This is a genomic window from Streptomyces sp. NPDC054872, from assembly GCF_053610705.1.
Genome location: NZ_JBSGYY010000029.1, coordinates 55,563 through 110,133 on the forward strand (window position 1 = coordinate 55,563; position 54,571 = coordinate 110,133).

Annotated in this window: 57 protein-coding genes and 1 pseudogene (2 of these 58 only partly in view); 32 read left to right on the plus strand and 26 right to left on the minus strand. The window is 70.7% G+C overall.

Annotated features, from left to right (window positions below; genetic code table 11):
• A protein-coding gene (locus ACWGIH_RS29805) for a 2'-5' RNA ligase family protein (RefSeq protein ID WP_453449837.1) crosses the window boundary here: on the minus strand, positions 1-218 show its beginning. 334 nt of this gene lie to the left of the window's left edge; only the first 218 of its 552 coding nucleotides appear in the window; it begins with the start codon at positions 216-218; its stop codon lies beyond the left edge, outside the window.
• A gap of 79 nt (positions 219-297) precedes the next feature.
• On the opposite strand from ACWGIH_RS29805, the gene ACWGIH_RS29810 reads away from it, so the two are divergent.
• Positions 298-702: a RidA family protein gene (locus ACWGIH_RS29810; RefSeq protein ID WP_453449838.1), complete on the plus strand. Its 405-nt coding sequence runs from the start codon at positions 298-300 to the stop codon at positions 700-702.
• Between the two features lie 101 nt (positions 703-803).
• Positions 804-1,367 (plus strand): cysteine hydrolase family protein, encoded by a 564-nt coding sequence (locus ACWGIH_RS29815; RefSeq protein WP_453449839.1) that lies wholly within the window; start codon positions 804-806, stop codon positions 1,365-1,367.
• A gap of 18 nt (positions 1,368-1,385) precedes the next feature.
• Here ACWGIH_RS29815 and ACWGIH_RS29820 read toward each other — a convergent pair whose 3' ends face one another.
• Positions 1,386-1,706 (minus strand): cupin, encoded by a 321-nt coding sequence (locus ACWGIH_RS29820; protein ID WP_453449840.1) that lies wholly within the window; start codon positions 1,704-1,706, stop codon positions 1,386-1,388.
• Between the two features lie 204 nt (positions 1,707-1,910).
• On the opposite strand from ACWGIH_RS29820, the gene ACWGIH_RS29825 reads away from it, so the two are divergent.
• Together ACWGIH_RS29825 and ACWGIH_RS29830 are read left to right on the plus strand one after the other, a co-directional pair.
• Positions 1,911-2,945 carry an endonuclease/exonuclease/phosphatase family protein gene (locus ACWGIH_RS29825; protein ID WP_453449841.1) on the plus strand — a complete coding sequence of 345 codons (1,035 nt, stop codon included), beginning with the start codon at positions 1,911-1,913 and terminating at the stop codon, positions 2,943-2,945.
• 78 nt (positions 2,946-3,023) lie between these two features.
• Positions 3,024-3,518 carry a hypothetical protein gene (locus ACWGIH_RS29830; RefSeq protein ID WP_453449842.1) on the plus strand — a complete coding sequence of 165 codons (495 nt, stop codon included), beginning with the start codon at positions 3,024-3,026 and terminating at the stop codon, positions 3,516-3,518.
• A 57-nt stretch (positions 3,519-3,575) separates the two neighbouring features.
• Here the strand turns inward: ACWGIH_RS29830 and amaB are convergent, their stop codons facing one another.
• From amaB to ACWGIH_RS29845, 3 genes are all read right to left on the minus strand, one after another.
• Positions 3,576-5,108, minus strand: coding sequence for an L-piperidine-6-carboxylate dehydrogenase (amaB, locus tag ACWGIH_RS29835; protein WP_453449843.1), 1,533 nt, complete (start codon positions 5,106-5,108; stop codon positions 3,576-3,578).
• 74 nt (positions 5,109-5,182) lie between these two features.
• Positions 5,183-6,580 (minus strand): 2-oxoadipate dioxygenase/decarboxylase, encoded by a 1,398-nt coding sequence (gene hglS / locus ACWGIH_RS29840; protein ID WP_453449844.1) that lies wholly within the window; start codon positions 6,578-6,580, stop codon positions 5,183-5,185.
• A 92-nt stretch (positions 6,581-6,672) separates the two neighbouring features.
• Positions 6,673-7,779: an NAD(P)/FAD-dependent oxidoreductase gene (locus ACWGIH_RS29845; protein WP_453449905.1), complete on the minus strand. Its 1,107-nt coding sequence runs from the start codon at positions 7,777-7,779 to the stop codon at positions 6,673-6,675.
• Positions 7,780-8,135: 356 nt separating this feature from the next.
• Here ACWGIH_RS29845 and ACWGIH_RS29850 point away from each other — a divergent pair, with 356 nt between their 5' ends.
• The gene (locus ACWGIH_RS29850) at positions 8,136-9,050 is read left to right on the plus strand and encodes a LysR family transcriptional regulator (RefSeq protein ID WP_453449845.1); all 915 of its coding nucleotides are present in this window, start codon (positions 8,136-8,138) and stop codon (positions 9,048-9,050) included.
• Between the two features lie 74 nt (positions 9,051-9,124).
• On the opposite strand, the gene ACWGIH_RS29855 is transcribed toward ACWGIH_RS29850, so the two are convergent.
• Entirely contained in the window at positions 9,125-10,291 is a 1,167-nt protein-coding gene (locus ACWGIH_RS29855) for an alanine--tRNA ligase-related protein (protein ID WP_453449906.1), read from the minus strand.
• A gap of 295 nt (positions 10,292-10,586) precedes the next feature.
• Here ACWGIH_RS29855 and ACWGIH_RS29860 point away from each other — a divergent pair.
• Positions 10,587-10,805 (plus strand): annotated as a pseudogene (locus tag ACWGIH_RS29860) (ArsR family transcriptional regulator); the annotation flags it as partial.
• A 2-nt stretch (positions 10,806-10,807) separates the two neighbouring features.
• Here the strand turns inward: ACWGIH_RS29860 and ACWGIH_RS29865 are convergent.
• Positions 10,808-11,470 carry a response regulator gene (locus tag ACWGIH_RS29865; RefSeq protein WP_453449846.1) on the minus strand — a complete coding sequence of 221 codons (663 nt, stop codon included), beginning with the start codon at positions 11,468-11,470 and terminating at the stop codon, positions 10,808-10,810.
• Entirely contained in the window at positions 11,467-12,600 is a 1,134-nt protein-coding gene (locus ACWGIH_RS29870) for a sensor histidine kinase (RefSeq protein WP_453449847.1), read from the minus strand. Before ACWGIH_RS29870 ends, ACWGIH_RS29865 begins: the two co-directional genes overlap by 4 nt.
• A 260-nt stretch (positions 12,601-12,860) precedes the next feature.
• Here ACWGIH_RS29870 and ACWGIH_RS29875 point away from each other — a divergent pair, with 260 nt between their 5' ends.
• A complete protein-coding gene (locus tag ACWGIH_RS29875; RefSeq protein ID WP_453449848.1) occupies positions 12,861-13,274 on the plus strand; it encodes a DUF6223 family protein in 414 nt (137 codons plus the stop codon).
• A gap of 29 nt (positions 13,275-13,303) precedes the next feature.
• On the opposite strand, the gene ACWGIH_RS29880 is transcribed toward ACWGIH_RS29875, so the two are convergent.
• Positions 13,304-14,581 (minus strand): APC family permease, encoded by a 1,278-nt coding sequence (locus ACWGIH_RS29880; protein ID WP_453449849.1) that lies wholly within the window; start codon positions 14,579-14,581, stop codon positions 13,304-13,306.
• 143 nt (positions 14,582-14,724) lie between these two features.
• Here ACWGIH_RS29880 and ACWGIH_RS29885 point away from each other — a divergent pair, with 143 nt between their 5' ends.
• Positions 14,725-14,880, plus strand: coding sequence for a methyltransferase domain-containing protein (locus ACWGIH_RS29885; RefSeq protein ID WP_453449850.1), 156 nt, complete (start codon positions 14,725-14,727; stop codon positions 14,878-14,880).
• Positions 14,881-14,901: 21 nt separating this feature from the next.
• Here the strand turns inward: ACWGIH_RS29885 and ACWGIH_RS29890 are convergent, their stop codons facing one another.
• Complete coding sequence (locus tag ACWGIH_RS29890; RefSeq protein ID WP_453449851.1) at positions 14,902-15,258, minus strand: STAS domain-containing protein; 357 nt, start codon at positions 15,256-15,258, stop codon at positions 14,902-14,904.
• A 601-nt stretch (positions 15,259-15,859) separates the two neighbouring features.
• Positions 15,860-16,381: a hypothetical protein gene (locus ACWGIH_RS29895; protein WP_453449852.1), complete on the minus strand. Its 522-nt coding sequence runs from the start codon at positions 16,379-16,381 to the stop codon at positions 15,860-15,862.
• A gap of 127 nt (positions 16,382-16,508) precedes the next feature.
• Here ACWGIH_RS29895 and ACWGIH_RS29900 point away from each other — a divergent pair, with 127 nt between their 5' ends.
• The 4 genes from ACWGIH_RS29900 (at position 16,509) to ACWGIH_RS29915 (ending at position 19,305) form a co-directional block, all read left to right on the plus strand.
• Positions 16,509-17,090 (plus strand): sugar O-acetyltransferase, encoded by a 582-nt coding sequence (locus ACWGIH_RS29900; RefSeq protein ID WP_453449853.1) that lies wholly within the window; start codon positions 16,509-16,511, stop codon positions 17,088-17,090.
• Positions 17,091-17,101: 11 nt separating this feature from the next.
• Entirely contained in the window at positions 17,102-17,701 is a 600-nt protein-coding gene (locus ACWGIH_RS29905) for a TetR/AcrR family transcriptional regulator (protein ID WP_453449854.1), read from the plus strand.
• Between the two features lie 66 nt (positions 17,702-17,767).
• Positions 17,768-18,634: a metalloregulator ArsR/SmtB family transcription factor gene (locus tag ACWGIH_RS29910; RefSeq protein ID WP_453449855.1), complete on the plus strand. Its 867-nt coding sequence runs from the start codon at positions 17,768-17,770 to the stop codon at positions 18,632-18,634.
• Positions 18,635-18,741: 107 nt separating this feature from the next.
• Positions 18,742-19,305 carry a dihydrofolate reductase family protein gene (locus ACWGIH_RS29915; protein ID WP_453449907.1) on the plus strand — a complete coding sequence of 188 codons (564 nt, stop codon included), beginning with the start codon at positions 18,742-18,744 and terminating at the stop codon, positions 19,303-19,305.
• A gap of 81 nt (positions 19,306-19,386) precedes the next feature.
• Here ACWGIH_RS29915 and ACWGIH_RS29920 read toward each other — a convergent pair whose 3' ends face one another.
• From ACWGIH_RS29920 to ACWGIH_RS29935, 4 genes are all read right to left on the minus strand, one after another.
• Positions 19,387-20,298, minus strand: coding sequence for a calcium-binding protein (locus ACWGIH_RS29920; RefSeq protein WP_453449856.1), 912 nt, complete (start codon positions 20,296-20,298; stop codon positions 19,387-19,389).
• Positions 20,299-20,572: 274 nt separating this feature from the next.
• Positions 20,573-21,628 (minus strand): lytic polysaccharide monooxygenase auxiliary activity family 9 protein, encoded by a 1,056-nt coding sequence (locus tag ACWGIH_RS29925; RefSeq protein WP_453449857.1) that lies wholly within the window; start codon positions 21,626-21,628, stop codon positions 20,573-20,575.
• 181 nt (positions 21,629-21,809) lie between these two features.
• Complete coding sequence (locus ACWGIH_RS29930; protein ID WP_453449858.1) at positions 21,810-22,406, minus strand: Imm21 family immunity protein; 597 nt, start codon at positions 22,404-22,406, stop codon at positions 21,810-21,812.
• Positions 22,407-22,485: 79 nt separating this feature from the next.
• Complete coding sequence (locus tag ACWGIH_RS29935; protein WP_453449859.1) at positions 22,486-23,523, minus strand: NAD(P)-dependent alcohol dehydrogenase; 1,038 nt, start codon at positions 23,521-23,523, stop codon at positions 22,486-22,488.
• 134 nt (positions 23,524-23,657) lie between these two features.
• On the opposite strand from ACWGIH_RS29935, the gene ACWGIH_RS29940 reads away from it, so the two are divergent.
• On the plus strand, positions 23,658-24,245 hold the full coding sequence (locus ACWGIH_RS29940) for a TetR family transcriptional regulator (RefSeq protein ID WP_453449860.1): 588 nt from the start codon (positions 23,658-23,660) through the stop codon (positions 24,243-24,245).
• Between the two features lie 9 nt (positions 24,246-24,254).
• Here ACWGIH_RS29940 and ACWGIH_RS29945 read toward each other — a convergent pair whose 3' ends face one another.
• Positions 24,255-24,575, minus strand: a complete 321-nt coding sequence (locus ACWGIH_RS29945; RefSeq protein ID WP_453449861.1) for a hypothetical protein — start codon at positions 24,573-24,575, stop codon at positions 24,255-24,257.
• A gap of 163 nt (positions 24,576-24,738) precedes the next feature.
• Here ACWGIH_RS29945 and ACWGIH_RS29950 point away from each other — a divergent pair, with 163 nt between their 5' ends.
• From ACWGIH_RS29950 to ACWGIH_RS29965, 4 genes are all read left to right on the plus strand, one after another.
• Entirely contained in the window at positions 24,739-25,851 is a 1,113-nt protein-coding gene (locus tag ACWGIH_RS29950) for an NAD(P)/FAD-dependent oxidoreductase (protein ID WP_453449862.1), read from the plus strand.
• Positions 25,852-26,017: 166 nt separating this feature from the next.
• Positions 26,018-26,419, plus strand: a complete 402-nt coding sequence (locus tag ACWGIH_RS29955; protein ID WP_453449863.1) for a DUF6010 family protein — start codon at positions 26,018-26,020, stop codon at positions 26,417-26,419.
• Positions 26,420-26,555: 136 nt separating this feature from the next.
• A complete protein-coding gene (locus ACWGIH_RS29960; protein WP_453449864.1) occupies positions 26,556-27,185 on the plus strand; it encodes a dihydrofolate reductase family protein in 630 nt (209 codons plus the stop codon).
• 186 nt (positions 27,186-27,371) lie between these two features.
• On the plus strand, positions 27,372-27,821 hold the full coding sequence (locus ACWGIH_RS29965; RefSeq protein ID WP_453449865.1) for a hypothetical protein: 450 nt from the start codon (positions 27,372-27,374) through the stop codon (positions 27,819-27,821).
• 54 nt (positions 27,822-27,875) lie between these two features.
• On the opposite strand, the gene ACWGIH_RS29970 is transcribed toward ACWGIH_RS29965, so the two are convergent.
• The 3 genes from ACWGIH_RS29970 to ACWGIH_RS29980 form a co-directional block, all read right to left on the minus strand.
• Positions 27,876-28,238 (minus strand): hypothetical protein, encoded by a 363-nt coding sequence (locus ACWGIH_RS29970; protein WP_453449866.1) that lies wholly within the window; start codon positions 28,236-28,238, stop codon positions 27,876-27,878.
• Between the two features lie 85 nt (positions 28,239-28,323).
• Positions 28,324-28,614, minus strand: coding sequence for a hypothetical protein (locus ACWGIH_RS29975; protein WP_453449867.1), 291 nt, complete (start codon positions 28,612-28,614; stop codon positions 28,324-28,326).
• A 111-nt stretch (positions 28,615-28,725) separates the two neighbouring features.
• Entirely contained in the window at positions 28,726-29,052 is a 327-nt protein-coding gene (locus ACWGIH_RS29980) for a hypothetical protein (RefSeq protein WP_453449868.1), read from the minus strand.
• Between the two features lie 230 nt (positions 29,053-29,282).
• On the opposite strand from ACWGIH_RS29980, the gene ACWGIH_RS29985 reads away from it, so the two are divergent.
• Entirely contained in the window at positions 29,283-30,689 is a 1,407-nt protein-coding gene (locus ACWGIH_RS29985; protein ID WP_453449869.1) for a PepSY-associated TM helix domain-containing protein, read from the plus strand.
• A 7-nt stretch (positions 30,690-30,696) separates the two neighbouring features.
• Here ACWGIH_RS29985 and ACWGIH_RS29990 read toward each other — a convergent pair whose 3' ends face one another.
• Positions 30,697-31,056 (minus strand): ArsR/SmtB family transcription factor, encoded by a 360-nt coding sequence (locus ACWGIH_RS29990; RefSeq protein ID WP_453449870.1) that lies wholly within the window; start codon positions 31,054-31,056, stop codon positions 30,697-30,699.
• Positions 31,057-31,127: 71 nt separating this feature from the next.
• Here ACWGIH_RS29990 and ACWGIH_RS29995 point away from each other — a divergent pair, with 71 nt between their 5' ends.
• The 4 genes from ACWGIH_RS29995 to ACWGIH_RS30010 all read left to right on the plus strand — a co-directional run bounded on the left by ACWGIH_RS29995 (position 31,128) and on the right by ACWGIH_RS30010 (position 34,915).
• Positions 31,128-32,246 (plus strand): cation diffusion facilitator family transporter, encoded by a 1,119-nt coding sequence (locus ACWGIH_RS29995; protein WP_453449871.1) that lies wholly within the window; start codon positions 31,128-31,130, stop codon positions 32,244-32,246.
• 234 nt (positions 32,247-32,480) lie between these two features.
• The gene (locus ACWGIH_RS30000) at positions 32,481-33,224 is read left to right on the plus strand and encodes a hypothetical protein (RefSeq protein WP_453449872.1); all 744 of its coding nucleotides are present in this window, start codon (positions 32,481-32,483) and stop codon (positions 33,222-33,224) included.
• A gap of 46 nt (positions 33,225-33,270) precedes the next feature.
• Positions 33,271-34,179, plus strand: coding sequence for a DNA-binding protein (locus ACWGIH_RS30005; protein WP_453449908.1), 909 nt, complete (start codon positions 33,271-33,273; stop codon positions 34,177-34,179).
• Between the two features lie 10 nt (positions 34,180-34,189).
• On the plus strand, positions 34,190-34,915 hold the full coding sequence (locus tag ACWGIH_RS30010) for a tyrosine-protein phosphatase (RefSeq protein WP_453449873.1): 726 nt from the start codon (positions 34,190-34,192) through the stop codon (positions 34,913-34,915).
• 30 nt (positions 34,916-34,945) lie between these two features.
• Here ACWGIH_RS30010 and ACWGIH_RS30015 read toward each other — a convergent pair whose 3' ends face one another.
• Positions 34,946-35,986 (minus strand): phosphotransferase, encoded by a 1,041-nt coding sequence (locus ACWGIH_RS30015; RefSeq protein ID WP_453449874.1) that lies wholly within the window; start codon positions 35,984-35,986, stop codon positions 34,946-34,948.
• A gap of 24 nt (positions 35,987-36,010) precedes the next feature.
• The gene (locus tag ACWGIH_RS30020; protein WP_453449909.1) at positions 36,011-38,212 is read right to left on the minus strand and encodes an FUSC family protein; all 2,202 of its coding nucleotides are present in this window, start codon (positions 38,210-38,212) and stop codon (positions 36,011-36,013) included.
• 222 nt (positions 38,213-38,434) lie between these two features.
• Here ACWGIH_RS30020 and ACWGIH_RS30025 point away from each other — a divergent pair, with 222 nt between their 5' ends.
• Entirely contained in the window at positions 38,435-39,922 is a 1,488-nt protein-coding gene (locus ACWGIH_RS30025; protein WP_453449875.1) for an MFS transporter, read from the plus strand.
• Here ACWGIH_RS30025 and ACWGIH_RS30030 read toward each other — a convergent pair.
• Positions 39,888-40,463 carry a TetR/AcrR family transcriptional regulator gene (locus ACWGIH_RS30030; RefSeq protein ID WP_453449876.1) on the minus strand — a complete coding sequence of 192 codons (576 nt, stop codon included), beginning with the start codon at positions 40,461-40,463 and terminating at the stop codon, positions 39,888-39,890. The genes ACWGIH_RS30025 and ACWGIH_RS30030 overlap by 35 nt on opposite strands.
• 322 nt (positions 40,464-40,785) lie before the next feature.
• Between ACWGIH_RS30030 and ACWGIH_RS30035 the strand changes: the two genes are divergently transcribed.
• The 4 genes from ACWGIH_RS30035 to ACWGIH_RS30050 are packed head-to-tail and all read left to right on the plus strand — an operon-like array spanning position 40,786 to position 45,611.
• Positions 40,786-41,340 carry a 2Fe-2S iron-sulfur cluster-binding protein gene (locus ACWGIH_RS30035; protein ID WP_453449878.1) on the plus strand — a complete coding sequence of 185 codons (555 nt, stop codon included), beginning with the start codon at positions 40,786-40,788 and terminating at the stop codon, positions 41,338-41,340.
• Positions 41,337-42,329 (plus strand): FAD binding domain-containing protein, encoded by a 993-nt coding sequence (locus tag ACWGIH_RS30040; protein ID WP_453449879.1) that lies wholly within the window; start codon positions 41,337-41,339, stop codon positions 42,327-42,329. The genes ACWGIH_RS30035 and ACWGIH_RS30040 overlap by 4 nt, the downstream gene beginning before the upstream one ends.
• Complete coding sequence (locus ACWGIH_RS30045) at positions 42,326-44,461, plus strand: xanthine dehydrogenase family protein molybdopterin-binding subunit (protein ID WP_453449880.1); 2,136 nt, start codon at positions 42,326-42,328, stop codon at positions 44,459-44,461. Before ACWGIH_RS30040 ends, ACWGIH_RS30045 begins: the two co-directional genes overlap by 4 nt.
• Positions 44,454-45,611 (plus strand): XdhC family protein, encoded by a 1,158-nt coding sequence (locus tag ACWGIH_RS30050; protein WP_453449881.1) that lies wholly within the window; start codon positions 44,454-44,456, stop codon positions 45,609-45,611. The genes ACWGIH_RS30045 and ACWGIH_RS30050 overlap by 8 nt, the downstream gene beginning before the upstream one ends.
• A 124-nt stretch (positions 45,612-45,735) precedes the next feature.
• On the opposite strand, the gene ACWGIH_RS30055 is transcribed toward ACWGIH_RS30050, so the two are convergent.
• Together ACWGIH_RS30055 and ACWGIH_RS30060 are read right to left on the minus strand one after the other, a co-directional pair.
• Positions 45,736-46,491 carry a YqjF family protein gene (locus ACWGIH_RS30055; protein WP_453449910.1) on the minus strand — a complete coding sequence of 252 codons (756 nt, stop codon included), beginning with the start codon at positions 46,489-46,491 and terminating at the stop codon, positions 45,736-45,738.
• 138 nt (positions 46,492-46,629) lie between these two features.
• Positions 46,630-47,028: a DUF5997 family protein gene (locus tag ACWGIH_RS30060; RefSeq protein WP_453449882.1), complete on the minus strand. Its 399-nt coding sequence runs from the start codon at positions 47,026-47,028 to the stop codon at positions 46,630-46,632.
• 58 nt (positions 47,029-47,086) lie between these two features.
• Between ACWGIH_RS30060 and ACWGIH_RS30065 the strand changes: the two genes are divergently transcribed.
• A complete protein-coding gene (locus ACWGIH_RS30065; protein ID WP_453449883.1) occupies positions 47,087-47,899 on the plus strand; it encodes a LysR substrate-binding domain-containing protein in 813 nt (270 codons plus the stop codon).
• A 60-nt stretch (positions 47,900-47,959) separates the two neighbouring features.
• Here ACWGIH_RS30065 and ACWGIH_RS30070 read toward each other — a convergent pair whose 3' ends face one another.
• On the minus strand, positions 47,960-48,979 hold the full coding sequence (locus ACWGIH_RS30070) for a YdcF family protein (RefSeq protein ID WP_453449884.1): 1,020 nt from the start codon (positions 48,977-48,979) through the stop codon (positions 47,960-47,962).
• A 114-nt stretch (positions 48,980-49,093) separates the two neighbouring features.
• On the opposite strand from ACWGIH_RS30070, the gene ACWGIH_RS30075 reads away from it, so the two are divergent.
• From ACWGIH_RS30075 to ACWGIH_RS30090, 4 genes are all read left to right on the plus strand, one after another.
• Positions 49,094-49,324 carry a hypothetical protein gene (locus tag ACWGIH_RS30075; RefSeq protein WP_453449885.1) on the plus strand — a complete coding sequence of 77 codons (231 nt, stop codon included), beginning with the start codon at positions 49,094-49,096 and terminating at the stop codon, positions 49,322-49,324.
• 562 nt (positions 49,325-49,886) lie between these two features.
• Positions 49,887-50,975: a DUF1996 domain-containing protein gene (locus tag ACWGIH_RS30080; RefSeq protein WP_453449886.1), complete on the plus strand. Its 1,089-nt coding sequence runs from the start codon at positions 49,887-49,889 to the stop codon at positions 50,973-50,975.
• Between the two features lie 132 nt (positions 50,976-51,107).
• The gene (locus ACWGIH_RS30085) at positions 51,108-52,862 is read left to right on the plus strand and encodes a discoidin domain-containing protein (RefSeq protein WP_453449887.1); all 1,755 of its coding nucleotides are present in this window, start codon (positions 51,108-51,110) and stop codon (positions 52,860-52,862) included.
• A gap of 70 nt (positions 52,863-52,932) precedes the next feature.
• A protein-coding gene (locus tag ACWGIH_RS30090) for a glycoside hydrolase family 3 C-terminal domain-containing protein (protein ID WP_453449888.1) crosses the window boundary here: on the plus strand, positions 52,933-54,571 show its 5' portion. The gene runs 794 nt beyond the window's last position; only the first 1,639 of its 2,433 coding nucleotides appear in the window; the start codon lies at positions 52,933-52,935; its stop codon lies off the right edge, out of view.

Below are 54,571 nucleotides of genomic sequence, written 5' to 3' on the forward strand. Positions count from 1 at the left end.
TGGTGCCCGGCGAAGAGCGCCGAGAGATCACGGCGGGCCGCGGCGTCGAGGCGGCTCTCGTGCACGAAGGGGTACAGCACCGTCACATGGGCCGGCACCCCCGCCCGGACCAGCGGATCGGCTTCAGGGACCTTGATCGTGAGGGCGGTGTCACCCGGCGCGTCCGGCCATCCGTCGCCGGCGGGCTCCCGCTCGGCACACTCTTCCTCGGCGTTCATCACGCGCCATGATCGCACCGGGCGCGGATTGCCTGCGTTCCGGCGGAATGGGAGGGCCCCCGCCGGAGTTCGATCAGACATGACGACCGATCAGCGCACCATCAGCAACCCGGCCACGCTCCACGACCCGACGCCGTTCGGCTACAGCCACGCCGTGTCGGCGCCCGGCGAACTGGTCTTCATCGGCGGCCAGTACGCCTCCGACGCCACCGGCGCCCCGGTGCCCGGCGACTTCGCCGCCCAGGTGGACCTGGCCTTCGACCGGCTGTTGTCGGCCCTGGAGGGGGCCGGCCTCGGATACGAGCACGTGGTCCGGCTCGGCACGTTCATCGTCGCCCACGACCTGGAGAAACTGGAGACCCTGGGCAAGGCGCTGTACGCCCGCTTCGGCGACCGGCTCCCCGCGCAGACGCTGAGCGGGGTGGCCTCGCTCGCGCTGCCGGGAATGCTGTTCGAGGTCGACGCGGTGGCGGCGCGGCCGTAGCAGCCCTCTCGAGGAGAAGCGACGAGGACGAGAAGACAAGACGAGAAGACGAGAAGACAAGACGAGAACAGACGACGAGAAGAGCAGAAGGGACTTCGAGCATGGCGAAGAACGCCCTCCTCGTGATGGACGTCCAGCGCGAGATCGTGGACCTCGCCGACGACGGCTCGGGGTATCTGCCGCGTCTGCGCCGGGCGATCGACGGCGCCCGCGCCGCGGACATCCCCGTGATCTACGTGGCCATCGCGTTACGGCCGGGCCCTCCGGGCGTCAGCCCCCGCAACAAGGCACTCACCGCCGTGGTGCGGGCGGGCCTGCACGCCGAGGGCGGGCCCGGCATCGAGATCCATCCCGACATCGCGCCGCACCCGGGCGACACCGTGATCACCAAACGGCGTGGGAGCGCGTTCTCGGGCAGTGACCTGGACCTGGTGCTCAGGGCGCGCGACATCGACCACCTCGTCCTGACCGGCATAGCCACCAGTGGCGTGGTGCTGCACACCGCGTGTCACGCCAACGACCACGACCTCGGACTCACCGTCCTGTCGGACGCCTGCCTCGACCTGGACCCCGAGGTGCACGACGTCCTGATCGGCAAGCTCTTCCCGCAGTGGGCGGAGGTCGTCGCCGTCGAGGACTGGATCAAGGCCGTGGGAGCGCGGTAGCCCCTGAGTGCCGCCTGTTCAGACCTGGGTGACGGCCGTCAGTATGACGGCCGAGTCGTCCAGCGCGGTCAGGCCGTGGCGCTCGTGCGGGATGGGCGCGAACTCGCCCTCGCCCAGTTCGAGGGTGTCGCTCCCCGTGGTGAGTCCGACCCGGCCGCGCAGGACGAACAGGGTCGCGGCCGTAGGCGTGTCGTGTTCGCCCAGTTCAGTGCCGGTGGTGAGCACGATCAGGCTCTGCCGCAGGGGACCGTCGTGCAGGAGCAGCTCCGCGCTGCGCCCGTGTGCGGCGGTGCGGGCCTTCTCGAGGTGCTCGCCGACGAGGGCGTAGAGGTCGGCCACGGGTGATCCCTTCGACGGAGCGTTGACGCGGTGGCGATGTGGGTGCGCAAGCGCGTGCGCACTCGCTGTACGGACCTGCGACCCCCAGTGTTCCCCTTGCCCGCGAGGGCCGCATCCGCCGGCCGGAACCTGATCACCCGAGGGTGGCGTCCTACCACCCATGTGTCGCTCACGGCCGGGGAGCGGGGGAGACAGGGGAGCCGAGTGGAGCAGGTGGACAGCGGGGCAACGCCGGAAACGCGGAGCGCGCGCCCGCGGCGGAGGCTGGGGCGCGGTGGCTGGCTGCGGTGGGGAGAGGCCGCGACAGGCCGGTCGCCCTGGACGCGCGGCCGGATCCTTGCCGCGCTGGCCGTCCTGACCGCCGCCGTGCTGGCCTTCCACTCCGCGGTGCCCAACACCGTCGGCCGCATCGGCAGCCTCCTGGAGACGTTCCTGCCGTGGCTCGGCCTGGCCGTTCCCCTGCTGCTCGTCCTGGCCCTGCTGCGCCGATCCGCCTTGGCGCTGGTGGCCCTGACACTGCCCACGGCCGCATGGGGGCTCCTCTTTGCCGGGCGTGCGACTGCCGGGGGCAGCGGCGCCCACGACATCAGGGCCGTCCAGCACAACGTCAGCGACGTGAACACCGACCCAGCGGCCACCGCACGCGCCCTGCGTGACTCCGGGCCGGATCTGATCGCCCTGGAGGAGGTCACGTCGGCCGCGCTGCCGGTGTACGAGAGGGAACTGGCGGCGAAGTATCCGCACCGGGCTGTGCGGGGCACGGTCGGACTCTGGTCGAAGCATCCGCTGACGGACGTCAGGGCGGTGGACATCAGGCCGGAGGGCGTCGGCAGGGGCTGGAACCGCGGGGTGCGGGCGACGGCGCGTACGCCGTGGGGTGCTGTCGCGGTGTACGTCGCGCACTTGCCCTCGGTGCGCGTGCAGTGGCACGGCTTCGGTTCCGGGCTCCGGGACGAGAGCGCGGGCCTGCTGGGCGCGGCGCTGGCCGCCGAGAAACTGGAGAAGGTGATTCTGCTCGGCGACCTCAACGGCACGGTGGACGACCGCGGTCTGGACCCGGTCACCACGCGCCTGGACTCGGCGGGACGGAACTTCGCCTTCAGCTGGCCGGCCTCCTTCCCCGTCTCCAGGATCGACCACGTCATGACCCGCTCGGCGACCGTCAAACACATCGGGACGCTGCCCGCCACGGGCAGCGACCATCTCCCGGTGACCGCCGACATCATCTTCGCTCACTGATCACGGGTTCTGCTGCTTCAGGTCGACTCGTGCGATGCCAGGATGAGGCCACATGCTGTTGATGGAGGGGGCGTTGGGATGGGATACGACTTGCAAGCCGTGATCGGTGGCGATGTGCTGCGCGCGGCGGCACGGGATCTACCTGCCGCGCGGCTGGCTCCGCTCGGTCAGGGCTTGTCGCTCATGCCGATGACCGAGGCTCTGCTCGCCTCCTTCGCGGACAGCGGTGACGGCGGTGATGACGGTGACGACGGCGTACTGGGCTTCTGGCGGTTGTCGGCCAGGTTCGCGGCGACCCTCGCCGACTGGTCAACCGCGGGTCCGGTGGCCTATGCGGAGGCCGAGTGCTTCGGTGGTGCGGGCGAGCAGACTGCCGTTGTCTGGGAGGGAGGCACCCTCACTCTCGGCCCCCTTCACGAGCCGGAGAACACCCCCTCTCCACCCGCCGGCAGCCCCATTTCCCAGGCGCTGCGACGGCTGGGGGTGGTGGCTGCCACCGGCGAGGACGAGTTCACCGCTGTGGGTCTTGGCCGCCACCGAAGCGTCGAGGGGTGGGCTCGCTCGACGTCCTGAAGCCTGTGTGCGGGGCCAGGGCCCCGCAGTGCCCAACTGGGCGCTGCGGTGCGGTGGTCAGAGGAAGCTGACGTTCTGCGCGAGGGCGAGGTGGCCGGAGTAGTTGATGGTGTTGGTGGCCGGACGCATGTACGCCCGCCAGGCGTCGGAGCCGGACTCGCGACCGCCGCCCGTCTCCTTCTCGCCGCCGAACGCGCCCCCGATCTCGGCGCCGGACGTGCCGATGTTGACGTTGGCGATTCCGCAGTCGGAGCCCTCGCAGGACAAGAAGAACTCGGCCTCCTGCTGGTCGCGGGTGAAGATGCTGGAGGACAACCCCTGCGGTACGTCGTTGTGCAGCGCGATGGCCTCCTCCAGGGTGTCGTACGTGAGCACGTACAGGACGGGGGCAAAGGTCTCCTGGCGCACGACGTCGGTCTGTTCGTCGACGCGGACAAGGACCGGCTCGGCGTAGGCGGCCCGCGGTGCCGCTTCCGCCAGACGCCTGTTGCCACCGGCGAGAATCTTGCCTCCCTGCGCCTGCACGCGGGTGAGCGCGTCCTGCATGCCGTCGAGTGCGGCGGGGGAGATGAGCGGGCCGACCAGGGTGCTCTCGTCGAACGGGTCACCGATGGGGAGCTGGGCGTACGCGGCCGTCAGGCGCGCGACAAGCGTGTCGGCGACGTCGCGGTGGACGATGAGGCGGCGCAGGGTGGTGCACCGCTGTCCCGCCGTGCCCGCCGCGGCGAAGACGATGCCGCGCACCGCCAGGTCGAGGTCGGCCGACGGCGCCACCACCGCGGCGTTGTTGCCGCCGAGTTCCAGCAGGCTGCGCCCGAACCGTGCCGCCACGCGCGGGCCGACCTCGCGGCCCATGCGGGTGGACCCGGTGGCGCTGACGAGCGCGACGCGCGGGTCGTCGGCGAGCCGCTCGCCCACCGCGCGGCCGCCGAGCAGGAGACGGTGCACGTCGGCCGGGGCGCCGGTCTCCTCCGCGGCCCGCGCCAGCAGCCGGTCACAGGCGAGCGAAATCAGCGGGGTCAGCTCGGACGGTTTCCAGACCACGGTGTCGCCGCAGGCCAACGCCACCGCGGTGTTCCACGACCAGACCGCGGCGGGGAAGTTGAACGCGGAGATCACTCCGACCACGCCCAGCGGATGCCAGGTCTCGGCGAGCCGGTGGCCGGGTCGTTCGGAGGCGATGGTGCGGCCGTAGAGCTGACGCGAGAGGCCGACCGCGAAGTCACAGATGTCGATCATCTCCTGGACCTCGCCCAGCGCCTCGGAGCGGATCTTGCCCGCCTCGATCGTGATCAGGTCGGCCAGGTCGCTCTGGTGGTCGCGCAGCAACTCGCCCAAACGGCGCACGAGTTCACCGCGGCGCGGGGCCGGCGTGGTGCGCCAGACGAGGAACGCCTCGCGGGCGGCGGCGACGGCGTCCCCCGCATTTGCGGCGGTCGACGCGGCCAGACCGAAGAGGTCCTCACCCGTGATGGGCGTACGCGCCTGGAAGTCGCCGCCCTCCGGGACGTTCACACCGACGCGCCGCAGGCTCGCGCGGGCACGGGTTCGCAGGTCGTCGGTGGTGGGCAGGGCGGTGGTCCCGGTCATGACGCTCCCTGGGTGAGGTGAGGTGAGGTGAGGTGAGGTGAGGCGGGGCGGGGCGGGGTGAGGGTGGAGAGGGGTCAGTGGTGCGTGTCGTCGATGTCGCGGCCCAGTTCACGGCCCGCCTGAGCGATCGAGAGGCTCCGCTGACGTGCGTACAGGGCGTACGGGTCCAGAACCTCACGGCCGATGGCACCGGACAGCCAGTCGCTGTCGTACGCGGCGCCCTGCTGCCCGGTGTTCCGGGAGCCCTCGCCGCTGAGGTTGGACTGGAAGATGCCCGCGGCGGAACGCGGCAGGAAGTCCTCGTAGACGAGGGGCTCGGCCCGCACCCAGCCCTGGCTCTCCAACTCGACGATGGTGGTGGGAGGTTGCGTACCGTTTCGCGGACGATCGGGCGCGGCGTGGTAGGTGAAGTAGGCCAGCCCCTGCGCGGCGAGCTCCCGCTCGGTGGATGGCACATGTGTGATCCACAGGCCGCGGGCCACTTCGGCGCGGTCGGCCGTCGGGCGCCGGGTGGTCTCGTCGTCGGCCAGCGTGAGCAGGCGGTCGTAGAGCGCGCGGCCCGCCGAGGTGAGGGCGCCGCCGCGGGCCTCGACCTCCCCGAACCGCACCCGCAGGGCGCCGCTGGTCACGCTGCCGTCGGACTGGCGCAGGGCGCGGGGCTCGGCGAGGGCGCGGAAGGACGTCTGGCGCAGCAGCAGGTCGGGTCCCTTCCAGCCGGGCGGGCCCTGAATGGCGTCGATCATCTCGATCCCGTGGCCGGTCATCCGCCGGTACAGCTCGTCGATGTCCAGGACGCGCGGGGTGAGGTGGTTGATGTGGGTGGAGCGGACGCCCCCGATGTCGGCGGCAACCGCCGACACCCTCTCCAGTTCCTCGTACCAGGCCCGGTCGATCGGCTCGGCCGACAACTCGAAGGCACGGACCGCGAGATGGAGGAAACGCTCGGCATCCGTCTCGTGCAGTTCGCGCTCCGCTTCGGCCCGGTCGGCAAGGGCGAGCAGCTCGGGCGGGAAGAGTTCGCGCCCGGCGAGGAAGGTCTCAAGCCGGGAGCGCAGGCCGGCGTCGAAGAAGCGCGGGTCCGCGGTCGTGAGCAGCGAGGTGAAGACCCGGAAGGGGTTGCGCGCCAGCTCGTCCGCGTCCACCGGGCGAAAGGCCGTCGACACGACCGGCACCGCGCTCGCCGCCGCCTCCCGCAGGTCGTAGAAGCCGACCGGACGCATGCCGAGAGCACCGAACACCCGGGCCACATGGTTCAGTTCGGCAGGAGTGCCCACGCGGATGGCGCCGTGCCGCTCCGCGGTGACCCGGCTGAGGGGACCGAGCCGTTCGGCATCGGCGCCTCGCGCGCGCAGCGTGTCCTCGTTCACCTCGCGTGAGACGTCCACGAGCGTGTTGTAGGCCGGGACTTCCCGCCCGTACATCTCCGAGAGCCGCGCGGCGAAGGCGGCCCGCAACTGCCACTGGCTGATCATGGATGGTCTGCCTTTCGAACGGTGGTTACGGGTGCGGGTGCGGAGGTCCGAAGAGACGAGGGGGGGGGAGGGATGCGGGTCCGGTTCACGGCTCAAACGACATGGGCCTCGGGGCGGGGCGCGGGTCCGGTCCGGAAGCGGTCGGCGCTCATCGGTGTGATGTCGACGCATGGCTCACGGCCCAGATGCAGGTCGCGCACGATCTCGCCGACCGCCGGGGCCTGCAGGAAGCCGTGCCCCGAGAATCCGGTGGCGTAAAGGAAGTTGGGAAGTTCACCGGAGCGCCCGATCAAGGCGTTGTGGTCGGGCGTGACCTCGTAGAGCCCTGCCCAACCGCCGACGGTCGGCATGGTGGCGAGTGCGGGGGCGCGATGGCGTACGACGTCGCGGAACAGGTCGAGCCACTCCGGGGTCCAGGTGGTGTCGAAGCCGTCGGTCTGACGGGGGTCCGCGAGGCCGAGGAGCAGGCCGTCGTCGCTGTTGTGGAAGTACGCCGACGACGTGAAGTCGATGGTGAAGGGGATGCGCGGAGCGGCCGGTGACAGGTGCCGGGTGAAGGCGAGCTGGCGGCGAACGGGCCGCACCGGCAGGTCGACGCCGACCATGGCGCCGATCTGCTCGGACCACGCGCCCGCCGCGCAGATCACGGTGGAACAGGCGACGTCGCCGCGGTCGGTGTGCACGGCACTGACGCGGTCCGCGGTGGTGTCCATGCCGGTGACGCGCGTGTGCGTGGCGAGGCGGACACCTGCCCGGGCCGCCGCCTCCGCGTACCCGTGCACGACCAGGCCAGGGCGGGCGTGCCCGTCGGTGGGGGAGTGGACGGCGGCCATGAGGCCGTCGGTGCTCAGATACGGGCAGAGGCGCCGGGCCTCGTCGGCGCCGATCATGCGGCTCGGCACGCCCAGGCTGTTCTGGAGCCGCGTGCTCTCGGTGAACTCCGAGACCTGTCGCTCGCCGGTGAGCAGGAAGAGATAGCCCACGGTGTCCAGCCGGATGTCCGCACCGGGCCGGTGCGGGAAATCGTGATAGGCGCGCAAACTCCGTTGCCCGAGCTCGATGTTGAGCGGGTCGGAGAAGTGGGCGCGCACGCCGCCGATGGGTTTGCCGGAGCTGCCGCAGGCAAGGTCGCCGCATTCGACGACGAGGATGTCCCGCACCCCCGCCTCGGCGAGATGGAAGGCGATGGAGGCGCCCATCACGCCTCCGCCGACGACCACCACATCGGCGGTCGGCGGAAGGGTACGGAAGGCGGAGGTGGTGGAGGGGCGGGGTGCGGAGGACGGACGCGGTGAGCGGGACACGTGAGGCCGATCCTTTCCAGAGGCCGGCGCCCGGACGAACTCGCCTGATGGAGCGTCAATTCAAGGGCGTGGCATGGCCGTCGGTAACTTGCTCCGTAAGCAACCTGCTCAATAGGTAACTAGCTCAGTAGGCCCGATGACTTGCGGGGCCGCCGATCAGCCGACTGCTCGCCATCGTGACGCAACCCCACCCTTGACGTCCATGAACAGTTCCTGCTCCTGATCTTTGACGGTCTCTATACGGTCGCCTCATGGACTGGACGAGTTCCCAGCTGCGCTCCCTGGTCGAGCTGACCCGGCGCGGCACCATCACCGCCGTCGCGCAGGCCCTCGGCTACACACCGGGCGGCGTCTCCCAGCAGATCGCCGCACTGGAAAGGGCCGCGGGCACACCGCTGCTGCGCCGGGCGGGCCGACGGGTGGAGCTGACCGACGCAGGGGCCATGCTGGCCCGGTACGCCGAGCGGATCCTGGCCGCGGAGGCCGAGGCCGTCGAGGAGTTGGAGCGCGGTGGCGGAGTGGTCCGCGGGACCCTGCTGGTCGGCCTGTTCGCCACGGCCGCAGCCGAGATCCTGCCACCGGCCCTGCGCCAGGTGCGCGCGGGCCACCCCGAACTCACCGTGCACAGCCGCGACATGGACGTGGACGAGGTGTACGACGCCGTCGCTTCGGGAGCCGTCGACCTTGCGCTCGGCCTCGACTACCCGGACGTGCCCATCCCGCGCGACGCCGCCCTGCGCGTGACCCGGCTCTACCGCGAGCGCTTCGCCCTCGCGGTGCCCACCGGCTGGATGGGCGGCCGGGAGCGTGCCGCCCTCACCGACACCCGGGACCTGGCGTGGATCCTGCCGTCGGCCGACAGCTACTACGGCAGAGCCGTCCGTACCGCGTGCCGCCGTGCGGGTCTCGAACCGGACGTGCGGCATGAGGTCACCGACACCGCGGCGACCCTGGCGCTGGTCGAGGCGGGCATCGGTGTGAGTACGGTGACCGAGCTGATGCTCGGCCTGCGCGCCTCGCGCTTCGACGTGGTGCGGCTGCGCGAGCGGATCGAACGGCACATCGTCGTGGTGTGCCGCGCCTCCGCCGAAGGGCGCCCGGCGGTGGCCGCCCTGGTCGAGGTGCTGCGGACGGTGGCCGACCAGCGGTGCGGGCCACACGCGTAGGCCCGTGCCGGTGGCGTAGAGCCCACGCCCTGGTGCGGGGTTCGCACTCGCTGAGGCCTTCCGATCGGCACCCGTCACCCCTCGCGCAGGGCGAGGATCAGATCGCGTGGCAGACCGTGGGTGTCGTGGAGGTAGTGGAAGTCATCCTCGCCGAGCGGGCCCCGGAACCGGGGCCGGGCCAGTACCTGCCGGCCCCGCTCAAGCAGGCGCCGGAAGCGGCGCTCCTCCTCGACCAGAACGCGGCGCACGTCGTCCGGGTCCACGTCCTGCCGGAAGTGATCGAGCGTGTGCGTCACCAACTCGCCCGGCAGATCGCCCAGGTGACGCGTGGGGTCCTCCCGCCACAGCACGGTGAGCACGCGTCGTACGAGGCGGCGCAGCACGTAGCCGCGGCCGGTGTTGGCGGGGCGTACTCCGTCGCCGATCACCACCATGGCCGAGCGGAGGTGGTCGCACACCACCCGCAGCGATGTCTCGTCCAACTGCCACAGGCCCGGCACGAGCCGTCGCCAGGGATCGAAGAGGTCGCACTCGAACACCGATGTCTTTCCCTGCAGGAGCGAGGCCAGCCGCTCCAGTCCGAGCCCGGTGTCGATGTTGCGCTGGGGGAGCGGCACGAGTGATCCGTCGACGAGCCGACGGTGGCGCATCATCACGTGGTTCCACACCTCCACCCAGCGGTTGTCACCGGTCGGCGTGGACTCGGGCGGGGTGTCGCCGGTCCACAGAAAGATCTCCGAGTCGGGTCCGCACGGTCCGGTGGGCCCGTTGGACCACCAGTTGTCCTCGACGGTGAGCTCCACCGGAACCCCGCGGTCCTGCCACAGGCCGAGGGAGGCGGTGTCGGGCCCGCCCTGTCCGTCACCGCCGAAGACGGTGGCGTGCAGGAACCGCGGCTCGATGCCGAACCCGTCGGTGAGCAGGTCGTACCCCCAGTCGAGGCTCTGCTGCCCCTCGTAGTCGCCGAGCGACCAGGTGCCGAGCATCTCGAAGACGGTCAGGTGAGTGGAGTCACCGACCTCGTCCAGGTCCGTGGTCCGCAGACAGCGCTGCACGTTGACGAGCCGCCTGCCGAGCGGGTGCGGTTGCCCCTCCAGGAAGGGGGTCAGGGGATGCATGCCCGAGGTGGTGAACAGCACCGGGTCGCCGGGCGGGGGCATCAGCGTCGAGCCGGTGATCCGGCGGTGGCCGCGCTCCTCGTAGTACTCGACGAATCCACGGACGACGTCCTCGGTGGTCATTACCTTGCTGATCATGAGTGGCTCCTTCGCGTGCGCAGCGGGGAGGCGCCGAACATGGGGTCCGCGACAGGAGCCGGGGCGGTAGGGCCACGGAAAAGCCACCGGCGGACCGTGTCCGGTCGCCGGTGGAAAGGGGAGTTACGTCAGGCGGCGGCAACCGGCGAGCTGGGCGCTCGCGCGGTCGCGGTGGTGTAGAGGCCGGTGACGTTCATACGGCCGACGATAACGCGCACAGATCTTGAAGGCACACGATTTTCACCGGGCGACCGGCCGGCAGGCCACAAGGGGGAAGCGAATGCTCCGTATCCACTTCATCGACGCCGACCTCGGCCGGACACGTGTCGCGGCCGGACCCGATCCTCTGTGGGAGATCTGCGCGAGCCTTCACCGGTTCCAGACCCGCCAGGGCCGGTGGGCCTACGCCGACTGGTATCGCACCGCCCGCACCCAGCTGCACTCGACCGGGTTCAGCCGCACCCTGCGCACTCTCATGCTGCCCTGGGTCCCCCGGGCGCGTCAGCGGCTGCGGGGGGACACCAGCCCGGATTCGTAGGCCAGGACGACAAGCTGGGCTCGGTCGCGCGCCTGGAGCTTGTTCATCGCCCGGTTGATGTGGGTCTTCGCGGTCAGCGGGCTGATCACCATGCCGGCCGCGATCTCTTCGTTGGACAGACCCTGTGCGACCAGGACGACGGCCTCGCGCTCGCGGTTGGTCAGTTCATCCAGGCCGGTGCCGACTTCCGTGCCGAGTGGCTGCGCGACGTACCGGTCGATGAGCATCTTGGTGATCGAAGGCGCGAGCAGGGCGTCTCCGCGCGCGGCGACACGGACGGCGTGCAGGAAGTCCTCCGGCACGATGTCCTTGACGAGGAACCCGGCTGCGCCGGCACGCAGCGCGTTGAAGACGTTCTCGTCCAGGCCGTAGTTGGTGAGGATGACGACGTGCGTCTGCGTCAGGGCCGGGTCCGCGGCGACCTCCCGAGTCGTCTCGATGCCGTCCATGACCGGCATCGAGATGTCGACAAGGGCGAGGTCGGGCAAGTGCTTCCGCGCGAGGGCCAGACCCTCGCTGCCGTTGCCGGCCTCGGCCACCACCTCGATGTCGTCCTCGGCGTCGAGCAGCGCGCGGAAGCCGCTGCGCAGGAGCGGCTGGTCGTCGACAAGCAGCACACGGATCATGAAATCCTCGCCACGGGGAGCTCGGCCCGGACGGTGAAGCCGCCCTCGGTACGCGCTTCCGCGCGCAGACGACCGCCGAGGGCGGTGACACGCTCGCGCATCCCGAGCAGCCCGACGCCGGGCACCGGGGCGTAGCCCGGCTCGGCCTTGCCGTCGTCGTCTATTTGAATGGACAAACTGTCCGGGAGGTAGTCGATGCGGACCGATGCGCTGGCGGCCGCCCCGTGGCGGGCGGTGTTGGTCAGCGACTCCTGGACGATCCGGTAGGCGGTGCGGTCCACCGCGTCCGGCACGTCGTGTCGCCGGCCCTCGATCGTCAGCGTCGTCTTCAGGCCGATCCCATGAGCGCGTCGCACCAGTTCGGGAAGGTGGTCGAGCCCGTGCGAGAGAGGCTGAACGGTGTCGTCGCGCAGTGTCTCCAGCGTCGCCCGCAGCTCCCGGGTCGCCTCACGGCCTGCCACCTGGATCGCCAGAAGCGCCTCGGGCACCTGCTCGCCCCGCTTGCGGGCCAGATGGACGGCGACCTCGGACTGCACCTTGACGATGGATATCTGGTGGGTGAGCGAATCGTGCAACTCCCGCGCGATGTGCAGCCGTTCCTCCGTGGCCCGCAGCCGCGCGGTCTCCTCGCGGGTGCGCTCGGCCTCGTCGGCCCGCCGCTCCGCCTGCCGCAGCGCCTCACCAGCGGCACCGGCCGCGACCAGCCAGGCGATCTCAAGGACGCTGCGGGCCTGGGCCAGCGCCTCGGCCGTCGCCCCGTCCGCGGGCGAGGCCAGGACGGCGAGCGGCAGAAGGATGAGGAGGGCCACCGAGGTGAGTACGGTGACGAGACGGTGCCCGGCCCGTACGGCGGCGTACACCGCGAACAGGTAGGCGACCGCGGGCACTTCGAATCCCGCGGCGTTGTAGCCCGCGACGCACAGCCCCGTGACGACCAGGACGAGCAGGGGAGTGCGCCGACGGGCGATGAGAGCCAGGCCGCCGGTCACGACGAGTGCGTAGCCGAGTGAGTCGAGATCTGTGGAGGCGTGATCCTCCGCCAGCGCGGTGATGAGGAGCGCCGCCGTCACGCCGACCGCGATCACCCAGTCCTTGGTCCGGGCCCAGACTCTGGAAAGTCCTGTGGTCATACGCGCACCTTAATCGGGCGCTCTCTCGCCGGAGTCGCCCTCGGGGACCAACAATGCACTACCACCCGCGCAGTACTTTCGCGGCATCTACTCCCGCTGTTGCGGCGGGCGCGGTACACGACTGCTGTGGAAGCAGGCTTCCCCTCGAGCCCCTACTGCCCTGGTGGTAGCGGTGATTGACAACTCCCGTACGACGACCCGCGACCCCGCGGATCCATACGCTCCTGTCTGTACCTGCCAGGCGACCGAAGGGGTCCTCGATGTCCGTCCGCCACCTGCTCACCGCCACCGCCACTGCTGCCGCTGTGCTCGGAGGGCTGGTGCTCGCCACACCAGCGGCCGCTCAGGTCTCGGTCGCCGCCGACGAGGGTGGTTCGGGACGAGGCGGCGCCATGGTCGCCGTGGTGATCGCGCTGATCAGCGTGATCATCGGTGGAGTGGCCCTGGCCCGGTCCGCGGGACGCATAGGCACCGGCAACGGTCGAGGCGGCGCCATGGCCGCCCCCGTGGTGGCCGTGATCGGCATGGTCGTCAGCGTGGTGCAACTGTCCGGCTCCGACGGCGGCGTGGGCAGCGGCAACGGGCGGGGCGGGGCTCTCATGGCTCTGGTGATCGCGCTCATCGCCATCGCCCTCAGCGGCATGGCCCTGTCCCGCGCCGACCGCTCCCGCTGACGGGGTTGATACCCCTCCCGGCGTGCGCTTCAGCGCCGACCGGGGCGACCCGCGACCCTCCGGCGTACGAAGAAAGCGACTGCCCCGATCGCCAGGACGACGCCGCCGGAGACGACCGAGGAGAGCGGGAGGCTGAGGGCGAGGAGCAGGCAGCCGGCCAGGCCGATGGCGGGGACGGCGCGAGGCGGGCGGCCTTCGGAGGGCGTCAGGGTCCAGGCGGCGGCGTTGGCGATGGCGTAGTACGCGAGTACCCCGAAGGAGGAGAAGCCGATCGCTCCGCGCAGGTCGGCGAAGGCCACGAGGGTCACCACGACCGCACCGACGGCGAGTTCGGCCCGGTGGGGAACGTGGAACCGCGGGTGGACGGCGGCCAACGCGTGCGGCAGATGATGGTCGCGGGCCATCGCCAGCGTGGTGCGCGAGATGCCGAGGATCAGCGAGAGCAGGGAGCCGAGCGCGGCGACGGCGGCACCGACACGCACCACCGGCGCCAGTTCGGGCACCCCCGCCGCGCGTGCCGTGTCCGTGAGCGGGGCGGCGGACTCGGCAAGGCCGCCGGGACCAAGCACGACCAGGACGGCGACCGCGACGGCGACGTACACCACGAGTGTGATGCCCAGGGCGAGTGGGATCGCGCGGGGGATGGTGCGCCGCGGATCACGCACCTCCTCGCCGAGGGTGGCGATGCGCGCGTAACCGGCGAAGGCGAAGAACAACAGTCCGGCAGCCTCCAGCACGCCACCCACGCCGGCGTCCCCGCCCAGCTCCAGGCGGCTGACATCGGCTGCACCACTCGTGCAGGAGGCGGCGACGACCGCGGCGAGGACCGCGAGGACGAGGGCGACGACGCCGCGGGTCAGCCAGAGGGACTTCTGGATTCCCACGTAGTTGACGGCGGTCAGTGCCACCACGGCGGCGATCGCGACGGGCCGTTCATGACCGGGCCAGGCGTAGGCACCGACGGTGAGGGCCATGGCCGCGCAGGAGGCGGTCTTGCCGATGACGAATCCCCAGCCGGCGAGGTAGCCCCAGAACTCACCGAGCCGTTCGCGGCCGTAGACGTAGGTCCCTCCCGACGCGGGGTAACGGGCCGCGAGTCGTGCCGATGAGGTGGCGTTGCAGTACGCGACCACCGCGGCGACGGCGAGGCCGACGAGCAGGCCCGAGCCCGCGGCGCGGGCAGCCGGAGCGAACGCGGCGAAGATCCCCGCCCCGATCATCGACCCGAGGCCGATCAGCACGGCGTCGCCCACCCCGAACCGTCGCTGCAGTTGGGGAGCGCCCGCGACGGAGGGCGAAGTGCTCATGGGGGTCTCCTCGGTAGTGAAAGGACTGCTGGGGAAGAGGTCTCGCCTGGCACGGACACGATATTTGCTGTGCGGGCGGACAGCTCTCTGACCTTGGCAGTCGCGGCGAGGAAGGGCGGTCTGAGGCACCACACCGGTCGCGGATGGACACCAACTGCCCATCCGCGCGGCCTGGTTCGACGGATGCGTGGGCGGACCGCGTGCTGCGCCACGTGCGCGACCCGGAGCAAGTTCTCGACGAAATGATCCGTGTGGTCCGCCCCGGCGGCAGGATCGTGCACGCCGACCCGATGACGTAACCCTGGTACTCGCTCAGATGGTTACGGCAAGTGAAGGGTCGCGGCGGTGGGACAGCATGGCGGAGCGTGCCGCGGGTGCAGATGCAAGTGCAGGCTGTGTTCGTTACGCATGATCACTTGTTCGACGGGGGAGCTGATCGCGATCAAGCCGAGGCTGCCCTGCGCGGTTTCCAGCGCATGCCGCAGACCGAGAAGCATGTAAAGGCTGCCGTTGTCACACCAGGCCACGTCTCTCGCATCCAGGTGTAAATGCCGGTGGCCGTCCTCCACATGGATGATGGCGAGGTCGCACAGCATGTTGACGCTGAGCACGTCGAGTTCACCGGCCAGTTCGAAGGTGAGCGTGTCACTGCCGTCCGTAGCCGCCAGGACCTGCACCCTCAGCCGTGGTGGGTCGGCCTCGGACCACGTGCGAGTGGAACCTTTCCGCATGATCTGCCTTGCGTAGGGGGCCAAACATGGGGGCTTCGCCCAGCGCTCGTACCGGTGGCAGAGCGCTTGGCCGGAGCAGTCTCATCAGGGAGAGGCGGATTCAGCCGCTGCTGGTTGGTCGGGTCCTCCGGGACCCGGGGCCGAGGGCGGAGCAAGCGGTCAGGATCTCGCGCCTCGGCCTTCCCGGCCAAACATCTGGCTGGCGAATATGCGAAGTAGGTTTCCGGCAATCACATGCCGGTTTGCGGCACAGTTTACTCACGGCGCCGGGGGACGGGAATCTGCACGGGCGCAGGAATGGCCCTCGGCGCGGAGTGTTGGCGGGGCGCAATCGAATACGCGTCGGAGGCATGTACGGCAATGGCCCGTACAACCGGCAAATGTTCGCACGGACAGGCGAATTCGATTTCCGCCCGACTGTTTCATCACCCCGCCACACGCCACACGCCACACGCCATCCGCCACCCAGAAGCCGAGTGGGCGAGTGCCGAGTCGTCGACCCCGGATACTTCACGGACCTTGCGAGAGGGGTCGACGCCCGCGCGCCCTAGCTCTGCAAGGAGGAGCGCATGTAACGAAAACGGTCCATGGAGCGGCGGCGCATCCAGATGACCCAGCCACAGAACCCGATCAGACCGACCGCGACGATCAGCGGAATGGTCAACGAGCCGGTGGCCGCCCCGAGACCGAGCATGCCGAGGGCGATGACCACCATGGAGCCCAGCCAGTACGGCAGCCACTTGCGGGCCCGTTCCATCTGGCCCAACTGCTCGGCGACGAGGCGCCGCATGGAAGCCCGCTCCTGGGGCTCGCTCGGTACCTCGCGATGCCGAATCTTGCGGCTGAGTTCGGCGACCCCGCGCGCGTCGGTACCGGCGGCCCGGCCGGCCTTACGGCGCTGCACGGCCACGATCGTCGTCGCGATGGCGGCGTAGAGCATGCCCTGGATGATCCACACGACCGGATGCTCGTCGCGGCGGAAGAGTGCGGTGACCCCCACACCGAGCACGAAGATCATGGCCGCCTGTGCGGCCAGACTGTGATCGAGCCAGCGCTTGAAGGCGCACATGGGACGTACCTCCTCGGAATCGACGGAAACCGCAGCCGCTACCGAGTACCCCGCATGGTCAATCCCATGAGCTGTCGGCGGACTTGGGAGCGTACGTCCGTACCTTCCAGAATGTACGATCGTACGCATGCCGACGGACTACTTCGCTGACGACCCGCGCACCAACCTGGAACGCATGCTTGCGGGGGACCTCTACATCGCCGACGACCCGGACATCGCTCGCAGGCAACAGAACGCCATGCGGCTCGCCGCCCGCTATCAGTCCGTGTTCCTCGAGGACGCGGGCGAAGCCCGGACGGTCCTGGCCGAACTGCTCGCCTCGGTGGGCGAGGGAGTGGAGGTGCGGCCGCCGCTCTACGTCGATTACGGGAGCAACATCTCGATCGGCGCGCGCACCTTCGTCAACTATCACCTCACCGCGCTGGACGTCGCCCGGATCACGATCGGTGAGGACTGCCAGATCGGCCCCAACGTCCAACTCCTCACCCCCACCCACCCCTTGGAGCCCGGGCCACGGCGCGACAAGCTGGAGGCCGCGCTCCCCATCACCATCGGGGACAACGTCTGGCTCGGCGGCGGTGTCATCGTCTGCCCCGGCGTGACGGTCGGGGACAACAGCGTCATCGGTGCCGGTGCGGTGGTCACCAAGGACGTACCCGCCGATGTGGTCGCCGTCGGGAACCCCGCCCGCCCTGTCCGAAGCCTCTAGGGGCCGCGGCGATGGCAACCGGACACGCGGATCCCCGGCGGCGCGAGCGCATCCTCGCCGCCACTCTGGACCACATCGCCGACGAAGGCGTCGCCGGTGTCTCCCACCGCAAGATCGCCGCGCGTGCCGCTGTTCCGCTCGGCTCGATGACCTATCACTTCACCGGCATCGATGACCTGCTCCGCGAGGCCTTCACGCTCTTCGCCGGCCACATCGTGGCCGTCTTCGAGCGGCATTTGGGCCAGGCCGTCAGCCCCGAGCAGGCGCGCGAGGCCGTCACCGACCTCATCCACGCACTCTCGGAGGGGCCTCGGCGCGACCTGATCCTCACGCAGGAGCTCTACACCCTCGCCGCTCGGCGCCCGGAGTACCGGGAACTGACCCGGGCGTGGATGCGCGACAGTCGGCGTCTGCTGGAACGGCACTTCGATCCGGGCACCGCTCGGCAGCTCGACGCGCTCATCGAAGGGCTCACGCTGCACCGGGCTTTGGACGGCGACGGTGAGGGTGAGGGCGACAGCAGTGGGGGCGGTGCGTCGTGCGGTCGTGAGCTGACGCGTCAGGCGGTCGAGCGCATCACCACCACGACCGTAGCGACCGCCTTGGCGTAGCAGCAGTGAGGCAGCTACCCACATATTCCTTGACGCGAATATTCGTTGTGAGGAATACTTGTCGCCATGGACGCACTTCTCTCGGCTCTGGCCGACCCGGCTCGGTGGCGGCTCGTGACCTTGCTGGCCGAGCGGCCCCGCTCCGTGGGCGTACTCGCCCAGCTCGCCGAGGCCCGCCAGCCGCAGACGACCAAGCACCTGCAAGTCCTTGAGCGCGCCGGGGTCGTCACCTCCCAGCGCACGGGCCAACGCCGCGTCTACGCGCTCAGGTCGGCTGCCCTGCGCGACCTGGCGGCTGCGCTCAACCGCGTCGCCGACACCGCCGACCAGGACGGCGGCACGCGCGCGACCTTCGACAAGTACGGGGTCAGCCTGCACGCCGAGCGGCTGGCCGCGCAGGATCCGGGGTGGGCCGACGGTCGCTCGTTCAGGTTCCGCCGGTCCCTGGCCGGCCGCCCCGAGCTGGTCTGGCGCCATCTGACCGAGTCCGAGCTGCTCGCCCGGTGGTGGACGCCCGATGATCTCCGCGTCTCCGAGCTCCTCTTCGAGGCGCGACCGGGCGGACGGATCGTCCACGAGTACCGCGACGTCGAGGACACCGACGGCTCCGACATGGTCGTCGGGCGCGCGGAGGGCGTGGTCGACGAGGCACGCGTCGGCGAGCACCTCGCCTACCGGCTCTCCCCGTTGCTTCCCGACGGTGGCCTCGCCTTCACCGCCCACGTCGACCTCGGCCTGAGCCCCACCGGCACGGGCACGGACCTCGACGTCCACTGGCGGATCACCGACAGCACGGTCGACTCCGCCGACTTCATCGCAGGCGTCGAGATCGGCTTTGGTCAGAGCCTCGACAAGCTCGCGGCGGCCCTCGCCGCGCACCCGTACGACACCCACGCCTCGGACGCCCCCATCGACTCAAGGAGCACGAAGTGACAAAGCAGGCAGAGCGGATGGAGCAGACGGAGCAGACGGAGCAGGTGGAGCAGACGGAGCAGGCGGTGCGGACGGAGTCGTCCGCGGGGCGGCGCGTCGTCACGAGCATGAGCCTCTCCCTCGACGGCCGCTACGCCGCACCGGACAACCCGCTGGACATGAGCTGGGTGATGCCGTACGCCCATACCGATGTCGCGCGCGACCACCTGACCGGCCTGTGGGAGCCGGCGACGACGGCCCTGCTCGGAAGGGTCAACGCCGAGGGGTTTCTGAGTTTCTGGCCCACGGTCATCGGTATGGAGGGCGCCGACCCGCGCGACGAGGCTTTCGCCAAATGGCTCGTCGAAACCGACAAGGTCGTCCTCTCCGCCACCCTCGGCGAGGCTCCGTGGGAGCGGACGACGGTCGTCGACAAGCCGACCGCGGAGGTGGTCGCGGACCTCAAGTCGACCGAGGGCGGCGACATTCTCGTGCTCTCCAGCGCGAGCGTCATCAAGGCCCTGCTGGCGGCCGACAAGGTCGACCGGCTGGCGCTCACGATTTTTCCGGTCTTCCTCGGCGGCGGGCCCCGCCTCTTCGACGACGGGCTGCCCACGGGAAAGTGGATGCTCGCGAGCCAGACCGCGGGCGAGCACGGCACGTTGGCCCTCGTCTACGACAGGGTTCGCTGAAGCCCCGCGAGATCCGCGGTCAGGGCACTGCGCGGCAGTTCGCGCAGTGCCCTGACCGGTGAGAAGGACCGGTGAGAAGGGTCAGTCCTGTCGGACGACGTTCGTGCCGGGACCGCCGGAGAGGGTGTCCTGGCCGGCGCCGCCGTACAGCTTGTCGTCGCCGCTGTTCCCGTACATGGTGTCGTTGCCGCTGTTGCCGTACAGGATGTCGTTGCCCTTGCCGCCGTAGACGAAGTCGTCGCCGGATCCGGCGCGGACCGTGTCGTTGCCGTCGCCGCCGGACAGGTTCTGCCTCTGCGCACCGCCCTGGATCACGTCGTTGCCCGCGCCGCCGTCGACGGCAGCTTCGTCGCCTTCCGAGAAGATCGTGTCGTTGTCGTTGCCGCCCTGCGCGATGCTGCCGCCCGCGGCGTGGAGGGTGTCGTTGCCGTCACCGCCGAGGACCACCCCCGCCTCACCCACGGACAGGTCATCGTCGCCCGCTCCTCCGATGACGGAGTTGCCGTCGACGCTGCCGGTGTGGGTCGCGACGTCCTTGCCGGCTCCCAGGTCCGCCGAGGCGAAGTAGTAGGTCTGATCGGTGGAGTTGTCATAGGTGAACGTGTCGTCGCCGTCGCCGAGGCCCAACTTGAAGGTGGCGTACGGGTCCTGGGTCTCCAGGGTGGCGACCGTGCAGGAGACGTGGGTGCGGTCCGCGCTGTCGGGGTAGGAGCAGCCTTCTCCCGCGTTGATCGCAACGGCGTCGTCGATCACGTAAGTGATCTCTTCGGACCCCTCGGACATGGACGCTGTGACCGTCACCTTGTTGGTCTGACCGGTGGCGGCGGTGTAGACGATCGCGTGATCGCTCGCGCTGAACGCGGCAGTCGCTTCCGGTGCCGCGGCGCCGGCGGTGCCGGCCAGGAGGAAGGGAGCGGCCAGCCCCGTACCGAGAGCCAGCGTCACCGCGGACGTGGTGCGGATAATCCGGCGGCGGATGAGGTGAGAGGGCATGACAAAACCTCCATGAGTCATACGTGGTCCTTGCAATTACGTGTGACTGACGGGGTTCGCGGTTGGTTGTCATGCGGTGTGGCAGGGGTGGGTGCGCTGATACTCGGAGCGATTGACTCAAGTAGCCGATGGCCAGCGGAGTTTGATTGCTCATCCGGGGCGTGACAATTCGCTGTAAGGCACGGTTGGGCAGAAATTCATGGTGCGGGTGAGAGGTTTCGGACCCGGGGTGAGGGGCGTTGCACGGGGCGCCGCTCCGCAACGTGCTCACCGCTCAGCTCTTCGGCTCGCGGTGGCGCAGGTGCAGGACGGTGCCGCCGGCCAGGATCACCGCGCCGGCGCCCGCGAGGGGGCCGACCAGGCCGGAGCCCGGGGAGCGCGTGGGTGATCCGGAGGCGGCGTTCTCGATGTCCGGTGCGACGTCGGCCGTGGAGCGGGACCCCGCCGACGAGCGGCCGCCCCCGACCTGAGGGGCGCCATGTTTCTCGTGGGCCTGGTGCGCCGCCTCGGCCTTGGTGTTCTCCTTGCCGGCGCCGAGCGCGGTCACCGCGGCTCCGGACCGTTCGCCACCGGTCAGGCCGGTGACCTCGCCGTTGCCACCGTCGAAGACCACGTCCGAGCAGGAGAAGAAGTTCTCCTGGCTGTCGGAGCGGATCCACTGGACGAACAGGATGTGTTGGCCGGTACGTTCCGGCAGTCGCAGGTCCCAGTAGTAGTGGCCCGCCTCGCTGCCGGGCCCGCCCTCCTGCGGCGGGTTCTGCACGGTCCGCACGTTCTCCAGGTCGGACCAGCCCAGCGGCTGTTCCGGGTCGTAGCCGTCCCTGGTGACGTACACCTTGAACGTGCCCGGATGGTGGGCCCAGTTGCTGTAGTTCATCTCGATGGTGGCGCCGCCCGTGAGATGGGTGACGGGCCAGTCGGTACGGGTGGCGTTGTACGGGGAGAAGTCGTACGGGCTGCGGTCGCCCGCGCTGCACAGGGTGCCGTCCTCGACGTACCCCTCACCGCGGCCGCCCGCGTTGGAGTCGAGTACCGCGAACCAGTTGTACAGCGGAGTGGTGCCCGCGTCCTGAACTGCCGCCTTGCAGGCGGGGTTTGACGGCATCTGGGTGGAGGAGTTGGCGAGGAGATCCTTGTAGCACAGGTAGGTGCGCGACCCGGGCACCATGGCCACGCCGTGCGCGGCTGCCGTGCCCGGGACGGCCAGCACCGCCGCGGCCGCGATACCGGTGGCGCCCGCGAGCGAGGCAAGGCGCCTGGCGCGTACCGAACTCCGTACGCGGGCCCGGAGTCGTGCTCGGGCGGGCATGGGGGAGCGGGGGATGTTCATGGGAACGTCTCCTTCGGGGAGTTTCCGATGAGCGGCTCACCCTGTGGTCGGCGCCGGGCTCGAAAAGGTTGCCGCGGCGGGGCAAGGGACGGGCTGCCGCCGACCGAGACGCTGGCCCGCCCGGGCCTGGGGGGCCTCGGCGGCGCACGGAATAGCGGCTCAACAGCCTCCAAGTCCCCGGCTATCGCTGCGCAACGAGGCGGACGATCCCGACCGAGGTGTTCTCGGCCTGGGCATGAGCCGCCTGAACCGCCCATCGTCCCGCCGGGAGGCCGACGGGGGCTTGTTCCGGAAACTCGGGGTCGGGCGTCAACTCGGCTTCGGTCGCCGTGAGTTCGCCGCCCGCGACCGCGGAATCCATGAGCACCGCCGCCCCATTCGTCTCCCAGACCCCGCAGTCCTCCCACTCCGTGCCCGGGTCCGCCATCGCATGCTCGGCGGCGGTGAGCAGTCCGGCCTCGGAGTCGGCGCCGAGCCAGCGCACGAAAGCGTGGTGCTCGGGCAAGTAGCAGGTCATGGCGGGCTCGTCACCCAGCACGAGCGCAGTGGCACCGTCGCTGCCCACGGGGATCGCCTCGGCGTAACCATCCACCGCGCAGGCACGGTCGTAGTCGTCCGCGATGCCCGGGTCGCCGAGGACCTCTCCTGCCTCGGTGCAGCCGTGCCACCAGGAGAGCGCCGACACCGGCACCACGATGAGCGGGCCGCCCATCGACTCGACCCAGGTCAGCTCGGGTACTTGGTGGCGGGGGGACTTCGCGCCCCGGGAGTTGGTCATGGGGCAAGTGTGCGGCCTGCGGCCGAGGGTCGGCCGCGGGGGTATGGCCTGCCTGCTCTGGGTGGGACAGGAGGCCGGTTCAGTCCAGGTCGGACATGTCGAGGACGAAGCGGTAGCGCACGTCATTGCGGCGGAGCCGGTCGAGGGCTTCGTTCACGCGGGTCGAGGGGAGCAGTTCGATGTCGGCGGTGATGCCGTGCTCGGCGCAGAAGGCGAGCATGGCGGCGGTCGCGGTCCTGCCGCCGCTGCCCGCGGAGCTGAGCTTCTTGCGCCCCACGAGCAGGTCGGTGGTCTCCAGGGTGACGGAGCCCAGGTGCCCGAGCTGGCTGAGTGTGCCGTCCATGGCGACCAGGCGCAGGTAGGGGCCGAGGTCGTGCGGGGCGGCGATGGTGTCGATGACTACGTCGAAGCGGTCGCGGGCGGCGGCCATCTGATCCGGATCGGTGGAGACGATCACCTCGTGGGCGCCCAGGCGGTGCGCGTCCTCGGCCTTCTCCGGGGACCTGCTGACGACCGAGGTTTCGGCACCGAGTGCCACGGCGAGCTTGACCGCGAGATGCCCAAGACCGCCGAGTCCGGCCACGGCGACGCGGGAACCCGGCCCCGCGCCCAGGGCTCGCAGCGGCTCCCAGACAGTGACCCCGGCGCAGAGCAGGGGAGCGGCGGCGGCCGGCTCCAGGCCTGGCGGCAGCGGATAGGCGAAGTGCGCGCGGACGACGTACTCACGGGAGTAGCCGCCCTGGGTGGTCGAGCCGTCATGGCGGTCGACGCCGCTGTAGGTCAGCGTCGGGAAGGAGTGGCAGAAGTTCTCCTGCCCGGCCCGGCACATGGCACAGGCACCGCACGAATCGACGATGTTGCCCACCGCCACCGGATCGCCGACGGCGAAGCCCGTGACCGCGGACCCCGTCTCGGTCACCACGCCGGTGAACTCGTGCCCCGGCACCAGCGGTTGGCCGGCCTCGCAGGCCTGGACGGCGTGCAGATCCGTGTGGCAGACCCCGCAGTAGTCCACACGCACCGCGAGGTCGTCGGCGCGCAGATCGCGCCGCCTGAGCGGCATGCGCCGCAGCGCCGCGTCCGGTCCGTCGGCCTGCAAGCACACAGTGGTCCTCATGGGTTCCCTCTCCTTAAGCGGCTGGCCGCCGACCGACGGACAGCACATCAAGACAGACTGTTCGGTCTATTTGAAGAGTAGAGCCCTGTCCTCCATCCGGCAAACCAACTGTTCTGTTTGATAGCCTGCCGGACATGGCCGACCAGCCCCTGACCACCCGCGGAGCCGCGACCTACCAGCGCATCCTCGACGTGGCGACCCAGGAATTCGCCGAGCACGGGATCGCCGGGGCGCGCATCGAGCGGATCGTGTCCGCCGCGCGCACGAACAAGGCGCAGCTCTATTCCTACTTCGGGAACAAGGAAGGCCTTTTCGACGCCATTTTCTTCGGTTCGCTCGAGCGGATCGTGAATGTCGTCCCGATCGACGCCACGGACCTCGCGGACTGGGCGGTGCGCCTCTACGACGAGTACCTCCGCCGCCCCGACCTGATCCGACTTGCCACCTGGGCGCGTCTGGAGCGACGCCCGGCAGGTCATCTGGTCGAGGACCCCGACCGCCTCGACGACCACAAACTGCGCTCCATCGCCGAGGCGCAGGCCGCCGGCCGGGTGCGTGAAGGGGACCCGTTCGACGTGATGGCCATGGTCATCGCGATGTCCATGGCCTGGTCCCCGGTGAGCAACGTCTACGCCGCCACAGCCGAGGAGCCCCCAGAGCTGCACGAGCAGCGCCGCGCGCTGCTCCATGACAGTGTCCGGCGCGCCATGGCCGGCGAGTAGGCGGCCCTCTCACACGTCGAGGTGAGCCGAGGCCTCGTCAGGAAACTCGCACCAGATGCACCCCGTCGCACTCGCCCAGTCACCCTGCGGCAGCTCGGGCCGTAGACCGTAGTCGCTCAGGACCGCCGCGGAGTGCACTGCCCGGTGGGGCAGCTCATGGGCGAGTACGTACGCGTGCCAGGCGCGGCTCGTCGCGCCGAAGCGGCCGTCCGTGAACAGACCGGCCTGTCGCGGAGTCGTGAACTCCTCGCCAGGAGCTAGGAGTTGGGCCATACCCTCGCGCCCGGAGCCGCCGGTGAAGCCTGCCCTGCCGTCGGGAGCGCGCTGCACGGTGACGCGCCAACTGCCGCTCCAGGCCGGTGCCGCGCTCCAGGCCTGGTCCGTTGCGCGATGGCCCGTTGGGGCCAGTGGGTACGTGACCGGAGATGCGGCGACGTTGCTGAAACAGCAAGGAAGCTTGCCGTTTCTCTCGGGTGGAGCGCACGGTGTCGGCATGACTGAGACGAATGAGCGAAACATCGCTGACGTGAACGTGAACGTGAACGTGGACATGGACGTGGACGTGCTGGTGGTCGGAGGTGGCGCGGCCGGGCTGTCCGCGGCGCTGACCCTGGCCCGGGCCAGGCGTTCCGTCCTGGTGGTGGACTCCGGGGAGCCGCGTAACGCCCCGGCCGACGGGGTCCACGGGTTCCTCTCCGGCGAGGGCCGCGCGCCCGGAGAACTCCTGCGGATCGGCCGGGAGGAGGTCGAGGGGTACGGCGGGCGGATCGCGTCGGACCTGGTGACGCACGTGCGCCGGGTCGGCGAGCGCTTCGTAGTGGAGACCGCCGGCGGGCGCAGCCATCGCACGCGGCGGCTGCTGGTGACGACGGGGCTCGTCGACGAACTGCCCGAAGTCACCGGCATACGCGAGCGTTGGGGTCGTGACGTCCTGCACTGTCCCTACTGCCACGGCTGGGAGGTGCGCGACGAGCCGATCGGCGTCCTGGCGACCGGCCCGATGGCGACGCACCAGGCACTGCTGTTCCGCCAGTGGTCGTCGGACGTGACCCTGTTCCTGCACACCGCGCCCGAGCTGACCGAGGAGCAGTGGGAGCAACTGGCCGCGCGTGGCATCGCGGTAATCGACGGCGAGGTGGCCGGCCTCGATGTCGAGGACGACCGGCTCTCCGGCGTCCGTCTGACCTCGGGCAGGCGCATTCCGGTACGGGCTCTCGCCGTGGCGCCGCGGTTCGAGGCGCGCGGCTCGGTGCTCTCGGAACTCGGCCTGAGCAAGGTCGACCACCCGAGGGGCGTGGGGAGTCACGTGGAGTCGGACGCGACCGGGTTCACGGGCGTCCCGGGGGTGTGGGCCGCGGGCAACGTCACCGATCTGATGGCGGGAGTCATGGTGTCCGCAGCCGGTGGCATGACGGCGGCCATGGCGATCAACGCCGATCTCGTGACCGCCGACATCGCGGCGGCGGTGGCGGCGCGGCGTGCTCCCGAAATTTTCGGGGCGGCGGCCGAGGCGTCCAACTGCCGGCGTGTACTGGGAGAAAGGCGTCACGGAATCGAGTCCGTCCTGGCTGCCGAGAAGGCGCTCCAAGGCGAGGCCGTGCGCTGATGACGGGCCGCGGGAACGAGCGTCACCGCTGGTGGCGCTATCCCGTCGAAGCCTGTCATTAATGCCACTGGGAGGCGACAGCGAACCTGGATAACTTCGGCGGTGATCCCGCGAGCCCGGCACCGGCCGGCCGCGCACCGCCACCCGAAGGAACTCCATGCAGGCCATGCCGTATGTCGCACCGATCCTGATCGGCGTCCTCTACGCCCTCGTGATGTCTCTCATCCGCGAACCGCACCGGCGCCGCTTCAACGCGATCATGGTGGCCGGTGCGGGAGCGGCCTACCTCAGCGGCGGAGGCCTCGGGGGCTGGGAGTTCGTCTTCACGGCCGCCGTCACCTACTGCGCCTACCGCGGCCTGGAGTCCTGGACCTTCATCGGCGTCGGCTGGCTGCTCCACACCGCATGGGACCTGATCCACCATCTCAAGGGCAATCCGATCATCCCCTTCGCCCATGACTCGTCGCTGGGCTGCGCCATCTGCGATCCCGTCATCGCGCTCTGGTGCCTGCGCGGCGGCCCCTCGCTCATCGCTCTCGTCCGCAACAGGACCGCGCGAGCGCAGTGACCGGACGACGCGCCACGCGAGGCGGTGCACGAGCGTTCAGCCAGGGAAACCAAATCCCTATTCCCCGAGTGTGTCGATCCTGAGGCCGTTCGTTCGACGTAATGATGAGAGCAGCAACCCCGAGGAGAGGGACGTCATGCCGAAGGTGCGCGTTCACAACATCACCGTCTCGCTGGACGGCTTCGCCGCCGGGCCCCATCAGCGCCTGGACGAACCCTTCGGGGACAACATCGAAGGGCTGCACGACTGGATGGTCGCCGCGATGCGCGACCGCGCCGAAGGCAAGACGGGAATCGACGTCGACTGCATCGAGCGCAGCGAGGAGAACATCGGCGCCACGATCATGGGCCGCAACATGTTCGGACCGCAGCGCGGGCCGTGGCAGGACGAGTCGTGGCGGGGCTGGTGGGGAGAGAATCCGCCCTACCACCACGACGTGTTCGTGCACACCCATCACCTGCGGCCTCCGCTCGCGATGGAGGGCGGAACCACTTTCCACTTCACCGACGAGCCCGTCGAGACGGTCCTCGCGCGAGCCTTCGAGGCGGCGGCGGGCCGGGATGTACGCATCGGAGGCGGTTCGGCCGTCGTACAGCAGTATCTGCGCGCGCGACTGATCGACGAACTGCACCTGGTCGTCGTGCCGCTGCTGGTCGGCAGGGGTGAGCGGCTGCTCGACGACGTCGCCGACGGGATCGACGGTTATCGGGTGACCGACTTGGTGAGTTCCGCGGCGGCGACCCACGCCCACCTGGTCCGTCGGTGAGCCGGACCGCTGGGCCGGATGGCAACGCGGGGGGCCGTGCGGCCAGTTGCGGCCCTGTGACGGATTCCGTTACGCGCTCTCCGGGTGATCGCAATGTCGGGTGCATACGTTTATGTTCCTCATTGTGCGGCTCGTCGCACGACGAGGAACACGTACCGACCGACACTCAAGGGGACCACTGCCGCCATGCGAAACAACCGTCGCAGCCTTCTGCGTACCACCGCCGTCTCCGCCCTCGCCGGGTCGGTCCTGTTGATTCCCGCCACCGCCGCGCTCGCCGCCGGATCCGACCCGGAGCCCCAGCCGGCGCAGGCCGCGGCGGCCGGACCCGTCCCGGGCGCGCCTGCCGCGGCCAAGTCCGTCGCCACCACCCTGACGGCGAAGGCGTCCGTGTCCCACGTACGCGCATGGCAGGAGCTGCGCATCACGGGCAAGGCCACCGGACTGAAGGCCGGCAGCAAGGTGACCCTGCAGCAGAAGCAGCACGGGGCGTGGAAGGCGCTGCCTGCCGACACGGTCACCAACAACTCCGGGAGCTACGGCCTGCGCGTCAAGCTCGGCCTCACGGGCAAGAACGAACTGCGCGTGGCGAGCGGCACCACCGTCTCGCCGGTCGTCACGGTGACCGTGAGGTGATGCGCGGATCCGCCGGCCCCGCGCGGGCCGGCGGATCGTGTGGGGCCGCGCGCGTCAGGCCCCGGGCGCCCGCACGACGAGCAGGTAGTAGTCCATGTGGTCGCGGCAGAAGGAGCGGTAGGGAGCCATGAGCGGATCGGTGTGGGCCAGGGCCTCCTTGCCGAACCGCTCCTCGATCTCGCCGCGCCGGTCCTCGTAGAGCACGCACATCAGCTCGCCGCACAACGCCGAGTTCGCGGTCATGTCCCGTACGGACTCCACGCGGAAACCGGCCTGTTGGACCTCGTCGATGAGGGCGGCGAAGGGGGAGAGCGGGGGACAGGACCACATCCGGGTGAAGGCCGCCACCTCCTCCGCGGCGGGGCTGCCGCGCAGGGCGAACTCCGTGAACAGGAACCGCCCACCCGGACGCAGCACGCGCAGGGCTTCACGTCGATCGCCGCCCGTGCACCCTGGGCGCCCGCCCCGCTCGCCGGCTCAGCCGAGCGGCGCCCGGAGGCGTTCAGTCACGTTTCGCGCGCCCCGATGGCTCGGCTGATCCCTCGGTCGCGGCGTGCGCGTCGACCTGTCGTTCCACCTCACGTGCCTCGTCGGTCAGCATCCGCAGGCGTGCCTCGGCCTGATCCGCGCGGGCCTGGAGGCGGGCGGTGTCGTCGGCGATGACCTGGCAGGCCAGCTCCATCGCTGCGTCCACGTCCTCGGCGGAACCGCGCTCGGCAAGCTCCTCCAGGGCGCCCTTGACCGCGGGGATGCCGCCGCGGGTGTGGATGTCGTTCCAGAACTCATAGTCCATCCGGGCAGTTTGCCGGATCCAGGGCCGCGGGGCGAACCGCGCCCGTGGCCCCCGGAACCGCCCTACGCATCTACCCCCGGAGCTGCCAGCGAGCCCGGCTTCCGGGACGGGTCAGGCCCGCAGACTCCGCAGGACCTCGTGGCTCTGCTCGCAGGCGAACGCGCACGCCTCCAATTGGGCCATCTGGAGCGTGGGGTGGGCGCCCGAGCCGCGCGTCAGGGCCAGGCGGGTTGCGGAGGCCACGTCGGCGCAGTTCAGATCGCGGTTGACGGCGGCCCGCCGTTCGTCGGCCTCCTTCTCGGCGAGCATGCCGACCGCGCAGGCGGTGACGGCCAGTTCGCACGCGGAGAGGGCGTCGACGGCGGTGGACAGGGTCTGGTTGTCGAGGTGGTCGGCACGAGAGGCAAGGCTGTCGAACAACTCGCGTGTCTGGAGCATGCAGCATCGCGTCTCCAACGGGCAGTGTCGGGGCCCTGTCCCCGGGGTTCCGGTCCTGAGGGCGCCCGGTCTCCCGACGCTGGTCCCGCCCCTGCCCGCCACCCCGCCGCCCATGTGGCGCGCATCACACAACTCCCGCGCATCGCCGGGAACTCTTTCACCCCGCCGGCCGACTCCTGCACCGGCCCACTACGGCCGAATCGCGCCACCTTCAGCCAGGAGAGCAGCTCATGTCCGCCGAACCCACACTCCTCGCCCCGGACGACGGGCAGGAGACCCAGGGGGCGCCGCCCTCCGCAGGACGGTCCGGATGGGCGTCGCTGCGTCCGCTCGTGCTGCGACTGCACTTCTACGCAGGGGTGCTCATCGCGCCCTTCCTGCTCGTCGCCGCCACCACGGGACTCCTGTACGCCTGCTCGTACCAGGCCGAGAAGATCGTCTACTCGCACGAACTGCGCGTCCCCGTCGGCGAGGACAAGACCGAGCTGCCGATCTCGAAACAGGTGGCCGCCGCCCGCAAGGCGCACCCCGAGGGCACGGTCAGCGCGGTGCGGCCCTCACCCGAGGACGGCGCCACGACCCGTGTCCTGCTCGCCGGGACCCCGGGCGTGGACGCCGACCACACCCTCGCCGTGTTCGTGAACCCGTACAACGGCGAAGTGCGCGGCGCCCTGGAGCAGTACGGCTCCACCGGCGCGCTGCCGCTGCGCACCTGGATCGACGAGCTCCACCGCGATCTGCACCTGGGCGAGACCGGCCGGCTCTACAGCGAGCTCGCCGCCAGCTGGTTGTGGGTCATCGCGGGCGGCGGTCTGGTGCTGTGGTTCGCGCGCCGCCGCTCCCTGCGCAAGCTGCGTGGGACCACCGGCCGCCGCCGCACGCTCTCGCTGCACGGCTCGGTGGGCGTGTGGGCCGCCGCCGGGCTGATCTTCCTGTCGGCGACCGGGCTGACCTGGTCGGCGTACGCGGGACAGAGCGTCAGCGACCTGCGTGAGGCCATCGGGCAGACGACACCGGCGCTGACGGCGACCGCCGGGGGCGGCGGAGAGCACGCAGGGCACGGCGGATCGGGCTCGGGAAATGCCGCCGACGGGGTGGGGCTCGACGCCGTCCTGAAGGCGGCCCGTGCCGAGGGGCTCTCCAACCCGGTGGAGGTCGTACCGCCCGCCGACGAGTCGTCCGCGTACGTCGTGCGGCAGATCCAGCGCAGTTGGCCCGAGAAGCAGGACTCCGTCGCGGTCGACCCCGCGACCGGAGAGGTGACCGAAGTGCTGCGGTTCGCCGACTATCCGGTGCTGGCCAAGCTGACCCGCTGGGGTATCGACGCGCACACCGGCACACTCTTCGGGCTCGCCAACCAGATCGCCCTCGTCGCTCTCGCCCTCTGCCTGATCCTGATGATCGTGTGGGGGTACCGCATGTGGTGGCAGCGCGGGCGCGGCAGTTCGTTCGGGCGTCCGCTGCCGCGCGGGGCGTGGCGACACGTTCCGGCGTACGTCCTGGTCCCGCTGATGGCGGCCATCGCCGTGCTCGGCTACTTCGTGCCGCTGCTCGGCATCCCGCTGGCGGCGTTCCTCGCCGTGGACATCGTGCTGGGGGAGATCGCCTACCGGCGCGGGGTGCGCAACTACGCCTGAGTCCGGCTCAGTCGTGGGTGGCCGAACCGCTGAGGTGATGGTCGGCGAGGTTCAGCACCTCGTCGACCACGCGGCGCAGGTGCCCGTCGGGAGGGCCGTAGACCATGCGTCGTCCCTCCTTGCGTACGGACACGAGTCCGGCGAGGCGCAGTCGGGCCAGGTGCTGGCTGACGGCCGGGCGAGCCGCGCCGCACGCGGCGGTCAGCGTCGTGACGTCCGCCTCGCCCTTGCCGAGGGTGTGCAACAGGGCAAGGCGAGTGCGGTCCGCCAGGAGGCCCAGGACCTCGGCCGCGTGGGTGTAGTGCTCGGCGCCCGGATCTTGCGGGTGCGCATCGTGCGCAGGTGATAGGTGCATGCGTGCGCTCATACGCACATAATGGGCTCGGGCACCTCGCGGTGTCCACTCTCCTCTCCGTCCCGCGTCGGAAGGCCGTATACGTGAGTGAGCAGCACGGACACGTCGGTGAGCAGCACGGACACCCGCACCCTTCGCATGAGCACCACCATGAGCACCGCCACGACCACGAGCACCACCACGGCCACGAGCACGGCCACGGCGTTGCGGCTCGTCCGGCCCGGTGGCGGCACAAGCTCGGGCACCTGGTGAAGCCGCACTCGCACGAGACGGCCGACAAGGTCGACACAGCGCTGGAATCATCCGCGCGCGGCATGCGCGCACTGTGGATCTCGCTGGCGGTTCTGGGCGTGACGGCCGCGGCCCAGGCGGTGATCGTCGTGCTCACCGGTTCGGTCGCGCTCCTCGGCGACACCGTGCACAACGCGGCGGACGCACTGACCGCGATCCCGCTCGGCATCGCCTTCGTCCTGGGCCGCCGCGCCGCCACCCGCCGCTTCACCTACGGGTACGGACGCGCGGAGGATCTCGCGGGCATCGTCATCCTCCTGACGATTGCGGCGTCGGCGGCCTTCGCGGCCTGGGCGGCGGTGGACCGGCTGCTCACCCCCCGTACCCTGGAACACCTTTGGGTGGTGGCCGCCGCGGCGGTCATCGGCTTCATCGGCAACGAATGGGTCGCCCGCTACCGCATCCGCGTCGGCCGCGAGATCGGCTCGGCCGCCCTGGTGGCCGACGGTCTGCATGCCCGGACGGACGGATTCACCTCGCTGGCCGTCCTGTTGAGCGCGGGCGGCGCCGCACTGGGCTGGCGGCTGGCCGACCCGATCGTGGGCCTGCTGATCACCGCGGCGATCCTGCTGGTCCTGCGGGACGCGGCACGCGAGGTGTTCCGCCGGGTGATGGACGCAGTGGACCCGGCCCTGGTCGACGCGGCGGAGGAGCGGCTCCTGACGGTCCCCGGCGTACGTGGCGTGAGCGAACTCCGCCTTCGCTGGATCGGCCACAGGCTGCGCGCGGAAGTGGCGGTCGTGGTGGACGGCGACCTGTCGGTGCGCGAGGCGCACGAGGTGGCGGTCGACGCGGAGCACGCCTTGCTGCACGCGGTGCCGAAACTGACCGCGGCGCTGGTCCACGCCGACCCGGCGGTGGAGCCCGGGGGATCGGATCCGCACAGGGCGCTCGCGCATCACGCGGTGTGAGTCGGGTGGACGGCGTGGCATGGGGGGGCCGGACCCGCGCACACTGCTTGCCCGTCACGGGCCGCGGGTCCGGCGGCCGCCGTGCGCGGTGGTCGGCGGAGTGATCGGGACATGACGTCGCGGGCCTCGTGAAGCGCGCCCTGCCGCACGTGGTGGCGCAATCGGGCCGCGGCGTCGAGGGCGGGCCGCTTCCGTCAGGTGCCTTCGGAGACCCGTAGGCCTAGTCTCAGTGGTGTGCTGAGCATCGTTGATGATCTGGCCGGGTTCGGACCGCTGCGGATGTGCGCCCACGCGCAGTCGGCCGACGACCCGGACGACCTGACCGGTCTGCGCGTGCTCCTCGTCGCGGACGTGCTGGCCCGCGTCGCCGAGCTGCGCGGCCGGACGGTCCTCCTCGGGTGGACCTGCCCGCCGGCAGCGGCAGCCGACGCCGCCGGTATCCGTCCGGCCGACGCCCACGGCACCGTCGAGGAGCTCACCGAGACTCTCGGCGGCCCGCCGACCGTGCACCTCACCAGCCGTACGTACGAAGGAGCCGGCGGACTGTCGCTCCACGTCGGCGAAGCCGTGACGCCCGCAGGCGCGGCCCCAGGGGCGGACGCGGACCAGGAGGCGGGCCCGGACGCGCTCGCCCTGCGGCTGCTCCTGCTCGGCCGCCCGCACCACGAGCCCGTCGACGTATCACGGCAGGCCGTCGACGCCGCCGGCGAACAGCTGGCCAACTGGCGCCATTCCGTGGCTACTTGGGCCGAGGAGCCGTCCAAGGCGATGCCTGCCGACTTCGTGGACCGGGCCCGCGCCTCGCTGGAGAACGGCCTCGATACCCCGGCCGTGCTGCGGCTCCTCGGCGCTCTGGAGACGGCCCCCGACGTTCCGGGCGGCGCCAAGTTCGAGACGTTCGCGCACCTCGACCGTGTCCTCGGGCTCGAAGTCGTCCGCGATGTGGGCCGTTCGCACAGTGCCGAGGTGTATCGCTGACCGGTGACCGCGACGGCGTATGCGGGATCATCGAAGGGTGATCCCCATGGTCCTGCGCACCATCGAGCGACTCGTGGCACTCGACGCCACGTCCGGGGCCACCTCCGCGATGCCCGCCGTGCGCGAGGCCATACGGCGCCTCCCGGAGCTGTCCGCCGCCCCCGAAAGCCTTCGCCCGCGGAACAGTGACGCGCTCGCGGCCCTCGCCGAGCTGTGCGAAGTCATCGGGTGGATCCTCTTCGACGCGGGTTTCTACCGCGAGGCCCACCGCATGAACGCACGCGCGCTGGCCCTGGCGGAGCTCTGCGGTGACCGCTGGACGGCACGGTTCGTGCTGCTGAACGACAGCATGCTCCTGGCCCATATGGGGGCGCCGCGCAGCGCCCTGGAGAGCGCGGCCCGTGTGCGGGGCGCGCGAGCGCTCCCCGCCAGGGTCAGCAGTCTCGTCCTGATCCGCCGGGCACACGCGATCGCCATGCTCGGCGGCCGCCGAGAGTCCATGGACTTGATGGCCCGCGCCCGCAGCAGGTTCCTGGACGGCGTCTCGCGCCACGATCCGCCCTGGGCCTGGTGGATCGACCGGACCGAGCTGCTCGGCCACCGGGGATGGGTACTGGCCAGGCTGCGCAAGTGGGACCAGGCCATCCCCCTCCTGCACGAGGCGGCCACCGCGCCGGGACCCTCCTACCGGGACCTCTTCACCGCGCAACTCCTCTCGGCCCTGGCGCGGGCCGGAGCATGGAGGGAGGCCGAGGACCTCATGGCCGAGCTTGCTCCACGCGCTGCCCGCATCGGATCCGTACGGGCGATCCAGACGCTCGGGACGACGGCGACCCACCTGCTGAGCAGACCTGACACTCCCGTGCCCCTGCGGGAGGCGGCGATGTTCCTGCTGGAGAGTGTGCCCGGGCCGCATGCCCGGCGGCGCCTCTTGCTTCGGCACTCCACGACGTAGGATCCCGCAGGTGAACCGACACATAGGCTTCGAGTACCTGCACAACTTCCGGGATCTGGGCGGCTATCGGACCTCTGACGGGCGCACGCTGCGCTGGCGTCGGCTGTACCGCTCCGACTCGCTCGCCAAACTGCGGGGCGCCGACTGGGACCTCTTCCTCTCGCTGGGCGTCCGCACGGTGATCGACCTGCGCTACCCGTGGGAGATCGAGGCCAAGGGGCGGGTCCCCGAGACGCAGGGGCTCACCTACGTCAACCTCAGCGTGGAACACCGCCCATACGACCAGGCGGAGATCGACCCCGGCCTCGACCCCTGGCGCTATCTCGCCGACCGGTACGCGGAGGTCGCCCTCGACGGCGCCGAGGAACTCCGTCAGGCCCTGGAGGTCATCGCTTCCGGCGATGCCCCGCAGGTCTTCCACTGCGCATCGGGCAAGGACCGCACCGGGCTCCTCGCCGCGCTCGTCCTCGCGCTGCTCGGCGTCGAAGAGGACGTCATCGCCGCGGACTTCGCCCTCACCGAACTGGCCACGGACCGGCTGATCGCCGACTGGAAGGCGGGACATCCCGACAGGCCGCTGAACTGGCCCGGATACGGGCGGGCACCCGAAGAGATCATGCGCCTCTTCCTCGCCGACCTGACCGCCACCCACGGCTCGGTACGCGACTACGCGGTCAAGCAACTCGGCGTCGACGACTCCCTCATCGACCGTCTGCGTACGCAGCTGCTGAACTGAACCGCCGCTGACGGGCCACGGGGCGGCGGCTCAGCCCCGGAGCGCCGCGTACGTCCGCTCGGCGATGTCGACGACGTCGTCCGGCCGGAACTGGCCGACGAAGTGACGCAAGCTCAGCTCGCGTCCCTCGTCGCCCTCGTGCGGGTCGCGGACGAGCAACTGATCGCAGTACTCGGCGACGTCCTGAACGATGCGCTCGCACCGGTAGTACGCGAGCGTCTGTGCGTCGACCTGTTCCGTGCCGTAGCCCCGGTAGAAGTCGGCGCTCCCGGCGGCATCGTTCCAGACGCCTCCGACACCGCCGCCGACGAACATCAGGTCACGCTCCCGCGGCGCCATCACGGGATCGTCCCAGTCCACCACCACGACCGCACCGTCGTCAGTGACCACGACGTTCCCTGCGTGCAGGTCACCGTGGCAGAGCACCAGCTCGCGTTCCTTCCCGCGCAGCACCGCCGCCAACTGCTCGGCTCGCTCGACGAAGGTGGTCAGCTGCTGCCGCCGAGCCCTGAGGACGGCGGCCAACTCCCGTGCCGGGGCGTCGGGCAGGCGCGCCGGTGGTGTGTCGGTGGCGAGATGGCCGCGCACCTTGTCACGCCACTTCGGGCCGTACGTCTCCACCCGGACCGCCGAGCGCAGGGACGGCGGCAGGTCGAGCCGGTGCAGCGCCCGCACGGAAGTCCCCAGCGCCGTCCACTGGTCGCGTGTCAGGGGTACGTCGAAGCCACTGCGCCCTGCGACCAAGGGGTGGAGGACAGCGACGTACCCATCGAGTGCCGTCGAGAGCCGGCCCTGGAGGTCGGGCACGGGCGCGATCACATGGGCAGCCTCGGAACCGGCTGCGGCGGCGACGGCTCCGGCCAGGAAGTCCTGCAGGGGCGCTGTCGTGTCGTCAGCGGTTCCCTGCCGAAGCTTCAGGAAGTACGTGACGCTGTGCGAGGCGAGGCGGTATGTGGCAGCTTCGGCGTCCGCGCCGAGGGCCTGCGGCTCGACGTCGACGACGTGCAGGCCGTAGGCGTTCTGGACGTGCCGGACGATGTCCCCGTTGCTGACGCCGGGCTTTCCGATCATGGGCCCATCCTGGCATGCGCCGGGTCAGACCCGCGGGGCTTTGCCCGTCGAAGTGCCCCGCCCCGCGACCGGCACGTCGAGAGGCCGGGCGAGGCCCACCACTCCCTCGTCCAGGCGTTGCAGATGGCGCAGCACTCGGTAGGTGACGGTGCCCGAACGCGGGGCGCCGGACCCCTCGGCCTCGAGCATCGAGGCGATGCTGGCGCCCGACTCGACCTCGCCGGTGGCCTTGTCGTCTTCCACGTACGCGGCGATGACCTCGATGTTGTGGGCGATGCGCAAGCCGGCACGTTCGAGCCGCGGGTCGGCCGCGACGTTCTTGCTGTACGGCACGAGCTCGGCCGTCGCCGCCAGGGAACGGGCGTGATAGGCGCAGGTCTCCAGGAGCGCCACCAGATAGCGTGCGGTTCTGCGGCGGCCGCGCAGCGGGGTGATCGGGTGGGTCAGCGGCTGGATGGAGGCGCGCAGGTCGTCGAGCGCGGTGTCCAGGTCCCGCGCCTTGTCCAGGAGATCGGCTGCCGGGCCGCCGCTGAGCTGCTCGACCGACGCGGAGATGACGTCGGCGAGGCGGGTCAGGACCGTGTTCAGGAGGTCGTCGGTGCGGCGGTCGGTGTGCACCGGCAGGACGAGGACCGCCGCGATGATGCCGCAGGCGGCGCCGAGCGCCGTCTCCTCGATGCGCAGCCAGAGCACGGCGAGGCTGTAGGTGTTCAGAAGCGTGTAGAGCAGGCCCAGCATCGCCGTGACGAAGAAGGACATCAGCGCGTACGACAGGGGAGCGGTGAAGAACATCGCGAAGATGAAGAGCAGGACAAGACCGAACGCGACCCAGGTGTGGTTGCCGACCAGACCCGCGAGCGCCACTCCGGCGACCACCCCGAGGACCGTGCCCAGGAGCCTTCGGTAGCCCTTGACCAGGATCTCGCCCGTGGACGCGGTGTTGAGGAAGACCACCCAGCAGGTGAGCACCGCCCAGTACCAGCGCTGGGTGGAGAGGAACTCACCGCCGATGATGGCCAGGGTCGAGCCCACCGCGACCTGGAACGCGGCCCGGGTGGTGGGGCGCCGCAGCCCGGTGCGGTCGTCCTCCTCGGGTTCGGCGGTCTCCTCGGCGCCGGCGATCGCGATGTCCTCGGCGTCGAACTCCTCGCGGGAGCGGGTCGTCGCCGGTGAGTCGTCGGACTCGTCCTGGGGACCGTCGAGGGCGATCCGCAGGCCGAGGACGGCTCGGGCCGCCTCACCGATGCCGCGGAAGACGTCCTGGACGGCCGTCGAGGCCCGCGGCAGATTGTCCTCGTCGCGGTAGCCGAGCAGCCGGTTGCGCACGTGGGCGAGGGCCGTGCCCCGGTCGTCGGCGACGGGTCGGCCGACCAGCAGGTGCAGCGCGTTCAGGTCCCGGCGCAGGGTGACCGTGGCGTCGTCCTCGGCGCGGATGCGCGTCCCGGTCGCCGGGACGGGGGCCTGCGGCAGATGCAGGGTGAGGGTGTCCGCGCGTTCGGCGCTGCGCGCGTTGAGGAGGAGTACGCCGAGGCGTTCGGCGGCGATCTCCGCGTCCGCCACGCGGCGTTGGACCAGGGTCGCCGTGGCCGCGTCGGGAGTGCCCTCCTCGAGGCGGCCCTGAATCATCAGGGCCGTCTCGTGCAGCCGGGAGGTGCCGCGCCGCAGTTCGGTGAGGACCTTCTCCAACTGCTCGGGCGAGGCGTCGAGAAGCTCGATCTGCGTGGCCACCAGCTGCGCGAGCCGCGCCCTGAAGGCGACGCGCAGCCGCCCCAGATCACGCCCTGGCGTCTCGGGCACGACGGCGAACCGTACGACGGCGCTGCACACGAAGGCGACGGCGAGGGCCAGGCACAGGCTGGGCAGGGCGGACGCCGTGGCGCCCACGAACAGGGAGACGAAGTAGACCTGAAAGCCGATCAGGCCGAGTGCGGTGCCCCTGTCGCCGAACCGGCGGCTGTAGACGGCACCGAAGATCAGCGCGATGAAGAAGATGTCACCCGCGACGACCTGGTCGTGCAGCAGGGCACCCAGGGAGATCGCCGCGATCGCCACGGGCAGCCCGAGCGCGAGCGTGATCGCCTGGCCGCGCACCTCCTTCTCCTTGATGGCGAAGGTGGAGACCATCGCGGTCATGGCGCCCGCGACCATGTGGGTGACGTCGGTGCCGAGCAGCGCGAGGACGACGAGCGTGAGCGCGATCGCGCCGACCGTCCGCAGCCCCGCCATCAACCGCAGGAGCCCCGGGTCCGAGGCCACAAAGCGGTCCCATGTGCCGGTCCTGGTCCGCCGTCTCACTGTGCTCACACCCTCATCGCCGCTGTTCAGGCGGTGATTCTGTCACGGCGGGCTTCAACCGGGGCTTGAGGGTTCACAGCGTGATACGCCCGGGCCGCCGACCGGAAGAAGGGGCAAAGTCTCCGGGGCGAGTTCAACGAAACCATTGAAGTCATGAATCCAGCGGATGACGAACTGACCGGGGCGAAGCCGTACGCGGACGCCCCTGAGACTCGGGAGACGAGCCGACGTCCCACCCCCGCCCGACGGCGTTGGTGGACGCTCCTCGCGGTGAGCGCGGCCCAGCTCCTCGTGGTCCTTGACGGCACCATCGTGAACATCGCGCTCCCGTCCGCGCAGAGCGCCCTCGGCATGTCCGACGCGAGCCGGCAGTGGGCGATCACCGCGTACGCGCTCGCCTTCGGCGGGCTGTTGCTCATCGGCGGCAGGGTCAGCAGCGCGCTGGGCCATCGGCGTACGTTCCTCATCGGGCTTGTCGGCTTCGCCGCCGCGTCCGCGCTCGGCGGGGCGGCCGTGAATCCGGAGATGCTCTTCGGGGCACGCGCCCTGCAAGGGGTGTTCGCCGCGGCCCTCGCACCCGCGGGCCTCTCCCTGCTGACGATCACCTTCTGTGAGCCGAGGGAACGCGGCCGGGCCTTCGGGGTGTTCGCCGCGGTGGGCGCCGCCGGATCGGCGGTCGGCCTGGTCGCCGGGGGACTGCTGACCGAGTACGCCGGCTGGCGCTGGTGCCTCTACGTCAACGTGCCCGTTGCCCTGCTCGCCGTGCTCGGCGCGGCGTTCGTGCCGCGGGACCGGCCGGTCCGGGGCGAGGGGCGGCTCGACGTCGTGGGCGCCTTGCTCAGCGCCGCGGGCTTCGCCGCGATCGTGTACGCCTTCAACGAGGCCGAGCCCCTCGGCTGGAACGCACCGAAGGTCGTCGGCTTGTTCGCGGGCGGTGTCCTGCTGCTGGCCGCGTTCGTCGCCGTCGAGTTCCGGGCGCCGCGGCCACTGCTTCCGATGCGCGTGCTCGTCCATCGTGCCCGTGCCGGAGCGTTCGTCTCCGTCACCTTGTTGTTCGTCGCGATGTTCGGCTTCTACCTGTTCATGAGCTACTACACGCAGACGGTCCTCGGCTACTCACCCGTCGAGGCGGGCCTGACGCTGATCATCAACGCGCTGGCCGCCCTGGTCGGTGCGACACTCATCGCCGGGAGGCTGCACGCTCGTGTCAGGCCCGCCGCGCTGATCGTGCCGGGGCTGCTGGCCGCGGCGGCAGGGATGTTCCTGCTGACCCGCCTGACGGCGCAGAGCACGGACGTCTTCGGCCTCTACCTGGTGCCCGCCCTTGTCCTGACCGGCCTCGGCCTCGGCTGCGTCCTGCCTCCCACCGCGAGCCTGGCCACCGTGGGCCTGCCCCCGCACGACATCGGAGCCGCGGCGGCGGCCTACAACGCCTCCCAGCAACTGGGCGCCGCGCTCGGCACCGCACTGCTCAACACGGTCGCGGCGGGCGCGGGCGCGTCCTACCTGGCGTCCACCGCGGACGCCACCCGCACGGCTGCCTCCGTGCACGGCTACACCACGGCGCTGATGGTCGCCTTCGTGATCCTGCTGGCCGCGGCAGGCGTCACCGCGGCGCTCCTGCGCGCAGTCCGTCCATGACCAGGTCGAGGAGGCGTCCGGAGCGTGACTGCCAGTCGCCGTGCGGGTCGATCTGCCAGAGGCCCGCGATGGCGAGCAGGAAGTCGTCGGGGGTGACGCCGGGGCGAATGGTGCCCGCCTCCTCGTTCGCCTTCAGGAGGAGCGTGACCGCCGAGGTCACGGGCCCGTGGCCCACTCCGGCCAGCGTGCCCAGGGTGCTGGTGGCCTTGCGCATCGCGTCGGCGAGGCCCGCCTTGGCCATCGCGTACTGGGCGAGGCGGTCCATCCACTCCCGCAAAGCCTGGTCGGGTGCGCGGGTCTCAAGGAGCTGACAGGCGGTGTCGGCGACCTGCTGGACCTCGTAGCGGTAGACCTCGAGGACGAGAGCCTCCCGGTTGGGGAAGTTGCGGTAGAACGTCCCCTGCCCGACGCACGCCTTCTTGGCGATCGTGCTGAGCGGGGCGTCCGCCGACTGCGTCAGCTCGGCCAGTGCCACTTCCAGGATGCGCTCGCGATTCCGTTGCGCGTCCGAGCGCAGCTGTGGGTCCTTCTTCTGGTGCACTCGTCCTCCTCCCGAGAATCGCGGCCCGGGCCACTCTTGCTAAGCGGACAACTGTCCGTTAAGTTTTGAAGCTAACGGACAGCTGTCCGCTTAGGGTCACCATACCGGCAGACGGAGCCGGTGGGGAGGTCGGCCGCGAGGGCCGTGACCGCTCGCCCCACCGCGTACGCCACGGGTACCCCGAGCAGACCCCCCTTGACGCACAGCGCCATCTTCCTCCCGGGCTCTCCGCCGGGAGCCCCCGCACGACGACGCTCACGCTCTTGCGTGAACAAGCTGACGCAAGCTGACGCAAGCTGACAGAAGCGAAAGAAGGCTGATCGTGGCCCCAACGACGTCCAGCGCCATCACGCTGAACATCAACGGCGAAAAGCACACGCTGCCCGTCGACCACCGCACCACCCTGCTCGACGCCCTGCGCGAGCGCCTCGATCTGACCGGCACCAAGAAGGGCTGCGACCAAGGACAGTGCGGCGCCTGCACGGTGCTGATCGACGGGCGCCGCGCCGTCTCCTGCCTGCAACTCGCCGTCGCCTCCGAAGGGCGCGAGATCACCACCATCGAAGGCGTGGCGGACGGCGACAAGCTGCACCCGGTGCAGCAGGCCTTCCTCGACCTCGACGGCTACCAGTGCGGCTACTGCACGCCGGGACAGGTCTGTTCGGCCATCGCCGTCATCGAGGAACACGCGGCGGGCTGGCCGAGCGCCGCGACCACGGACGTACGGCCCGAAGCGGGCGTTCCCGAGCTGAGCGCCGACGAGATCAGGGAACGCATGAGCGGCAACCTGTGCCGCTGCGGCGCGTATGTGTCGATCGTCCAGGCGGTCGCGCAGGCGGCAGCCGCCGAGACCAAGGGTACGGAGGCCGTGGCATGAGGGAATTCGGCTACCAGCGGGCGCTCGACGTCCCCGGTACGGTCGCGCTGCTCGGCACCGACCCCGACGCGCGCGTCCTGGGCGGCGGCACGAACCTCGTCGACCTGATGAAGACCGGCGTGGAGCGGCCCGGACTGCTCGTCGACGTACGCGAGTTGCCCCTCGACCGCATCGAGACCACGGACGACGACGGGCTGCGGATCGGCGCGACCGTCACCAACAGCGATCTCGCCGCCCACCCCGAAGTCCGCCGCCGCTACCCCGCGTTGGCGGAAGCCGTCCTGGCCGGAGCCTCGGGCCAGCTGCGCAACATGGCCACCGTCGGCGGCAACCTCCTTCAGCGCACCCGCTGCGGGTACTTCGCCGACCTCTCCAAACCCTGCAACAAACGGGCGCCCGGCACCGGTTGCCCCGCCATCGAGGGCGAACACCACAACCACGCCATCCTCGGTGCCACCGAACACTGCGTGGCCGTGCACCCCTCCGACATGGGCGTGGCGCTCGCCGCCTTCGACGCCGTCATCTCGTACGAGACGGCCGAGGGCACCGGCGAACTGCCGCTCGCCGACTTCTACCTGTCCGTCGGCAGCACCCCGCACCTGGAGACCGCGCTGCCCTCCGGCGCCCTCATCACCGGCATCACCCTGCCGCCGGCCCCGGTCGCCGCCCACTCCCGCTACCGCAAGGTGCGCGAGCGCGCGTCGTACGCCTTCGCCATCGGCTCGATCGCCGCGGCGCTCGACGTACAGGACGGTGTCGTACGTGAAGTGCGCCTGGCCTTCGGCGCGGTGGCGTCCCGGCCGTGGCGCGCCCGGGAGGCCGAGCGGGTCCTGACCGGCGGTCCCGCGACGGCCGAGGCGTTCGCCGCCGCCGCGGACGCCGAACTCGCCGCCGCCAGGACGCTGCCCGACAACGGCTACAAGGTGACGCTGATGCGCAACCTCGTCGTCGCCCTGCTGACCGAGCTCTCCGAGGAGGCGACCCGATGACGGCGCAGACCACGACGACCACGTCCACTGGGGCGTCGAGCGCCGTCAGCGCTTCGTACACCCGCGTGGAGGGCCTGGACAAGGTCACCGGCGCGGCCCGCTACGCGGGAGAGATCCCCTTCGCCGAACTCGCCCACGGATGGCTGGTGCTGTCCACCATCGCCCGCGGCCGTGTGCTGTCGGTCGAGTCGGATCCCATACGCGAGATGCCCGGTGTCCTGGCCGTCCTGCACCACGGCAACGCGCCGCGCGTCGACGGGGACTACGTCGGCATGCTCGGCGCCCCCGACCCGATCGTGGAGGTATTCCAGCACGACCGGGTGCCCTTCGTCGGCTGGCCGGTGGCGCTCGTCGTCGCCGAGACGTCCGAGCAGGCCAGAGAGGCCGCCGAGGCGGTGGTGGTGCGCTACGAGGAGGAGCCGCACGACGTCGCGTTCTCCGCCGAGCACCCCGGCACGTACACGCCGGACGGCGAGGGCCATCTGATGGAGAAGGGCGACCTGGAGGGCGAACTCGCCGCGTCCGCACACGTCGTGGACGAGGAGTACACCACCCCCGAAGAGCACCACGGCTCGATGGAACCGCACGCGGCGATGGCACGCTGGGACAACGGACGCCTCGAAGTCGTCGACTCCAACCAGGGCAGCACCTGGGTCGCGGACGAACTGGCCAAACTGTTCTCGCTCGACCCCGCCTCGGTACGGGTGCGGTCCGAGCACATCGGCGGCGCCTTCGGATCCAAGGGCGTACGCGTCCACCAGATCCTCGCCGTGATGGCGGCGACGCTGCTTGACCGCCCCGTCCGGGTCGTCCTCAGCCGTCGCCAGCTGTTCACGCTCACCGGCTACCGCAGCCCCACCGCCCAGCGCGTCAGGCTCGGCGCCGACGCCGACGGGCGGCTGCGCGCCGTCGACCACCAGGCGCACAGCCTCACGTCGACGATCCACGAGTTCGTCGAGGGGAGCGCCGGCTTCGGACGTCCGATGTACGCCGCCGACGCCCACCGCAGCGTCAACCGCGTGGTGCGCCTCGACGTGCCCACGCCGACCTACATGCGCGCTCCCGGCGAGGCCCCGGGCTCGTTCGCCCTGGAGTCCGCGCTCGACGAACTCGCCGAGCGGTGCGGTGTGGACCCGATCGCGCTGCGTGCCCGCAACGAACCGGACGTGGGCCCCGTCTCCGGGCTGCCCTTCGCCAGCCGCAATCTGCTGTCCGCCTTCCAGGAGGGGGCCCGCAGGTTCGGCTGGGCGGACCGGGACCCGCGTCCCGGCCTGCGGCGCGAAGGACGCTGGCTGCTCGGCACCGGCACGGCCGCCGCCACCTTCCCGGTGATCGTCGCGCCGTCCACCGCGGCCGCGACGGCGGAGGCCGACGGCACCTTCACGGTGCGGATCAACGCGGCGGACGTCGGCACGGGGGCACGCACCGCGCTGACCCTGATCGCCGCGGAAGCCCTCGAGGTGCCCCAGGACCGTGTCCGGGTGCGCATAGGCGACAGCGACTTCGGTCCGGCGGCGATCTCCGGCGGCTCGATGGGCACCCGCTCCTGGGGTTGGGCGGTCAGGACAGCGGTGGCCGACCTGCGGGAGCAACTGGCCCTGGGCGGCGACATCCCGCCGCAGGGAATCACCGTCCGGTCCGACACCGGCACGGCCGTCGGAGCACTCGCGCAGAAGGAACGGCACTCCTTCGGCGCGCAGTTCGCCGAAGTCGCCGTCGACGTCACCACCGGTGAGGTGCGGGTGCGGCGCATGCTCGGCATCTTCGCGGCGGGCCGGATCATCAACCCGCTGACCGCGCGCAGCCAGTTCGTCGGCGGCATGACCTGGGGCCTGTCCATGGCCCTGCACGAGGAGGCCCACCGCGACCAGGCGACGGGCGGCCACGTCGGCGCCGACTTCGCGGGCTACCACTTCGCCGCCAACGCCGACGTGCCGGTCATCGAGGCGGACTGGGTGGAGGACACGGACGCGGACGACCCGGTCGGTATCAAGGGCATCGGAGAGATCGGCATCGTGGGGGCCGCCGCGGCCATCGCCAACGCGGTCTGGCACGCGACCGGCGTACGCCACCGCCAACTGCCCATCCGCCCCGACCGTGTCCTGAACGCGGGAGGAGTTCCGGGTGCTTGACATCGCCGAAGCACTGAACCGCTGGGTCCAGGAGGGCCGGGACTTCGCCGTCGCCACCGTCGTGACGGTGGGCGGCAGCGCACCGCGCCCACCCGGCGCCGCGCTCGCCGTCGACAGCGAGGGCACGGTCATCGGTTCGGTCTCCGGCGGCTGTGTGGAGGGCGCGGTGTACGACCTGTGCGTCCAGGCCCTCCAGGACGGCGCGACCGTGCGCGAGCGGTTCGGCTACAGCGACGAGGACGCCTTCGCGGTCGGCCTGACCTGCGGCGGCGTGATCGAGGTCCTGGTCACGCCGCTCGGCGCGGACGCGCCGGGCAGGCAGGTCTTCGAGGCGGCGCTCTCGGCCGCCGCCCGCGGCGATGCGGCTGCGATCGCCCGCGTCGCCCGGGGCCCGGCCGAACTCCTCGGCAGGGTCGTGCTCGTGCACCCCGACGGCTCGTACGAAGGAGGCCTGGACGAACACCCGGACCTCGACCGTACGGTGGTGGGGGAGACCCGCGCGATGCTGGACGCGGGCCGTACCGGCGAGTTCGACGTCTCGGAGAGCGGATCGCGCTGCGGGGAACCCCTGACGCTGTTCGTCGAGTCGTGCGTACCCCCGCCCCGCATGATCGTCTTCGGTGCGATCGACTTCGCGGCGGCCCTGGTGCGCGCGGGCAAGTTCCTCGGTTACCACGTGACCGTGTGCGACGCCCGCCCGGTCTTCGCCACGAAGGCCCGCTTCCCCGAGGCCGACGACATCGTCATCGACTGGCCGCACCGCTACCTCCGGGACACGGCGACCGACGGCCGCACGGTTTTGTGCGTCCTCACCCACGACGCCAAGTTCGACATCCCGCTCCTGGAGGTGGCCCTGCGGCTTCCGGTCGCGTTCGTCGGCGCGATGGGCTCCCGCCGCACCCACGAGGACCGCAACACACGGCTGCGTGAAGTCGGCGTCAGCGACGAGGAGTTGGCCCGCCTGCACTCCCCGATCGGGCTCGACCTCGGGGCTCGCACCCCGGAGGAGACCGCCCTGTCCATCGCGGCCGAGATCATCGCGGCGCGCAGGGGCGGGACAGGGGCTCCGCTGACCGGCTCGGGCACGCCGATCCACCATGACGCGGACACCGGCCGCCGCAAAGGAACCACAGGGTCCCACGCCGCCTAGCCATGCCCGGCAGCAGTCAAGCGCCGTAGTCGCGAGCCGACTACGGCGCTTGCCGGTTCTCAGGCAGGCGTGGATCCGAACCGGCCGAGCCTGCGGGCACGTTGACGCTGTCCCTTCCGTCGCCTCAGGGAGTCGGGATGCCGCCAGGCCGGGCGGGACGCCCGAAACGGACCGGGACACCTGGCGAGTACAGCACGCTCACCGGCTCCCCGGCCGGCCGCGGCAGCCCCGCCGCCGCGACCAGGTCCTCGTCGCACTCGATCAGTTCGGCCCGGTGCAGCGGCCACCGCGGGTGCGCGTTCGGCAGGAACATCTGCCGTCCGAAGAACGTGTTGTGCATGCCCCAGCGGGCCGTCAGGAAGTGCTCGAAATCGGTGGGCTCATCGACCCGCTCGCCCACCCGGACGGCGATACGGCTGTGCGCTCCCCGCGGCCCCGGCCAGCGCCGCGCACTCGTGTACGTGACGGTGTCGCCGCTGTGCCGGATGCTCATCCGCGACCACTGGTACGGCAACCGGAAGGCGCCGCGCGCGACCGCCACCGGAATCAGGCGAGAGGCGTCGAGGGAACGGAAGACGACGCCGCGGCGACCATGGGCGTCCACCGAGTAGAGGCGGACGTTGGTCTCGGGAAACGTGCCCAGGTACGGGATGCCCGGCAGCCGGAACCAGCCGACCCGGTGCATGCGGAACGCGACCAGGCCCACGTAGGTCACCCCGTCGTGGAGATCCGGAACCGTACCGGCCGGCAGGAGCGGCGCGACATCCGCGGGGTCCACGGCCCAGTGCACGAAGGCAAGGTCCAGCCACGACTGCGTGAGCAGCGGGTTCTCCGCGGAGGCGGGCGGATCGGCGGTTATCGGTTCCGGCACGGCGGGGATGAGGACCACGCCATCAGCATCGCAGGGGCCCCGGCGACGCCCGCCATGGGGGGCGGACATCAGGGCAGGGTGTCGCGCGGCATGGCTGAGCCCCCGGCTGACCGGGTCAGTGTCCGGGGGCTCAAAGTTTGGCCGAGCTCAGGAACCCGACCGACGCTCCTGCTCCGCGGCGTTCTTCTCCTTGATGCGTACCGTCTCCTTGCGGACCTCGGCCTGGGTGGCGCGCTCCTTCTGCAGCCACTCCGGGTTGTCGGTCTTGATCGCTTCGATCTGCTCCGTGGTGAGGGCCTCCGTGACCCCGCCACGCGCGAGACCGGCGATGGACACACCGAGCTTCGACGCGACGACCGGCCGGGGGTGCGGTCCGTTGCGCCGCAGCTCCTGGAGCCACTCGGGCGGCTCGGTCTGCAGGGCGTTCAGCTCGGTGCGCGAGACGACACCCTCCTGGAACTCGGCGGGGGTGGCCTCGAGGTACACACCCAGTTTCTTCGCCGCGGTCGCGGGCTTCATGGTCTGGGTGGTCTGGTGCGACGTCATGCTCCCCAGGGTATCGAGCGTGTGAGCTACCGCCGACCACGACCGGTAACCTGGCGGAGTGACGGACTCGCAGGTAACCCCTTCTTTCAGGCTCGCGTACGTCCCGGGGGTGACACCCACCAAGTGGGTGCGGATCTGGAACGAGCGGCTGCCCGACGTGCCCCTGACCCTCGTGGCGGTGGACCCGGGCGAGGCTTTCGAGCTCCTGCGCGGCGGCGGCGCCGACGCCGGTTTCGTACGGCTCCCCGTCGACCGTACGGACCTCAGTGCGATCCCCCTCTACACCGAGACGACGGTCGTGGTGATCCCCAAGGACCACGTGATCGCGGCGGTCGACGAAGTGACCGCCGAGGACCTGGCGGACGAGATCGTCCTGCACCCCCTCGACGACACCCTCCCGTGGGAGAACCTGCCCGGACAGCCGGCGAACGAGCGACCCGAGACGACGGCGGACGCCATCGAGCTGGTGGCGGCGGGCATCGGCGTCCTCGTCGTCCCCCAGTCGCTCGCCCGTCTGCACCACCGCAAGGACCTCACCTACCGGCCGCTCACGGAAGCCCCCGAGTCGCGGGTGGCGCTGTCCTGGCCCGAGGACGCGACGACGGACCTGGTGGAGAACTTCATCGGGATCGTGCGGGGCCGCACCGTCAACAGCTCCCGTGGCCGCTCCCAGGCCCCCGCGGCCGGATCGGCGGCGGTCCAGTCGCAGCGCAAGAGCCCCGACAAGGGCGCCGCCCGTCGTAAGCCGTCGGCGGGCAAGCCCGCCGCGAAGACGGGCAAGCCCACCGGAAAGTCGGGCAAGAACGCACGCGGCGGTTCCGCCGGCGCACCGAAGGGCGCCAAGCGGGGCAAGCCCCGCCGTCGCTCCTAGGGTCCTTCTGCCCCGCTCGTGGCCGGAGGGCTCCGCCTTCGCGGGCCGCGCGGCCGGGGGTCACCCGGAGCCGTTCCGCTGCGCCCACCAGGCGAGCACCCCGCCGAGTACGAACAGCAGACAGACCGCCGCGTTGGTCCGCTTGTAGGCGACCAGGACAGCGGCGAACTCACGGATCGTCGCGGTGGGCCAGAAGTACGCGGCGGTGTGCGAGCCCACCACCTGGCCCTTGATCCCGGTCCGCCGGGCGGTCAGCGCGGCACGGAAGGCGTGGTAATTGTTCGTGACGACGACGCACCGGTAGTCCGGCTTCGCCTGCTCCATGATCGCCTTGCTGAACCGCAGATTCTCGTCGGTCGTGGTCGAGCGGTCCTCCCGCTCGATGAGGGCGGCGGGAAACCCGTGGGCGATCAGATCGTCGGCCATCGCGTGGGACTCCGGCAGATCCTCGTCCGGCCCCTGGCCCCCCGACGTGATGAGCACCGGCGCATCGCCCCGCTCCGCCAGGCGCGCGTGAACCGACTGCGCCCGCCTGAGGCGACTGGCCAGCAGGGGCGGCACGGTGGACCCACCGACGAGCCCCGAGCCGAGTACGACCACGAAGTCGGCCTTGCGGTGCACCCGCAGCCGCCCGTAGAGGAACGCGTAACAGACGAAGCAGAGGAACAGGAACGCGAGATAGGCGGCAAGGCCACCGGCCGCCGTCCCCACCCCGACCCACACCGGCGTCCGAACGACCACGGCCATGACCACCAGCGCCACCACCGCCAGGATCGCCAACGCCGCCACCAGCGACAGCAGGTTGGTCGGACTCCTGCCTTCCTTGCGCACCATCTGCAGGCCGTTGGAGAACAGGAAGCACGTCAGCACGAGGATGCTCAGGGCGCCGAGGACCACCAGCGCCCACGCCACGGCCTGACCCGATGCCGAGCCGGACCTGACCAGTTGGAACAGCCAGGCCGCCAGTGCGCAGAGCGCGGCGAGCCCCAGGATCACGGCATTGCTGAACTTCCTGCGCTCGCGCACCACGCGCACGCAGAAGACGAGGAAGAGGAGTGCCGCGGGGGCGTAGAGCAACATCCGCACAGCGTAGGCTCCGTCAACCCGTGTCCTGCACCGGAACCGTGAACGTCCGCTGTAGTGATCTCGGGGGCCAGGCCGTGCCCTTATGAGCGTAGGGGAGTTGACCCCGGTATGAAGAAGCGAAGCGTACTGGCCGTTGCCTCTCTCGCCGCCGGGGCTGTCATCGCCGCGATCAGCCCGCCCCAGGGAGCGGACACCGCGGACGTGCGGGAGCCCGTCCACCCCGCGGGCGCTCTGGACGTCGCCGGTGACGCCGGTCAGCGGGACGTGGCCGCACCTCCGACGCCCGGCGCCGGTGTCGGTGTGGTCGCCCCGGACATCTCCAGCACCCAGGGGCTCTGAAGCACGACAACCGCGGGGCCGGGACGTACGCGTCCCGGCCCCGCCGAGGACTGGAACGTGCAGCACACGGTGCCGGCCACGTGAAGCACAACGGTGCCGACCATGTGAAGCAATTAGAGGTCGACTCGCAGTTTCTGCACGGGCAACGGTAGAGCGCTCTCCCGAGCGCCATCCTCCCCGCCCCTGAATGACACGTCAACGCTCGCGCACCCACTCGTCGACTTCCGCCGAAAGGCGGCGCGTCGAGTCCGAGGCGGCTGTAGCCGAAGGATGTCAGGGGCTTCAACGCCCTTTGAACAGGCGGAAGTTACCCCCAGCAGCTCAACGCGACCGCGCGAGCGGGCGGCTTCGTGCGGCAAATGCCCGCCGTCGAAACGGAGTTGCGGGCTCACAGGGGTTCCCCATCTCTTGACACGCTCGCGTCACGGTGGGAACACTCCGGGAGAGCGCTCTCCCGCCCTGTTCGCGGTCAGAGCGCGCCGTCCCGGCATCGGGAGCGCACGGCCACGGCTCCCGGCAGGCGCCGGTCCCCACATCCCTCTCCACGTGGCAGGAGGTCTCCATGGCACGGAGATCGAGAACGATCTCGGGAGCGCTGATCGCGGGCGCCCTGATACTGAGCTCACTAGGCATCGGCGGCATCGCGGTGAGCGCCGACCACGCGTCCGAGTCCCGGACGTCGAAGGCCGCGGCATCGCACGCGGGCCACACGATGGCCGCCTCCACCCGCATGTCGGCGGAGGATGCCGACGCGGACGGGTACATCCCCGCGAAACAGCCCGTGACCGGCGCCGAGCCGTCGGCGGCACAGCCGCCGCACCGCTACTTCCATGAGTTCCAGGCGCACTGTTCGGTGACCCACACCGCCCCCGACGACCCCATCGTCTATCCCGGGCAGCCCGGCAAGTCGCACGACCACACGTTCATGGGGAACACCACGACGAACGCGCACAGCACCACGGGGTCCCTGGACGCCGGTTCCACCAAGTGCCTGGCCCCCGGCGACCGGTCGGCGTACTGGATGCCCACGCTGTACAACGACGGCAAGGAGGTGCGGCCCGTAGGGGACCAGACGATCTACTACAAGGCCGGGGTCACCGACTACACGAGTGTGCGGCCGTTCCCCAAGGGGCTGCGGTTCGTCGTCGGCAATCCGATGCAGTCCGCGCAGGAGTTCCGCGACCACCCCGGCTTCGTCGAAGGATGGGAGTGCGGGACCAGCTACTTCAACGTCGACTTCCCCAAGGACTGCCCCACGACGCGCGACACCCAGCTCAACATCCGCTTCCAGGCGCCCAGTTGCTGGGACGGCAGGACAATGGACGCCCCCGACCACCAGAGCCACATGTCCTACCCGGTGGTCAAGGACGGCACCAATGACAACGTCTGCCCGACGAGCCACCCCGTCGCCCTGCCGATGATCGAGTTCAAGATGGCGTTCCCCGTCAACGGGGACATGTCGAAGGTCCGCCTGGCGAGTGGGACCGGCCACTCCTTCCACTACGACTTCTTCAGCGCATGGGACGACGCGACGCTGAAGGCGCTGGTGGACCACTGCATCGTCGGCGGTCTGCAGTGCGACCCGCGCGGCTATGACCAGACCCACCCCGAAGCGGGCGCGGCACTCGACGAGAACTACGAGCTGCCGTGACCTCGGCCTGCGAAGGGCGGACTCCCTTCCGCCCTTCGCAGCTGCCGCCCCACCCCGCACCCACCCCGCGCCCACCCACTCCCTCCGCACCCCATTCCGCATCCTCCCCGCCCCCTCGCCCAGGAGACCCCCATGCGCAGACCTGGTACCGCTCGCTCCTTCCGCGGCCTCGTCGCCCCCGCCACCGCGGGCCTGCTCGTGACCGGCGCGCTCGCGCTCCCCGCCCAGCAGGCGCACGCGGCCGGCAGCGTCGTGAAGGTGACCGGTTCGCAAGGCAACTGGCAGCTCACCGTCGACGGCTCGCCCTACCAGGTCAAGGGCTTGACCTGGGGCCCTTCCGTCGCTGACGCCGACAAGTACATGCCTGATCTGCGGTCCATGGGCGTCAACACCATCCGGACCTGGGGCACCGACGCCTCCAGCAAGCAGCTGTTCGACTCCGCTGCCGCCCATGGCGTCAAGGTCGTCGCGGGCTTCTGGCTGCAGCCCGGCGGTGGCCCGGGAAGCGGCGGCTGCGTCAACTACCTGACGGACACCGCGTACAAGAACCAGATGCTCGAGGAGTTCCCCAAGTGGGTGGGCACCTACAAGGACCACCCCGGCGTCCTGATGTGGAACGTGGGCAACGAGTCGGTGCTCGGCCTGCAGAACTGTTACGCCGGGGATGAACTGGAGAAGCAGCGCAACGCGTACACCACGTTCGTCAACGACGTCGCCAAGAAGATCCACGCGGTCGACCCCAACCACCCCGTCACGTCCACCGATGCCTGGACCGGGGCCTGGCCGTACTACAAGAAGAACACTCCCGAGCTCGACCTGTACGCCGTCAACGCCTACGACGCCACGTGTGACGTCAAGTCGGACTGGGAGCAGGGCGGTTACGACAAGCCCTACATAGTCACCGAGACGGGGCCCGCCGGTGAGTGGGAGGTCCCCGACGACGCCAACGGGGCTCCCGAGGAGCCCACCGACCGGGCGAAGGCCGCCGGTTACACCAAGGCCTGGGACTGCGTCACCGGTCACCGGGGCGTCGCGCTCGGCGCCACCATGTTCCACTACGGCACGGAGTACGACTTCGGCGGCGTGTGGTTCAACCTGCTTCCCGCGGGCCAGAAGAGACTCTCCTACTACGCCGTGAAGAAGGCCTACAAGGGCAGCACGGCCGGTGACAACACCCCGCCGGTCATCTCCGATCTGACCGTCGACGGTGACGCGGGCAAGGTTCCCGCGGGCAGTCCGCTCACGCTCACGACGAAGGTCAGCGACCCCGACGGCGACGCGCTCTCCTACGAAGTGCTCGCCAACAGCATGTACGTGGACAAGAGCAAGGAGCTCACCCCGCTGGCCGTCACCGACCAGGGCTCGGGCCGCCTGAAGGTCACGGCCCCGGACAAGCCGGGCGTCTGGAAGATCTACGTCAAGGTCAGCGACGGCAAGGGCAACGTCGGCATCGAGACACGGTCCGTGCGCGTGGTGGTGCCGCCGGTCGACGGCACGAACATCGCCCAGGGCAAGCCCGCGACCGCCTCGTCCTTCCAGCCGGGCAGTGGCGACTGCCCGTGCACCGCGGCCAACGCGGTCGACGGCAAGCAGAGCACGCGGTGGGCCAGCGACTGGAGTGATCCTCAGTGGCTCCAGGTCGACCTGGGCTCCACGACCTCCTTCAAGCACATCCAGCTCAACTGGGAGACCTCGTACGCGAAGACGTACACGGTCCAGACCTCGGACGACGGGCAGAACTGGCGGACCGTGCACGAGGTGCGTGGCGGCAACGGCGGTGTCGACGACTTCGACGTGAACGCTTCGGGCCGTTACGTGCGGATCAACGGCACGGAGCGAGGCACCGGATACGGCTACTCGCTCTACGAGTTCGGCGTCTACAAGTGAGGTGACCGGCTGATCCGGGACTGATCCGACGTCGGCGCCGCTTCCCCGTCGGGGGCAGGAGGAGCAAGGAATGACACGCGACGAACTGCTGCGGCTCGTGGGCAGGCTGGACCTGGAGCGCAAGGTGGGGCTGCTGACCGGAGCCACCGTCTGGCGCACTCGGGCCGAACCTGCCGTGGGGCTGCGGGAGATGGTCTTCTCGGACGGTCCCGCCGGAGTGCGGGGGGAGGAGTGGGACGAGCGCCGCCCGTCGCTGCTCCTTCCCTCCGCCTCCGCGCTGGGTGCGCTGTGGGACGAGCGTCTGGCCGGGGAACTCGGTGAACTGCTCGCCTTCGAGGCGTTGCGCAAGGGGGTGCACGCTGTCCTGGCGCCCACCTTGAACCTGCATCGCACGCCGCTGGGCGGGCGCCACTTCGAGTGCCTCGCCGAAGACCCGGAGCTGGCCGCGCGGACCGGGGCCGCCCTGGTCCGCGGCATCCAGGCGCACGGGGTGGCCGCGACCGCCAAGCACTACGTGGCGAACGACTCGGAGACCGAGCGGCTCACCCTGGACGTGCGGGTGGACGAGCGGACGTTGCGCGAGGTGTATCTGGCCCCGTTCGAAGCGGCCGTCCGAGCGGGCGTCTGGCTTGTCATGAGTGCCTACAACGGCGTGAACGGCACGACGATGACCGCGAACGGACTGTTGGCCGAACCGCTGAAAGGAGAGTGGGGATTCGACGGGGCCGTCGTCTCCGACTGGGGCGCCGTGCGTCTGACGGAACAGAGCGCGGCGGCGGGCCAAGACCTCGCGATGCCCGGTCCGGAAGGTCCGTGGGGCGCGGCTCTGGTTGCGGCGGTCCGCGGCGGCAGCGTCCGTGAGCAGGCGATCGACGACAAGGTGCTGCGCCTGCTCACCCTGGCCGATCGCGTCGGCGCGCTGGGCGGCGGCCGGCGGTTGCCGCCGCGCGCCTGGCCCGGCGGCACCGCTCGCCGTCTGCTGCGCCGGGCCGTTGCGGCCGGCACCGTACTCCTGCGCAACGAGGACGTCCTGCCCCTGGAGGCGTCCTCCCTGCGCAGCGTGGCGGTCGTCGGCCGGCACGCCTCGGCACCTCGGCTCCAAGGAGAAGGCAGTGCCGGAGTCTTCCCGGCGGATGTCGTCACACCCTTGGCCGGGATCCGGGCCCGGCTGCGGGGGCGGGCCCGGGTCCTGTACGCGCCCGGGCCGGACCTGGGCGGGCAGCCCAGGCCGCTTGACGCCTCGCGGTGCGAGAACCCCCTCACCGGTGAACCCGGCGTACTGCTGCGGGTGCTGACGGCGGACGGGCGTGCGTTGTCCTCGGAACACCGCCTTTCCGGGCGGCAGTTGGAGCCTCCTCTCGCGCCGGAGGCCCACACCGTGGAGGTCAGCGCGCTGGTGCGCACGGGCGATGAGGGCAAGTGGACGTTCGGCGTGGGCGGCTACGGCCGGATGAGTCTCGCGGTGGACGGACAGGACCTGGTGGAAGGCGAGTTCCCGCGGGACACCGAGGACCCCGCGGTCATTCATCTCGACCCTCCACGCCGGCACGCCTCGGTATGGCTCCCCGCGGGTCATCGCGCGCATGTCGTGGCCCGCAGGGAACTGGCTCCGGACACCGGCCGCGCCGTCGTCGTGACGGCCGCCGAGCCCGAACCGGATCCCGAACAGGCGCTGTCGGAGGCCGTGGAGGCCGCGCGGACCGCGGATG

Excerpts from the sequence above, each read along its gene's own strand:
- ACWGIH_RS29875 (WP_453449848.1), top strand. The coding sequence starts at position 12,861 with ATGTCCGTCCGCCACCTGCTCACCGCCACCGCCACTGCTGCCGCTGTG.
- ACWGIH_RS30045 (WP_453449880.1), top strand. The coding sequence starts at position 42,326 with ATGACGGCGCAGACCACGACGACCACGTCCACTGGGGCGTCGAGCGCC.
- ACWGIH_RS30040 (WP_453449879.1), top strand. The coding sequence starts at position 41,337 with ATGAGGGAATTCGGCTACCAGCGGGCGCTCGACGTCCCCGGTACGGTC.
- ACWGIH_RS29915 (WP_453449907.1), top strand. The coding sequence starts at position 18,742 with ATGAGCCTCTCCCTCGACGGCCGCTACGCCGCACCGGACAACCCGCTG.
- ACWGIH_RS30070 (WP_453449884.1), bottom strand. The coding sequence starts at position 48,979 with ATGTTGCTCTACGCCCCCGCGGCACTCCTCTTCCTCGTCTTCTGCGTG.
- ACWGIH_RS29960 (WP_453449864.1), top strand. The coding sequence starts at position 26,556 with ATGCCGAAGGTGCGCGTTCACAACATCACCGTCTCGCTGGACGGCTTC.
- ACWGIH_RS29810 (WP_453449838.1), top strand. The coding sequence starts at position 298 with ATGACGACCGATCAGCGCACCATCAGCAACCCGGCCACGCTCCACGAC.
- ACWGIH_RS29950 (WP_453449862.1), top strand. The coding sequence starts at position 24,739 with ATGACTGAGACGAATGAGCGAAACATCGCTGACGTGAACGTGAACGTG.
- ACWGIH_RS29940 (WP_453449860.1), top strand. The coding sequence starts at position 23,658 with ATGGCCGACCAGCCCCTGACCACCCGCGGAGCCGCGACCTACCAGCGC.
- ACWGIH_RS29885 (WP_453449850.1), top strand. The coding sequence starts at position 14,725 with ATGGACACCAACTGCCCATCCGCGCGGCCTGGTTCGACGGATGCGTGG.
- ACWGIH_RS29855 (WP_453449906.1), bottom strand. The coding sequence starts at position 10,291 with ATGACCACCGAGGACGTCGTCCGTGGATTCGTCGAGTACTACGAGGAG.
- ACWGIH_RS29935 (WP_453449859.1), bottom strand. The coding sequence starts at position 23,523 with ATGAGGACCACTGTGTGCTTGCAGGCCGACGGACCGGACGCGGCGCTG.
- ACWGIH_RS29845 (WP_453449905.1), bottom strand. The coding sequence starts at position 7,779 with ATGGGCGCCTCCATCGCCTTCCATCTCGCCGAGGCGGGGGTGCGGGAC.
- ACWGIH_RS29925 (WP_453449857.1), bottom strand. The coding sequence starts at position 21,628 with ATGAACATCCCCCGCTCCCCCATGCCCGCCCGAGCACGACTCCGGGCC.
- ACWGIH_RS29880 (WP_453449849.1), bottom strand. The coding sequence starts at position 14,581 with ATGAGCACTTCGCCCTCCGTCGCGGGCGCTCCCCAACTGCAGCGACGG.
- ACWGIH_RS29920 (WP_453449856.1), bottom strand. The coding sequence starts at position 20,298 with ATGCCCTCTCACCTCATCCGCCGCCGGATTATCCGCACCACGTCCGCG.
- ACWGIH_RS29910 (WP_453449855.1), top strand. The coding sequence starts at position 17,768 with ATGGACGCACTTCTCTCGGCTCTGGCCGACCCGGCTCGGTGGCGGCTC.
- ACWGIH_RS30020 (WP_453449909.1), bottom strand. The coding sequence starts at position 38,212 with ATGGCGGGGCTGCGGACGGTCGGCGCGATCGCGCTCACGCTCGTCGTC.
- ACWGIH_RS29850 (WP_453449845.1), top strand. The coding sequence starts at position 8,136 with ATGGACTGGACGAGTTCCCAGCTGCGCTCCCTGGTCGAGCTGACCCGG.
- ACWGIH_RS29895 (WP_453449852.1), bottom strand. The coding sequence starts at position 16,381 with ATGTGCGCCTTCAAGCGCTGGCTCGATCACAGTCTGGCCGCACAGGCG.
- ACWGIH_RS30080 (WP_453449886.1), top strand. The coding sequence starts at position 49,887 with ATGGCACGGAGATCGAGAACGATCTCGGGAGCGCTGATCGCGGGCGCC.
- ACWGIH_RS29930 (WP_453449858.1), bottom strand. The coding sequence starts at position 22,406 with ATGACCAACTCCCGGGGCGCGAAGTCCCCCCGCCACCAAGTACCCGAG.
- ACWGIH_RS30015 (WP_453449874.1), bottom strand. The coding sequence starts at position 35,986 with ATGATCGGAAAGCCCGGCGTCAGCAACGGGGACATCGTCCGGCACGTC.
- ACWGIH_RS30025 (WP_453449875.1), top strand. The coding sequence starts at position 38,435 with ATGAATCCAGCGGATGACGAACTGACCGGGGCGAAGCCGTACGCGGAC.
- ACWGIH_RS29980 (WP_453449868.1), bottom strand. The coding sequence starts at position 29,052 with ATGCTCCAGACACGCGAGTTGTTCGACAGCCTTGCCTCTCGTGCCGAC.
- ACWGIH_RS29830 (WP_453449842.1), top strand. The coding sequence starts at position 3,024 with ATGGGATACGACTTGCAAGCCGTGATCGGTGGCGATGTGCTGCGCGCG.
- ACWGIH_RS29990 (WP_453449870.1), bottom strand. The coding sequence starts at position 31,056 with ATGAGCGCACGCATGCACCTATCACCTGCGCACGATGCGCACCCGCAA.
- hglS (WP_453449844.1), bottom strand. The coding sequence starts at position 6,580 with ATGATCAGCCAGTGGCAGTTGCGGGCCGCCTTCGCCGCGCGGCTCTCG.
- ACWGIH_RS29815 (WP_453449839.1), top strand. The coding sequence starts at position 804 with ATGGCGAAGAACGCCCTCCTCGTGATGGACGTCCAGCGCGAGATCGTG.
- ACWGIH_RS29870 (WP_453449847.1), bottom strand. The coding sequence starts at position 12,600 with ATGACCACAGGACTTTCCAGAGTCTGGGCCCGGACCAAGGACTGGGTG.
- amaB (WP_453449843.1), bottom strand. The coding sequence starts at position 5,108 with ATGACCGGGACCACCGCCCTGCCCACCACCGACGACCTGCGAACCCGT.
- ACWGIH_RS29975 (WP_453449867.1), bottom strand. The coding sequence starts at position 28,614 with ATGGACTATGAGTTCTGGAACGACATCCACACCCGCGGCGGCATCCCC.
- ACWGIH_RS30005 (WP_453449908.1), top strand. The coding sequence starts at position 33,271 with ATGGTCCTGCGCACCATCGAGCGACTCGTGGCACTCGACGCCACGTCC.
- ACWGIH_RS30075 (WP_453449885.1), top strand. The coding sequence starts at position 49,094 with ATGAAGAAGCGAAGCGTACTGGCCGTTGCCTCTCTCGCCGCCGGGGCT.
- ACWGIH_RS29985 (WP_453449869.1), top strand. The coding sequence starts at position 29,283 with ATGTCCGCCGAACCCACACTCCTCGCCCCGGACGACGGGCAGGAGACC.
- ACWGIH_RS30085 (WP_453449887.1), top strand. The coding sequence starts at position 51,108 with ATGCGCAGACCTGGTACCGCTCGCTCCTTCCGCGGCCTCGTCGCCCCC.
- ACWGIH_RS29900 (WP_453449853.1), top strand. The coding sequence starts at position 16,509 with ATGCCGACGGACTACTTCGCTGACGACCCGCGCACCAACCTGGAACGC.
- ACWGIH_RS29965 (WP_453449865.1), top strand. The coding sequence starts at position 27,372 with ATGCGAAACAACCGTCGCAGCCTTCTGCGTACCACCGCCGTCTCCGCC.
- ACWGIH_RS29865 (WP_453449846.1), bottom strand. The coding sequence starts at position 11,470 with ATGATCCGTGTGCTGCTTGTCGACGACCAGCCGCTCCTGCGCAGCGGC.
- ACWGIH_RS30060 (WP_453449882.1), bottom strand. The coding sequence starts at position 47,028 with ATGACGTCGCACCAGACCACCCAGACCATGAAGCCCGCGACCGCGGCG.
- ACWGIH_RS29905 (WP_453449854.1), top strand. The coding sequence starts at position 17,102 with ATGGCAACCGGACACGCGGATCCCCGGCGGCGCGAGCGCATCCTCGCC.
- ACWGIH_RS29955 (WP_453449863.1), top strand. The coding sequence starts at position 26,018 with ATGCCGTATGTCGCACCGATCCTGATCGGCGTCCTCTACGCCCTCGTG.